Source organism: Chitinophaga niabensis (assembly GCF_900129465.1).
Classification (GTDB): Bacteria; Bacteroidota; Bacteroidia; order Chitinophagales; family Chitinophagaceae; genus Chitinophaga; species Chitinophaga niabensis.
In genome coordinates, this window is record NZ_FSRA01000001.1 from 1,557,131 (window position 1) to 1,614,801 (window position 57,671).

General features: G+C 46.6%; 53 protein-coding genes (2 of these 53 running past the window's edge). 40 read left to right on the plus strand and 13 right to left on the minus strand.

What is annotated here, in order from left to right; genetic code table 11:
* A protein-coding gene (locus BUR42_RS05785; RefSeq protein WP_074238316.1) for a T9SS type B sorting domain-containing protein crosses the window boundary here: on the minus strand, positions 1-913 show its beginning. Its footprint begins 1,376 nt before the window's first position; the window shows 913 of its 2,289 coding nt (coding positions 1-913); the start codon lies at positions 911-913; its stop codon lies off the left edge, out of view.
* Positions 914-997: 84 nt separating this feature from the next.
* On the opposite strand from BUR42_RS05785, the gene BUR42_RS05790 reads away from it, so the two are divergent.
* Positions 998-1,642 (plus strand): HD domain-containing protein, encoded by a 645-nt coding sequence (locus tag BUR42_RS05790; RefSeq protein WP_074240468.1) that lies wholly within the window; start codon positions 998-1,000, stop codon positions 1,640-1,642.
* A gap of 57 nt (positions 1,643-1,699) precedes the next feature.
* On the opposite strand, the gene BUR42_RS05795 is transcribed toward BUR42_RS05790, so the two are convergent.
* Complete coding sequence (locus tag BUR42_RS05795; RefSeq protein ID WP_074240469.1) at positions 1,700-4,045, minus strand: ABC transporter permease; 2,346 nt, start codon at positions 4,043-4,045, stop codon at positions 1,700-1,702.
* Positions 4,046-4,484: 439 nt separating this feature from the next.
* Positions 4,485-4,697, minus strand: coding sequence for a heavy-metal-associated domain-containing protein (locus tag BUR42_RS05800; protein WP_074238317.1), 213 nt, complete (start codon positions 4,695-4,697; stop codon positions 4,485-4,487).
* 134 nt (positions 4,698-4,831) lie between these two features.
* Here BUR42_RS05800 and BUR42_RS05805 point away from each other — a divergent pair, with 134 nt between their 5' ends.
* From BUR42_RS05805 to BUR42_RS05845, 9 genes are all read left to right on the plus strand, one after another.
* The gene (locus BUR42_RS05805; RefSeq protein WP_074238318.1) at positions 4,832-5,770 is read left to right on the plus strand and encodes a dihydrodipicolinate synthase family protein; all 939 of its coding nucleotides are present in this window, start codon (positions 4,832-4,834) and stop codon (positions 5,768-5,770) included.
* A 6-nt stretch (positions 5,771-5,776) separates the two neighbouring features.
* Positions 5,777-6,901 (plus strand): sialidase family protein, encoded by a 1,125-nt coding sequence (locus BUR42_RS05810; protein ID WP_074238319.1) that lies wholly within the window; start codon positions 5,777-5,779, stop codon positions 6,899-6,901.
* Between the two features lie 158 nt (positions 6,902-7,059).
* Positions 7,060-10,191, plus strand: coding sequence for a SusC/RagA family TonB-linked outer membrane protein (locus tag BUR42_RS05815; RefSeq protein ID WP_074238320.1), 3,132 nt, complete (start codon positions 7,060-7,062; stop codon positions 10,189-10,191).
* 18 nt (positions 10,192-10,209) lie between these two features.
* Entirely contained in the window at positions 10,210-12,045 is a 1,836-nt protein-coding gene (locus BUR42_RS05820; protein WP_074238321.1) for a RagB/SusD family nutrient uptake outer membrane protein, read from the plus strand.
* 3 nt (positions 12,046-12,048) lie between these two features.
* Positions 12,049-13,650 (plus strand): sialidase family protein, encoded by a 1,602-nt coding sequence (locus BUR42_RS05825; protein WP_074238322.1) that lies wholly within the window; start codon positions 12,049-12,051, stop codon positions 13,648-13,650.
* Complete coding sequence (locus BUR42_RS05830) at positions 13,647-14,573, plus strand: dihydrodipicolinate synthase family protein (RefSeq protein ID WP_074238323.1); 927 nt, start codon at positions 13,647-13,649, stop codon at positions 14,571-14,573. The genes BUR42_RS05825 and BUR42_RS05830 overlap by 4 nt, the downstream gene beginning before the upstream one ends.
* Positions 14,574-14,575: 2 nt before the next feature.
* Entirely contained in the window at positions 14,576-15,559 is a 984-nt protein-coding gene (locus BUR42_RS05835; protein ID WP_074240470.1) for a galactose oxidase, read from the plus strand.
* A 3-nt stretch (positions 15,560-15,562) separates the two neighbouring features.
* Positions 15,563-16,774, plus strand: coding sequence for an MFS transporter (locus BUR42_RS05840; RefSeq protein ID WP_074238324.1), 1,212 nt, complete (start codon positions 15,563-15,565; stop codon positions 16,772-16,774).
* A gap of 36 nt (positions 16,775-16,810) precedes the next feature.
* Positions 16,811-18,043, plus strand: coding sequence for a sialidase family protein (locus BUR42_RS05845; protein WP_074238325.1), 1,233 nt, complete (start codon positions 16,811-16,813; stop codon positions 18,041-18,043).
* A 24-nt stretch (positions 18,044-18,067) separates the two neighbouring features.
* Here the strand turns inward: BUR42_RS05845 and BUR42_RS05850 are convergent, their stop codons facing one another.
* The gene (locus BUR42_RS05850) at positions 18,068-20,266 is read right to left on the minus strand and encodes a heavy metal translocating P-type ATPase (RefSeq protein WP_074238326.1); all 2,199 of its coding nucleotides are present in this window, start codon (positions 20,264-20,266) and stop codon (positions 18,068-18,070) included.
* A gap of 112 nt (positions 20,267-20,378) precedes the next feature.
* Here BUR42_RS05850 and BUR42_RS05855 point away from each other — a divergent pair, with 112 nt between their 5' ends.
* Genes BUR42_RS05855 through BUR42_RS05870 form a run of 4 tightly spaced genes read left to right on the plus strand, consistent with a single transcriptional unit; the run spans position 20,379 to position 23,012 of the window.
* Positions 20,379-20,708 (plus strand): ArsR/SmtB family transcription factor, encoded by a 330-nt coding sequence (locus BUR42_RS05855; protein ID WP_074238327.1) that lies wholly within the window; start codon positions 20,379-20,381, stop codon positions 20,706-20,708.
* Positions 20,709-20,742: 34 nt separating this feature from the next.
* Complete coding sequence (locus BUR42_RS05860; protein WP_074238328.1) at positions 20,743-21,561, plus strand: arsenite methyltransferase; 819 nt, start codon at positions 20,743-20,745, stop codon at positions 21,559-21,561.
* Positions 21,562-21,571: 10 nt separating this feature from the next.
* Complete coding sequence (locus tag BUR42_RS05865; RefSeq protein WP_074240471.1) at positions 21,572-21,988, plus strand: arsenate reductase ArsC; 417 nt, start codon at positions 21,572-21,574, stop codon at positions 21,986-21,988.
* Positions 21,975-23,012, plus strand: a complete 1,038-nt coding sequence (locus tag BUR42_RS05870; RefSeq protein ID WP_074238329.1) for an ArsO family NAD(P)H-dependent flavin-containing monooxygenase — start codon at positions 21,975-21,977, stop codon at positions 23,010-23,012. The genes BUR42_RS05865 and BUR42_RS05870 overlap by 14 nt, the downstream gene beginning before the upstream one ends.
* Here the strand turns inward: BUR42_RS05870 and BUR42_RS05875 are convergent.
* Positions 23,002-23,898, minus strand: a complete 897-nt coding sequence (locus BUR42_RS05875) for a quinone oxidoreductase family protein (RefSeq protein WP_074238330.1) — start codon at positions 23,896-23,898, stop codon at positions 23,002-23,004. The two genes, BUR42_RS05870 and BUR42_RS05875, sit on opposite strands and share 11 nt — an antisense overlap.
* A gap of 92 nt (positions 23,899-23,990) precedes the next feature.
* On the opposite strand from BUR42_RS05875, the gene BUR42_RS05880 reads away from it, so the two are divergent.
* From BUR42_RS05880 to BUR42_RS05925, 10 genes are all read left to right on the plus strand, one after another.
* A complete protein-coding gene (locus tag BUR42_RS05880; RefSeq protein ID WP_074238331.1) occupies positions 23,991-24,347 on the plus strand; it encodes a winged helix-turn-helix transcriptional regulator in 357 nt (118 codons plus the stop codon).
* Positions 24,348-24,350: 3 nt separating this feature from the next.
* Positions 24,351-24,572: a hypothetical protein gene (locus BUR42_RS05885; RefSeq protein ID WP_074238332.1), complete on the plus strand. Its 222-nt coding sequence runs from the start codon at positions 24,351-24,353 to the stop codon at positions 24,570-24,572.
* Positions 24,569-25,060 carry a class I SAM-dependent methyltransferase gene (locus BUR42_RS05890; RefSeq protein ID WP_074238333.1) on the plus strand — a complete coding sequence of 164 codons (492 nt, stop codon included), beginning with the start codon at positions 24,569-24,571 and terminating at the stop codon, positions 25,058-25,060. The genes BUR42_RS05885 and BUR42_RS05890 overlap by 4 nt, the downstream gene beginning before the upstream one ends.
* 9 nt (positions 25,061-25,069) lie before the next feature.
* The gene (locus BUR42_RS05895; RefSeq protein ID WP_074238334.1) at positions 25,070-25,660 is read left to right on the plus strand and encodes a Crp/Fnr family transcriptional regulator; all 591 of its coding nucleotides are present in this window, start codon (positions 25,070-25,072) and stop codon (positions 25,658-25,660) included.
* A gap of 45 nt (positions 25,661-25,705) precedes the next feature.
* Positions 25,706-26,140: a nuclear transport factor 2 family protein gene (locus BUR42_RS05900; protein WP_074238335.1), complete on the plus strand. Its 435-nt coding sequence runs from the start codon at positions 25,706-25,708 to the stop codon at positions 26,138-26,140.
* A 400-nt stretch (positions 26,141-26,540) separates the two neighbouring features.
* Positions 26,541-29,591 carry a SusC/RagA family TonB-linked outer membrane protein gene (locus tag BUR42_RS05905; RefSeq protein ID WP_074238336.1) on the plus strand — a complete coding sequence of 1,017 codons (3,051 nt, stop codon included), beginning with the start codon at positions 26,541-26,543 and terminating at the stop codon, positions 29,589-29,591.
* A 10-nt stretch (positions 29,592-29,601) separates the two neighbouring features.
* Positions 29,602-30,969, plus strand: a complete 1,368-nt coding sequence (locus BUR42_RS05910) for a RagB/SusD family nutrient uptake outer membrane protein (RefSeq protein WP_200798223.1) — start codon at positions 29,602-29,604, stop codon at positions 30,967-30,969.
* 11 nt (positions 30,970-30,980) lie between these two features.
* Positions 30,981-32,279: a hypothetical protein gene (locus BUR42_RS05915; RefSeq protein ID WP_074238338.1), complete on the plus strand. Its 1,299-nt coding sequence runs from the start codon at positions 30,981-30,983 to the stop codon at positions 32,277-32,279.
* Between the two features lie 3 nt (positions 32,280-32,282).
* Positions 32,283-33,683 carry a hypothetical protein gene (locus BUR42_RS05920; RefSeq protein ID WP_074238339.1) on the plus strand — a complete coding sequence of 467 codons (1,401 nt, stop codon included), beginning with the start codon at positions 32,283-32,285 and terminating at the stop codon, positions 33,681-33,683.
* A gap of 11 nt (positions 33,684-33,694) precedes the next feature.
* Positions 33,695-35,185, plus strand: coding sequence for a hypothetical protein (locus BUR42_RS05925; RefSeq protein ID WP_074238340.1), 1,491 nt, complete (start codon positions 33,695-33,697; stop codon positions 35,183-35,185).
* A gap of 5 nt (positions 35,186-35,190) precedes the next feature.
* On the opposite strand, the gene BUR42_RS05930 is transcribed toward BUR42_RS05925, so the two are convergent.
* Genes BUR42_RS05930 through BUR42_RS05945 form a run of 4 tightly spaced genes read right to left on the minus strand, consistent with a single transcriptional unit; the run spans position 35,191 to position 39,735 of the window.
* Positions 35,191-36,321, minus strand: coding sequence for a TlpA disulfide reductase family protein (locus tag BUR42_RS05930; RefSeq protein ID WP_074238341.1), 1,131 nt, complete (start codon positions 36,319-36,321; stop codon positions 35,191-35,193).
* Between the two features lie 54 nt (positions 36,322-36,375).
* Positions 36,376-37,317, minus strand: coding sequence for a transglutaminase family protein (locus tag BUR42_RS05935; protein WP_074238342.1), 942 nt, complete (start codon positions 37,315-37,317; stop codon positions 36,376-36,378).
* Positions 37,318-37,327: 10 nt separating this feature from the next.
* The gene (locus tag BUR42_RS05940; RefSeq protein WP_074238343.1) at positions 37,328-38,269 is read right to left on the minus strand and encodes an alpha-E domain-containing protein; all 942 of its coding nucleotides are present in this window, start codon (positions 38,267-38,269) and stop codon (positions 37,328-37,330) included.
* 17 nt (positions 38,270-38,286) lie between these two features.
* Positions 38,287-39,735, minus strand: coding sequence for a circularly permuted type 2 ATP-grasp protein (locus BUR42_RS05945; protein WP_074238344.1), 1,449 nt, complete (start codon positions 39,733-39,735; stop codon positions 38,287-38,289).
* Positions 39,736-40,044: 309 nt separating this feature from the next.
* On the opposite strand from BUR42_RS05945, the gene leuC reads away from it, so the two are divergent.
* The 7 genes from leuC to BUR42_RS05980 all read left to right on the plus strand — a co-directional run bounded on the left by leuC (position 40,045) and on the right by BUR42_RS05980 (position 47,405).
* Positions 40,045-41,445 carry a 3-isopropylmalate dehydratase large subunit gene (gene leuC / locus BUR42_RS05950; RefSeq protein ID WP_074238345.1) on the plus strand — a complete coding sequence of 467 codons (1,401 nt, stop codon included), beginning with the start codon at positions 40,045-40,047 and terminating at the stop codon, positions 41,443-41,445.
* A 27-nt stretch (positions 41,446-41,472) separates the two neighbouring features.
* On the plus strand, positions 41,473-42,069 hold the full coding sequence (gene leuD / locus BUR42_RS05955; protein WP_074238346.1) for a 3-isopropylmalate dehydratase small subunit: 597 nt from the start codon (positions 41,473-41,475) through the stop codon (positions 42,067-42,069).
* 51 nt (positions 42,070-42,120) lie between these two features.
* The gene (locus tag BUR42_RS05960; protein WP_234979616.1) at positions 42,121-43,614 is read left to right on the plus strand and encodes an alpha-isopropylmalate synthase regulatory domain-containing protein; all 1,494 of its coding nucleotides are present in this window, start codon (positions 42,121-42,123) and stop codon (positions 43,612-43,614) included.
* Between the two features lie 138 nt (positions 43,615-43,752).
* A complete protein-coding gene (locus tag BUR42_RS05965; protein ID WP_074238348.1) occupies positions 43,753-45,114 on the plus strand; it encodes a hypothetical protein in 1,362 nt (453 codons plus the stop codon).
* Positions 45,115-45,241: 127 nt separating this feature from the next.
* Positions 45,242-45,751, plus strand: coding sequence for a hypothetical protein (locus tag BUR42_RS05970; RefSeq protein ID WP_143197350.1), 510 nt, complete (start codon positions 45,242-45,244; stop codon positions 45,749-45,751).
* Positions 45,752-45,802: 51 nt separating this feature from the next.
* Entirely contained in the window at positions 45,803-46,876 is a 1,074-nt protein-coding gene (leuB, locus tag BUR42_RS05975) for a 3-isopropylmalate dehydrogenase (RefSeq protein WP_074238350.1), read from the plus strand.
* Between the two features lie 67 nt (positions 46,877-46,943).
* Positions 46,944-47,405 (plus strand): DUF6265 family protein, encoded by a 462-nt coding sequence (locus BUR42_RS05980; RefSeq protein WP_074238351.1) that lies wholly within the window; start codon positions 46,944-46,946, stop codon positions 47,403-47,405.
* Here the strand turns inward: BUR42_RS05980 and BUR42_RS05985 are convergent.
* The gene (locus BUR42_RS05985) at positions 47,397-47,846 is read right to left on the minus strand and encodes a hypothetical protein (protein ID WP_074238352.1); all 450 of its coding nucleotides are present in this window, start codon (positions 47,844-47,846) and stop codon (positions 47,397-47,399) included. The two genes, BUR42_RS05980 and BUR42_RS05985, sit on opposite strands and share 9 nt — an antisense overlap.
* Before the next feature lie 78 nt (positions 47,847-47,924).
* Between BUR42_RS05985 and BUR42_RS05990 the strand changes: the two genes are divergently transcribed.
* From BUR42_RS05990 to BUR42_RS06020, 7 genes are all read left to right on the plus strand, one after another.
* Positions 47,925-49,106, plus strand: coding sequence for an exo-beta-N-acetylmuramidase NamZ family protein (locus tag BUR42_RS05990; RefSeq protein ID WP_074238353.1), 1,182 nt, complete (start codon positions 47,925-47,927; stop codon positions 49,104-49,106).
* A gap of 128 nt (positions 49,107-49,234) precedes the next feature.
* Positions 49,235-50,947 (plus strand): circadian clock protein KaiC, encoded by a 1,713-nt coding sequence (gene kaiC, locus BUR42_RS05995; RefSeq protein ID WP_074238354.1) that lies wholly within the window; start codon positions 49,235-49,237, stop codon positions 50,945-50,947.
* On the plus strand, positions 50,928-51,239 hold the full coding sequence (locus BUR42_RS06000; protein WP_074238355.1) for a circadian clock KaiB family protein: 312 nt from the start codon (positions 50,928-50,930) through the stop codon (positions 51,237-51,239). Before kaiC ends, BUR42_RS06000 begins: the two co-directional genes overlap by 20 nt.
* Position 51,240: 1 nt before the next feature.
* Positions 51,241-51,564 (plus strand): circadian clock KaiB family protein, encoded by a 324-nt coding sequence (locus BUR42_RS06005; RefSeq protein WP_074238356.1) that lies wholly within the window; start codon positions 51,241-51,243, stop codon positions 51,562-51,564.
* Positions 51,564-52,901, plus strand: a complete 1,338-nt coding sequence (locus BUR42_RS06010) for a sensor histidine kinase (protein WP_074238357.1) — start codon at positions 51,564-51,566, stop codon at positions 52,899-52,901. The genes BUR42_RS06005 and BUR42_RS06010 overlap by 1 nt, the downstream gene beginning before the upstream one ends.
* Positions 52,864-53,253 (plus strand): response regulator, encoded by a 390-nt coding sequence (locus BUR42_RS06015; protein ID WP_074238358.1) that lies wholly within the window; start codon positions 52,864-52,866, stop codon positions 53,251-53,253. The genes BUR42_RS06010 and BUR42_RS06015 overlap by 38 nt, the downstream gene beginning before the upstream one ends.
* A 72-nt stretch (positions 53,254-53,325) precedes the next feature.
* The gene (locus BUR42_RS06020) at positions 53,326-54,429 is read left to right on the plus strand and encodes an adenylate/guanylate cyclase domain-containing protein (RefSeq protein WP_074238359.1); all 1,104 of its coding nucleotides are present in this window, start codon (positions 53,326-53,328) and stop codon (positions 54,427-54,429) included.
* On the opposite strand, the gene BUR42_RS06025 is transcribed toward BUR42_RS06020, so the two are convergent.
* The 3 genes from BUR42_RS06025 to BUR42_RS06035 all read right to left on the minus strand — a co-directional run bounded on the left by BUR42_RS06025 (position 54,411) and on the right by BUR42_RS06035 (position 56,554).
* Positions 54,411-55,166 carry a class I SAM-dependent methyltransferase gene (locus tag BUR42_RS06025; RefSeq protein WP_074238360.1) on the minus strand — a complete coding sequence of 252 codons (756 nt, stop codon included), beginning with the start codon at positions 55,164-55,166 and terminating at the stop codon, positions 54,411-54,413. The two genes, BUR42_RS06020 and BUR42_RS06025, sit on opposite strands and share 19 nt — an antisense overlap.
* A gap of 67 nt (positions 55,167-55,233) precedes the next feature.
* Entirely contained in the window at positions 55,234-55,716 is a 483-nt protein-coding gene (locus BUR42_RS06030; RefSeq protein ID WP_084185430.1) for an ester cyclase, read from the minus strand.
* A 70-nt stretch (positions 55,717-55,786) separates the two neighbouring features.
* Positions 55,787-56,554 (minus strand): helix-turn-helix transcriptional regulator, encoded by a 768-nt coding sequence (locus BUR42_RS06035; protein ID WP_074238361.1) that lies wholly within the window; start codon positions 56,552-56,554, stop codon positions 55,787-55,789.
* Positions 56,555-56,626: 72 nt separating this feature from the next.
* Between BUR42_RS06035 and BUR42_RS06040 the strand changes: the two genes are divergently transcribed.
* On the plus strand, positions 56,627-57,211 hold the full coding sequence (locus tag BUR42_RS06040) for a TetR/AcrR family transcriptional regulator (protein ID WP_074238362.1): 585 nt from the start codon (positions 56,627-56,629) through the stop codon (positions 57,209-57,211).
* A 54-nt stretch (positions 57,212-57,265) separates the two neighbouring features.
* A protein-coding gene (locus BUR42_RS06045) for an SDR family oxidoreductase (RefSeq protein ID WP_074238363.1) crosses the window boundary here: on the plus strand, positions 57,266-57,671 show its 5' portion. The gene runs 323 nt beyond the window's last position; the window shows 406 of its 729 coding nt (coding positions 1-406); the start codon lies at positions 57,266-57,268; its stop codon lies beyond the right edge, outside the window.

The following is a 57,671-nucleotide window of genomic DNA, read 5'->3' on the forward strand; positions in this document are numbered from 1 at the left end:
CAAGGATGTCGTTCTTTGTAAAGCTGGAAAGGTCCATGCTCAGCAATTCCCCGCCGCCGCCCCAGGAATTGGTAGAGCTGATATAGAGGTTCTGGCTGTTGTAGGAGAATTCAATCCCGTAGGGAGATAGATAATTAGCCGGAAAATCCCAGGAATTAAAGGAGATGGGATTCGTTAGCTCACCCGTTTGATTATTAAAATCGAAGATCTGAAATCCCAGCTCGTAGAAAGCTACCGCCATTTTCCGCCCGTTGCTGGAATAACGGAGATATCCTTCTGTCTGGTCTGCCGGCACTATCCGCATACCGCTGCCGCTGATAACAGGCACAGCGCTGATACCGGAAGGAGTAACCAGGTAAGAAATAAAGGTATTACTGGTACGAATGTACGAAGTAACCCATACATCCCTGTTATTACAATGTTTCACGGCCCCCAGCTTTTCATAACAACTCCCTGCGATCGCAATGTTTTTAAGGGCCGTAATAGCCCCATTGCCGCCATCCAGCCGCATATCCACTTCAGAATACATTAATCCGTTCAGGGGATCGGTATCTCCGCGCCAGGGTACTGTAAAGATGTAGTAGATATTTTTGTCGCCCGGTTTAGGAACGATCAGGGCGGATTGTGTACTGGATATATTTCCCCGCAGGTTAGTGCCGTTCACCATTACCTGGTGCAATTTATTGTAAACCGTAACGCCATCTGTATAAAATAAAAGCGCCCCGTTTTCATCTGCAACGGATGCGGAGCCTTCCATCTGGTTCAATGCGCTGCCGGTGATCATGGTAGGCCCGATCGTACGGAAGTCGAGACCCACGCCCTTGCCATAATACCATTGGTACCATTGTTTCTGCTGACTAAAGGAATATTGAAAAAAGGAAAGGAAAAGAAAAAAGAGCAAGTACTTTTTCATGGATAACCAGGCCTAAGGATACACTAAAGTATACATAATTTTCATAAAATGGGTTTATATACAGATTTAGTAGATTTGGGGGCTATGGAACACATTATCAATGCAACAGTTAAGTTTGTAAAAAAGGAATTGGAAGGGGCCGAAGGTGGGCACGATTGGTGGCATATCCACCGTGTATGGCAAAGATCTAAACTGATCGCACAAAAGGAGAAGGCAGACCTGCTGGTGGTAGAATTAGGGGCTTTGCTGCATGATATCGCAGATGCAAAGTTCCATGACGGCAATGAGGAGATCGGGCCCGTTAAAGCCGTTGCTTTTATGCAAACACAGAACATCCCCGCGGGCACGATCAAACATGTAGAGAACATCATCCGGCATATCTCTTTCAAAGGAGGTAATAATGCAAGGGAATTCTATTCGCCGGAACTGGGTATTGTGCAGGATGCAGACAGACTGGACGCCTTAGGGGCTATAGGCATAGCGCGCGCGTTTAATTATGGTGGTTTCAAGAACCGCCCCCTGTATGACCCTGCCATAAAACCCCGGCTGCAAATGACCCGGGAAGAATATAAAGCCAGCACGGCACCTACTATCAATCACTTTTACGAAAAGCTGTTGCTGTTGAAAGACAGGATGAACACAGCCACCGGAAAAGCATTAGCGGAAGAGAAACATGCTTTCATGGAAACATTCCTTGAAAAGTTCTATGAAGAATGGGAGGGGGCCTGAATATAATCTCCCGCAGGAATGTTATGTCATGCGTTAATACATTCAGGCCACATAATATTATTCCATCCGCAACGATTTCACCGGGTTCCTCAGGGCTGCTTTTACGCCCTGGAAACTCACCGTAACCACTGCTATGATAAGGGCCACCAGTCCGGATAGAACAAACATCCACCAGGATAGCTCTATCCGGTAGTCTGCGTCGCTCAGTAGTTTTTGCATTACAAAAGCGGCGAGGGGAGAGGCCAGTACAAAAGCTATTAATACAGGTTTCATAAAGTCTTTGGATAAGGAGAACCAGATCTTCATAATACCGGCGCCAAATACTTTGCGTATACCAATTTCTTTATTACGCCGCTCTGCGAGAAAAGTAGAAAGACCAAACAACCCAAGGCAGGAAATGAAGATGGCAAGCAGGCCCAATCCGAATGTAAGCTGCGCTGCTGCACGAAGGCCGCGGTATTCTTTATCATACTCCGCTTTCATGAATTGCAGCTCGAAAGGATAGTTGGGATTGCTTCGTTTCGCAGCTGTTTCAATCAGGCTCACCGTTTTCTGCCAGTTATTATCATTCTTTAACCTGACAAAGAAATAGCTGCCACCAGTGCCGAGGCTGATCATCATGGGGCCGGGATTAGAACTGGCTTGATTGAAAACAAAATCCTCTACCACGCCTATTACTGTTTTATCTCCCAGTTTAGTGCCGATCACAGGTTCCTTCAGGCCCATCTTTCTTACCGCTGTTTCATTGAGCAGGCAGGCGGACGTATCTGCACCATAAGCAGGATCAAAATCACGGCCTGCGGCCATTTTTAAACCTGCTGTTTTTGTCCAGTCGTAATTTACGGTGGTAACAGTAACAGGGAAGTTCTGATCATCTGTTTTGCCCGGCCATTGAATACCATCTACGCTACCGCCAAATTTGATCATATTATTACTACCTGCTGAAATACTTTGCACGCCGGGGATCTGTTGTACCTCTGCTTTGAATAAACTAAACTTGTCGCCCATATCACCTCTTGCGGGTATGATGATCAGGTTCTCCTTTTCATAACCCAGTGGGCGGTTTTGTATATGTTGCTGTTGCCGGAAAATAACAACAATGGAAATGATCAGGAAGATGGAGATCACAAACTGAAAGGTCACCAATCCCTTGCGCAGAAGAGCGCCGCCTTTATTGTTGGTTACTGTACCTTTCAATACCTTCACGGGTTTAAAGTTGCTTAAAAAGAAAGCAGGGTAACTACCTGCCACCAGGCCTGTGATAATGGTAATGCCGGTTAACGCACCCAGAACAGGCCAGTTGAAAACATCAAAACTGAAATGAACGTCGGGGAGGCGGTTCACAAAGGGCAGGACCATCCTGGCCAGCAATAAGGCTAAAAGCAATGCAAGGAAGGTCATACACAATGCTTCCGCGAGGAATTGTATAATGATCACTTTTCGTGGAGCACCTAAAACTTTACGTACGCCTACTTCTCTGGCACGGCGTTCAGAATGTGCCGTGGCAAGGTTCATAAAGTTCACGCAGGCAATCAGTAAGATGAATACTCCTGTAATGATCATCACCTTCACACCGTCTATCAATCCACCGCTTACTTTGCCATTCCTGAAACTGCCATACAGGTGCAGGTCAGCCAGGGGATAAGCAAAGAATGTAACTTTCTCAACATCTGCATGTCTTTTAACGGCCTCCTGTATTTTTTTATTGACAATAGTAATATCGGAAGAGGGCGTTAGTTCCGCCCATGTCTGGATGCTGTTGTTATCCCACCTGTTGATCCATTCGCTGTTTTCCTGTTCAAATATTTTAAAGGGTAGTACTACATCGAACTGGAAAGTACTGTTCAGCGGGATGTCTCTGATCACTGCTCCCACTTTCAGATCGTGTACATTATTATGCTGCAGTATTTTGCCGGTTGCGTTTCCTGTACCGAAGAGTTTTTTAGCCGTTCTTTCCGTGATCACTACAGATCCGGGGTCTTGCAATGCAGTAATGGGGTTGCCTTCAATAGTTTCAAAGCTGAGCATGCGGAAAAGGTCCGGCTCAGCGTAGAAACCTCTTTCATAGAAACTGTTTTCACCGGCATGGACCATTTGCTGATTGGTGTAGGTGGTACGGGCGGCGTATCTGATATCCGGTACATCCTCACGCAGCACAGCTGCCAAAGGACCGGCTACAGACCTGGATGTGCCAATGTCTCCACCCAACTGGTGGTTGAACATCAACTGGTGTATCCGGGGAAGCTTTGCATGGAATTTATCATAGTTCATAGCATCCCTGATCCATAACAGGAGCATAATGGTAATGGCCAGCCCAACAGCGAGCCCGCCTATATTGATGATGGAAGAAACCTTATCTTTTACAATATTCCTCCAGGATACCAGAAAGTAGTTATGCAGCATATCGTGGTAATTGATCGGCAAGGCATCCACCAAGAGAATGCCAGAATCATTACCTGTTATAAATCAAATGGATATGATTTGTGTAATGATAGTAAATGTCCGCTTTTAGTACATGCTGTGTTCGCTAATGGCAAGCTGCAAAAAAATACGGGCGGAGTGGTCCGCCCGTAAAAATGATGCTGATAACGCCTGTTCATCCGATCGCTTTTGATCAGGAACGTGCCTTTATGCCAATCTTGTGATCCATTTTTCCGATCGCCTTTGATCAGGAACGTGCTTTTACGCCAATCTTGTGATCCATTTTTCCGATCGCCCTTGATCAGGAACGTGCCTTTACGCCAATCTTGTGATCCATTTCTCCGATCGCCTTTGATCAGGAACTTGCCTTTACGCCAATCTTGTGATCGCCGTCATCCTGACTAATCACCTTCGCCTTCACTCAGGAAATCTCCTCTGCCTTATAACCCACACCTTCAATCGCCTTTTTGATCTCCTGCTCACTCGCTTTCTCCAATTTTACAGTCAATACCTTTTCCGGGCTCAACAGATCCACTTCCCATTTACCTTCTCCGGCCAGCTCATTCAATACCGGTGATACGGCAGCAATACATCCTGTGCACTTAATATTCGTCTTAAATTGTACGGTTTCCATTTTAATATCTTTTATATACTGTAAAATTACACCTGGTCACCCGCGTCCTTATTACATAATTCCTGATTCCTTTTATACAATTAGGATTTCTAAGAAGCACTTCCTATTTTTGATATGTACTACATAATGACCTAATGAAAGTATTAAGCGCAAACGGGATATATGGCAACTGGGCAACCCTGCTGTTACCCCTGAACAACGACGATAGCATCAATTATGCCCAGCTGGAGCAGGAAATAGACACCCTGATCGCCTATGAGGTAGACGGGATCTATTCCAACGGCACCGCCGGAGAATTCTATAATCAAACGGAGGAGGAATTCGATAAAGTGAACACCCTGCTGGCTGCAAAATGCAACGCCGCAGGTATGCCATTTCAGGTAGGCTGCTCACACATGAGCCCGGAAATATCCCGCGAAAGACTGAAACGTGCAAAGGCCCTGCAACCCTCTGCCATACAGATCATCCTGCCGGATTGGTTCATCCCCACCATGCCGGAGATCATTGATTATTTAAAGGTAATGGCTGAAGTGGCAGCACCGATCGGCCTGGTATTATATAATCCGCCGCATTCCAAAAAGAAATTGCTGCCGAAGGATTTTAAAGAGATCCTGGATGCTGGTATCCCTTTGGTGGGTTGTAAAGTCCCCGGCGGCGATGAGCAATGGTATGAAGAGATGAAACAACTGCCGGTCCCTTTCTCCGTATTTATCCCCGGCCATCATTTAGCAACAGGTGTTTCCCGTGGCGCACATGGTGCTTATTCAAATGTGGCCTGCTTAAATCCACTGTTCGCACAGCAATGGTATAACAGCATCAAAAGGGGAGAGCCTGCAGCATTTGAACTGGAAACCAGGATCCAGCAGTTTATGAATGATTGCATTGTTCCCTATATCAGAGATAAGGGATACGCCAACCAGGCTGTAGATAAATTTATGGCAGCAGTAGGCGCCTGGAGCCCTATCAGCACCCGTTTACGCTGGCCTTACAGATGGATACCGGAAGAAGATGTGGCACTCGTCAGGGAACAATGCAGGCAGATTTTACCGGAAGTTTTTAACGTAACAAAATAAAGCACTGTGCAGAAATACTTTTTAATAGCTATCGCATTCATAACATTCAGCTGCAAAACCACGCGCACCATCAGTTCCAAAGCACCGCTCTTCGATAGCTCACTGGTCTTCGAACCCGGCGGCCCTTATGCCTCCATGCGCATCCCGGCATTAGTGATCACAAAAAAAGGAACACTGCTGGCATTTTGCGAAGGAAGGATCGGCACTGCCAGCGATTGGGCGGATATGGATATGATCATGAAAAGAAGCACCGACGGCGGAAAAACCTGGCAACCGAACGTGATCATTGCCCCGAAAGTAAGCGGGCAACCAACCAGCAACGCAACACCCATCGTGGATAAGGATGGTACCATCCATTTATTGTACCAGCGTGATTACGCCAAAGCCTATTATACTTTCTCCAAAGACGATGGCCAGACCTGGAGCGAAGCAACAGATATCACCTATGCATTTGATGCCTTCAAACCGGAATACAACTGGTCTGTATTAGCGCCAGGCCCCGGCCATGCCATCCAGATGACCAATGGACGTTTGCTCGCCGCAGTTTGGATGGCAAACCCCACCAAAACCACACCCAGGAGGGCGCATGCACCATCCTGCATTGCCACCATCTACAGCGACGATCTGGGAAAAACCTGGAAACGCGGCGCCATCGTTTCAGATAATTCCCCTGAGTTTAAAAACCCCAGCGAAACCATGCCGATGCAGTTAAAAGACGGGCGCGTAATGCTCAACATCCGCAACGTAACCGAGATACACCGCAGAGGTGTGAGCTATAGCCCCGATGGTATCAGCGGATGGACCAAACCTGTTTTTGATGAAGAGCTGTTTGAACCCATCTGCATGGCTACGATCATAAGGTTCGGCCAGGACCTGTTATTTATCAACCCGGATAGTAAGGACACTGCAAAAGGCAACCGCAGGAACCTCACCGTAAAGGTCAGCAGCGATGAAGGGCAAACATGGCCCCTGCAAAAGGTCCTGAACCCCGGCGCATCCGGTTATTCCGATGTTGCTGTTGGGCCGGACGGTACCGTGTATTGCCTTTATGAAACCAATGCCGGCACAGGTTTCAACTATAGCATGGTGCTGAAAAGGTTCAACCGCGAATGGATCAGTAAAAAAGACTAACCTTCCCCTGGTCAGCCAGCCAGCAGATCCCCTCTGCTGGCTGATTTCAATAAGTTCCCCTTACCAGGCACAAAAAATAATTTGGATTAATAAGAAATACTTCCCACTTTTGATATGTACTACATAAGTACTATTAACCAAATCAATCATTTCCAGTTATGAATAAAAAGCTACTCAGCTATCTCGCCGGGTATACTCCCAGGCTCTTATGCCTCCTCTCCCTATCCATCTTCCTTCTTGGTGCAGAAGCTAATGCCCAGGACAGAGTATTGAAAGTTTCTGGTAAAGTGACAACTGAATTGGATGGACCGGTGATCGGGGCCAGCGTTAGGATCTCCGGTACCCGCCTTGGTACAGTAACTGACGCAGACGGAAAATACCTGATCAATGTGAGCCCCACAGACTCGCTCGAGTTCTCTTATGTGGGTTACAAAACGATCCGTTATGCCGTACGGAACAGGGTAGACCTGAACGTAAAATTAGAAGCCACCGCTGGTGGTTTGAATGAAGTAAGTATTGTTGGTTACGGCCAGCAGAAAAAGATCAGCGTAATTGGTGCACAGTCAACCCTGGATGTAGACGACATCAAGTTACCCATAAGAGATATCGCCAGTACCCTGGGTGGAAGGATCTCGGGTATGATCACCACCTCAAGAGGTGGCGGCCCTGGTCAGGATAACTCCGGTTTCCTGGTTAGAGGGGTGGCTACTTTTGGTACCAGCACCCGTACGCCCCTGATCATTATCGACGGGGTGCCGGACAGGGCTTTGAATGATGTAGATCCTGAAGACATTCAGACCTTCACTGTATTGAAAGATGCAGTATCCACAGCCGTATACGGTACACGTGGTGCAAACGGCGTTATCATCATCACCACCAAAAAAGGGGTAGCTGGTAAACCTGCTGTTAAATTTGAACTGAACCAGGGGATGACCCAATTGGTGCAGGTCCCGAAACTGGTAGATGCTCCCACCTGGATGACCTTGTATAACGAAGGTTTGACCAATAGGGGAAGACCTGCATTGTATACGGATGAACGTATAGCAATGCACAGGAACGGTACCGATCCTGAATTATATCCTAACGTGAACTGGTATGATGAGATCTTCAGGAAAGCAGGTGTAACACAAAGGGCAAACGTAAACATCAGTGGTGGTTCAGACAGGGCTACTTACTATATCTCCGCTGGTTATTACAGGGAAACCGGTATGCTGCGCGATATTCCTTCAGATCAGAAAAGTTACGACACGAAGTCTTATTACAAACGTTACAACTTCACCGCCAACATTGGTGTGAATGTAACCGCCACTACCAAGGTAGACCTGGGTATGGCTGCTATCATCGATAACAGGAATGGTGTTTGGGGTGGTGCAGACGTGAATGCACTCAACAACCTGTTCTTACAGGTATTACGTGTTCCTCCGCACATCATGCCAGGCAGGTATCCGAATGGCGTGTATTCACAATATCCCGGCGGTTTCAGCAGTCCCAGCAAAATTGCATTTGACCAGGGTGCCACCAACGATTATTCCGCCACCATTCGTCCGAACTTAAGGCTGAAACAAGACCTTGATTTCATCACGAAAGGATTATCCTTCTCCGGCTTATTCTCTTTTGATATTTATACAGACGGTACAACGGCAACCACCCGTTCCGGTCCATCCGTATACGCTACAGGCCGTGATGCGGACGGTGAGCTGATCTACCAGCTTACCCGCGATGCCAACGGGGCGCTGACTTACTATTCCGCCCGGAGTTCCACCAGGCGCATGTATTCAGAAGCATCCCTGAACTATGGCCGTACTTTCGGTAAACATGAGTTCGGTGGTCTGCTGCTTTTTAACCAGTCTGAATACATAGACGGAAATGCCACCACCTTTACTTCTTCCGTACCATTCCGCAACCGCGGTCTTACCGGAAGGGTTACTTACGGTTATGATAACCGTTACTTCCTGGAAGGAAACTTTGGTTACACCGGTTCTGAGAACTTCAGCCCCAGTAACAGGTTTGGTTTCTTCCCATCTGCAGGGGTAGGTTACATCATTTCGAACGAGAAATTCTATGAGCCGTTAAAAGACATCATGCCTTACTTCAAAATAAGGTATAGTTATGGTTTGACCGGTAATGGTGGTTTCAGTACCCGTTTCCTTTACCTCACGCAACTGGCAAAAACAGCTGCAACCGGCTACCAGTTTGGTACACCTACTGCACTGTCTCCTGCTTACAGCGGATATGCTGAATCACAGATCGCTACAGATCCTTCATGGGAAACTTCTTACCGTCACAACCTGGGTATAGAAATGAACTTCCTGAAGAACGATCTGAAGATCGTAACAGAACTGTTCAGGGAGATGCGTAAAGGCATCCTGAGAGCAGATCAGACCATTCCCGGCCTGTCAGGTTTTGGCAGTGTGAACCCTACCCGCAACATTGGTATTGTGCTGAACAAAGGGATAGATGTAACCATGACGTATAAGAAAACACTTTCTAAACAACGCTGGATAAACGTTACCGGAACCTTCACCTTTAACGATAACACCAACCTGCAGGACGGTCTTCCCCCGCAGCGTTATCCATGGATGGAGTGGAAAGGCAAACAGGTAGATGCTAAAACGCTGTACATCGCTGAAGGGCTCTTTAAAGACCAGGCAGAGATCGACAGGTCAGCCAAGCAAACAGGTGATATCCGCCCCGGCGATATCAAATATAAAGACCTGAACGAAGATGGCGTGATCGATGCGAACGACATTGCACGGATAGACGTGTCCGGTACACCTAAAATGATGTACGGTGTGAACCTTCAGTTTGGCTGGAAAGGTTTTGACATCGGCGCCTTTATACAAGGTACAGGAAAAACATGGCTGAGCTATGGCATGGGAGATGGAACAACACCATTTGCACAAGGCCCTATCAGCGCAGGTTTGATGAGCATGGCAACAGACCGGTGGACAGAAGAGAATCCTAACCCGAATGCATTTTATCCAAGGATGAATACCAACCAGGACCCTAACTCCAACTACCTGAACAGTACCTGGTGGCTGAAACCATCAGACTTTGTAAGGCTGAAGAGTGCAGAGATCGGTTATACATTAAGTGCTACACTTACCAAACGTATTGGTATCAGTAATCTCCGTGTTTTCCTGAACGGCACCAACCTGCTCACATGGTCTAAATGGAAATACTGGGATCCTGAGCTGAACGATACCGGTACCAGTTCAACGAACTATACCCGGGGAGAATCTTATCCGAATACGAAGGCGTACAATTTTGGTGTAAGGGCTAGTTTTTAATATCATAAGAATACTATCATGAGATATCATATCACAAAATATACCGCATTACTCAGCATCACTTTATTACTGTCTACCGGATGTAAAAAAGGTTTCTTTGATGGTGCCCCTAAAGACCTGCAAACCATTGAAATGGTATTCCAGAATAAACTGGAAGCAGAAAGCTGGCTTTCCGGCGTATACAACCGCCTGCCGGATGTATGGGCAGACGGAACTGTTACCGGCAGGGGATTGGGCGAGCTTTGCGATGAGCTGGAACTGAATTCACCTTCCATTATTGCAGCAGGAACCATCAATGGCAGCAGCAGTATCAATGTGTATACTTCTTATTACCAGGCTATCCGCCTGGCCAATATATTCATGGCCAATATTGAGAACAGCAAAACCAATCTTTTGCTGGAACCCAATGGTGCGGAGCTGATCCAGCAGTATAAAGGAGAAGCGCGTTTCCTGAGAGCTTACTATTACTGGATGCTGATCAGGTTCTACGGCCCTGTAGTATTGGTAGGTGATAAGATTGCCGGTGTGGATGACGACTTCCAGTTACCCAGGAATACCTGGAGCGAATGTGTGGATTACATCCTCGCGGAAATGGATGCTGCTAAAGACATGGTGCCTGAGAAACACATTGTACCTTCTTCCGGCGCGGATGATCTTACCCAAACCGGCCGCATCACCAAACTGATCGTGGAAGCGGTGAAGAGCCAGGTGTTGTTATATGATGCCAGCCCGCTCTTTAATGGTAACCCTGATTATGCCGGTTTCAAAAATACAGATGGCAAAGAACTGATGAACCTCACAGCTGATCCTCAGAAATGGGCACGTGCTGCCACTGCAGCTAAAATAGCGATCGATCATGCCGTAACGAACGGAAGGAAATTATATGCGGTAACCAATGCAGATCCATTCCTCGCAGCAGTGAATTCTCACAGGGGGTTATTCTTAACAGGATGGGCAGACGAAGGTATCTGGTTAAGAACAGTTACCGGTTATGCCGTATGGGAAGAACATTGTGCCCCGCGTGCCGTAAATGGTACTAAAACAGTAGCCGTACTGTCTATGCCACAGGAAATGGTGGATATGTACAGGATGATCAACGGGCGCCGCATTGACGAAGCCGGCAGCAATTACGTGGAAACAGGTTTTACTGCTACCGCAAAAGCCAACTTCTATGTAGCCGGTACTTCTAATATGTATGTGAACAGGGAGCCACGCTTCTATACCAATGTTACTTTCAATGGTTCTACCATTCCCTTTGTGCCTAAAACAGGACTTACAAGAGTGGAATACTGGCCTGATGGTAATTCCGGCAACGGTAATGGTACCCAAACCATGTATCCTAAAACAGGTTACCTCGTGCGTAAGAACACCAATGCCAGCAGGAACCTTCAATCCAATGCCGGTAACGTAGTACGGCCTGCTATGTACATTCGTCTCGGTGAATTGTACCTCAACTATGCAGAAGCATTGAACGAATCCGATCCTACTAATCCGGATGTACTCACTTACCTGAACTTTATCCGTGTGCGTGGAGGGATCCCTGCTGTAGCTGCAGGATTAGACCAGGCTACCATGCGTAAGCTGATCCAAAGGGAACGTTGTATTGAGCTGGCATACGAAGGGCACCGCTTCTTTGATGTGCGCAGATGGAAGATCGTAACTGAACCGGAAGGCCGCCAGGGTGGAGAATTTCATGGTATGAACGTATTCACCGGTGCCGGTTTGGGCGATGTGGCATTCTATGCACGTACAAGGACCAGTACCCGTGTATGGAACACCAGGTATAACCTGCTGCCTTTACCACAAAGTGAAGTGAACAAGAACTTTAAAATGGTACAAACCTTTGGATACTAATATATGACAGGAGCAAAGAGGATATTGAGCGCACTATGTTTACTGCCCGTTTTGATGATGGCGCAGGAACAGAAAAAGTATAAGGTGCCGGTACTGAAAGGGAAAGAGATCAATCCTGTTATACGCATCCGTATTGATGCAGCAGGGGAGAACGAAACCCTTCAGCAGATGGAAGTCTCCATAAAAGGAGCGGCTATCCGGAATGTGAAGATCTTCAACGCCGGAGCAGATTCCGCTTTCCTGAAAGGTGAAAAGCCCCTTTTTGCAGAGGCGAAAGCTGCTGCTAAGATCACGTTTAAAGGCAACCTGCCGCTCCGCCAGGGACCAAATTATCTCTGGGTAACGGTAACGCCTGATGTTAAGGCATTACTTACTGACCGACTGAATATCAACGTTACGACTGTTCAGCTAAACAACAGAACGGTAAAAGTACCTGCTGATAATTATACTAACAGATTGGGCATTGCATTAAGACAGCATAACCAGGATTCGGTACATACGTACCGGATCCCCGGGCTTGCTACTGCCAAAGACGGCACCCTCCTGGCTATCTATGATGTGCGCAGGGATAAAGGAGGCGATCTGCAGGGGAATATCGATATTGGTTTATCCCGCAGCCTGGATAAAGGCAAAACATGGCAGCCGATGCAGATTGTGCTGGATATGGGCACCTGGGGTAATTTGCCACAGCAGTTCAATGGTGTTTCAGACCCCAATGTGCTGGTAGATAAAAACACCGGCAACATTTTCATTTCCGGGTTATGGATGCACGGCGTGATCAACGAAAAGGGGAAATGGGTGGAAGGATTAACCGCAGAAAGTAAAGACTGGAACCACCAGTGGAAGACCAAAGGTTCTCAGCCCGGTTTTGATGTAAAGCAGTCCTCCCAGTTCCTGATCACCAAAAGTACAGATAACGGAAAAACCTGGAGCGAACCCATTAACATCACCCGGATGTGCAAACAGGAAGACTGGTGGCTACTTGCACCAGCACCCGGGCAGGGCATTACGCTGAAAGACGGAACGCTTGTAATGCCTACACAGGGCAGGAATGCAACGGGCAAAGCTTTCTCCAACATTACCTATAGTAAAGATGGTGGTAACACCTGGAAAACAAGTAATCCCGCTACAAAAGAATCCACTACAGAAAATATGGCGGTAGAATTGTCTGACGGCAGCATCATGTTAAACATGCGTTCCGGAGCCAACAGCAGGGATACCAGCAGCACAAATGGCAGGGTAGTGGCCACCACCGTTAACCTGGGGCAGGATTGGGTGATACATCCCACCTCTCACAATGCATTGCCGGAACCCACCTGCATGGCCAGCATTATCAGGCATGATCTTATACAAAATGGAAAGAAAAGGTCCGTACTGTTGTTTGCAAACCCGGATTCAAAAACAGCCCGTCAGCATATGACCATCAAAGTAAGTTACGATGATGGCAAAACATGGCCGGGTCATAAAAAGATCTTACTGGACGAAGGGAAGAGCAGAGGTTATTCCTGTTTAACCAGCATAGACAATAATACCATTGGTATCTTATACGAAAGCAGCCAGGCGGACCTGGTGTTCCAAACCATACAATTAGAAGAACTATTATGAACAAAATTACCGGATTAATAGCTGCAACCTTTGCAGCTTATCATGAGGATGGTGCAGTAAACCTGGAGATCATTCCTGCTATTGTTGAAAAAATGATCGCCGACGGTTTATCTGGCGTATTTATTTGCGGTACTAACGGAGAAGGTCCTAATCTCACCATCGAAGAAAGGATGGCCATTGCAGAAGCTTATGTAAAGGCAGCCGGCAAACGCATCCTGGTGCTGGTGCATGTGGGCCACAGTTCAATTGCTGAATGCCGTAAGCTGGCGGCACATGCTGAAAAGATAGGCGCAGATGCTATTTCTTCTGTTGCTGCATTCTATTTCAAACCCGGTTCCGTAAGCAACCTGGTGAAAAGCATGGCACAGATCGCATCTGCAGCACCTAACACACCGTTCTATTATTACAACATTCCTGCGCTCACAGGCGTGGCGATGGATATGATCGAATTTTTAAGGCAGGCAGAAAAACAGATACCCACACTTGCCGGGATCAAATACACGGCTGCTACCTTACACGAATACCATGCTTGTGTAAATTATAAAAATGGTAAGTTCGATATCTTATTCGGTTACGATGAAATGCTGTTGCCTGCATTGGCAGTAGGTGCAAAAGGAGCTATCGGCAGCACCTACACTTTTGCGGCGCCATTGTACCTGAAGGTAATGAAGTTGTATGAAGAAGGGATGAGCGAAGAAGCGGCGGCTACCCAGTTGCATGCGGTGAATATGGTGCGTTGCCTGGTGAAATATCCACCCATCCCTGCACAAAGGGCTATAATGAAAATGGAAGGATTTGAATTAGGTACCTGCCGTTTACCACTGGAACCATTGAACGAAAAGGAAACAGCAGATTTTAAAGCATCACTGGAAGAGATAGACTTTTTCAATGTAGTGAAAGAGAGTCGTCAGCTTATAGATTGAACATGGCTATTGAAACGTTAGAAGAGAATTACCTGACATGGCAGGATAGCCTGCCTTCCATTCCTGATCCCGTTGGTTTTGCCGGTTCTTTTGCCGGTGTTTCCAATGGCACTTTACTGGTGGCAGGCGGGGCTAACTTCCCGGATGGCGGTACACCCTGGACGGGTTCTAAAAAAGTATGGCATCAGCACATCTTTGCGCTGGAAAAACCGGGTGGCGAATGGAAAACAGCAGGTATCCTGCCACATGCATTAGGCTACGGCGCTACGGTTACCTGGAAGGATGCCTGCATCCTCATCGGTGGCAGCAGTGAGCAGGGGCATCATGCAGAAGTATGGATGCTGAAATACATAGATGGAAGGATTGCCTGTACAGCCTTACCTTCCCTGCCAAAAACCATCGCTAACACCTCGGGGGTGTTAATCGGTGATGTGATCTATGTGGCAGGAGGTACTGAAACACCGGATGCGTTGCAGACGGAAAAGAACTGCTGGGTGCTGGACCTTGCTGCGGAACATAAAGCCTGGAAAGTATTGCCACCATGGCCCGGCCCTTCACGTATGCTCGCGGTAACGGGTACACTGGATGGAAATTTCTATCTTTTCAGTGGCGCGGAACTGGAGAATGGTGTTCGGAATTATCTGAGGGATGCTTACGAATATTCACCAGAGCATGGCTGGAAGAAACTGGCTAATCTTCCCTCAGCTACAGTGGCTGCACCTTCACCTGCCTTTGACCTAATGATCTTTGGCGGAGATAATGGAGCCGCCACAGCACAAAGAGATCAACATCCTGGCTTTTCCAGGCAGATATTGAATTATAATACACATACAGATACCTGGTCAGTAAGAGGGCAGTTGCCGGCAGCACCGCCGGTAACCACCACATTGACGGTTTGGAACGGTAATGTAGTGATACCGGGAGGTGAAGTGAAACCCACCATCCGTACCACTAAAGTACTCACAGGTATTGTTAAACAGCATTGATACATGAAGCATTCCTTTTACTCCTGGACAATTGTAGCTATGCTCTGGATAGTGGCTTTTTTGAACTATCTGGACAGGATACTGATCACTTCCATGCGCGATCCTATTGTGGCCGATTTCGGCCTTACAGATGCGCAATTCGGATTGCTGACCTCTGTATTCCTCTGGTCGTACGGTATTCTCAGCCCATTTGGTGGTTTCTTTGCGGACAGGTACAGCAGGAAAAAAGTGATTGTGTTCAGCGTAATGGTATGGTCTGCCGTAACCTTGTGGACAGGCTTCACGCATTCCTTCTACGAAATGCTGACCGCCCGTTTCCTGATGGGTGTGAGTGAGGCTTGTTATATTCCTGCAGCACTGGCTTTGATCACGGATTATCATAAAGGCCGTACACGTTCACTGGCAACAGGTTTGCATATGAGTGGCCTGTATGCAGGGCTGGCATTGGGTGGCCTGGGTGGTTACATTGCTGAGCTGTGGGGATGGCGTTCCGGTTTCCATGTATTCGGGATCGTTGGGATTGTGTATTCTATCATATTATTATACGTTTTAAAAGACTATAAAAAAACAGCGGAAGAAGGAACAGCCACTGTTACAACAGAAAGCATCAGCCTTACCGGCGCATTAAAAGAATTATTCAGCAAAGCCTCTTTCTTTATACTTCTTGTATATTTTGCTGTACTGGGCATTGTGAACTGGCTGGTGTATGGGTGGCTGCCAACCTTCCTCAAAGATCATTTCCATCTTAACCTGGGAGAAGCCGGTATTTCCGCTACCGGTTATATACAAATAGGTTCCTTTATTGGCGTTGTATTAGGCGGTATCCTGGCAGACAGGTGGACGCGTAAGAACAACAGGGGGCGTTTGTATGTACTGATCATTGGTTTTACCCTGGGCGCACCGTTCTTATTCCTGATGGCTTCTACCACTATATTCAGCATTGCTATCATTGCCATGTTGTTCTTTGGACTGGCAAGAGGTTTCAATGATGCGAACATGATGCCCATCTTAAGGCAGGTGGCGGATGGAAGATACATTGCTACAGGATATGGATTCCTGAATTTCTTAAGCACCATTATAGGTGGTTTGATGGTATATGTGGGTGGCGCTCTCAAGGATGCGCAGATAGACCTTTCTATCATATACCAGGTATCCGCAGTTGCCATGTTACTGGCTACCTGGTTGTTATTTGCGGTGAAGTTGAAGAAGAACTAGTTAACCAGTTTTCTTAAACCCAAATATAAACCCGTTATGCAAAAAACAATGAACGCGGGCATAAGCGCATTATGCCTGGTGCTTTCTATTGCCTGTACAAAACAGCAAACCCTTTCAGAGAAGTTAAGCCCTAATGAAGCGAATGCCGTTGCAGATGCCCAACTGCTGGCTGCCGCACAGGTGCACACCTCCGCAAAGATCTTCGATGGCGGCGGTTCCGATGGCTATCATTCTTTCAGGATCCCTTCCCTGATCAGGACCACCAACGGCACACTCATCGCATTTGCCGAAGGCAGGATGAGCAGTAACAAAGATTACGGGAACATTAACCTGGTGTACAAAAGGTCCACAGACAATGGTGCTACCTGGTCTGCACTGGGAGAAGTGGTAGGTGTAGGGCCTGGTACCTGGGGTAATCCAACCGCTGTAGTAGATCAATCCACCGGAAGAGTATGGCTGTTCATGTCATGGAACAGCGGAGACCATAACCAATCCGGCACGGATGGTTATCAGAAGATAGACAGCTGGGGCGAAAGGAAAGTATATGTATCCTACAGCGACAACAACGGCGCCAGCTGGTCTCCGCAGCAAGACCTTACTTCCACTTTATTGCCTTCCAATTATACCTGGGATGCCATGGGCCCTGGTGTTGGTGTGCAAAAGAGTAAAACAGGCGCAACAGGCCGGCTTATTATTCCTGCTATTGGCCGGAATATCTACAGCGATGATCATGGTGTTACCTGGCATTATCAACTCATTCCATCCGGAACCAGTGAAGGCACTATCATCGAAAAATTAAATGGCGGGCTGATCCGGAACGACAGGCCTGTTATGAGCCAGTGGGAGCTTTCCAAAAGAAGAAGGATCTCAGTGGGTTCCATCACCAGCTTCCCTGCATGGACCTCTGATCCGGACCTGTTAGATCCTGCCTGCCAGGCTTCTGTATTAAGGTATACAGACAATCCTAACCGCATCATGTTCCTCAACTCTGCCAGTACGGAAACAAGAGGGAAAATGCGGGTCAGGATCACTTATGATGAAATGGGTACCTGGCCCATCAGCAGAAGGATCTTTGATAACTTAACAGAGCAGCAGGCCATTGATCAGGGGAAAGGAGGTTATTCCAGTATGGCTAAAACAGCAGATTTTATGGTGGGCGCCTTGATAGAAGTGAATGAGGATACGGGAAGTTCTTCCACGAGCAACCGGTCTATTGAGTTTCACAAATTTAATCTGCCCTGGATCCTGAACGGGGCTACAGAACCATGATAAAATAACAGGTGGCTAAACTTATTAAAGTTTAGCCACTTTTAATCTTAAACTATTACTCACCACACTTACAGAACTAAGTGCCATGGCAGCCCCTGCGATCATCGGGTTTAAGAGGAAGCCGTTCACGGGGAATAACACACCGGCCGCCAGCGGAATACCAATGATGTTATAGATGAATGCCCAGAAGAGGTTCTGTTTAATGGTGGCTACCGTTTTACGGGAAAGCTTTAATGCTTTGGGAATGCTGTTCAGGTCTGAAGTGATCAGCGTCATCTTAGCCACATCCATCGCAATATCAGAACCTTTACCCATAGCGATACTTACATCTGCCTGAGCCAGCGCCTGCGAGTCATTGATACCATCGCCTACCATGGCTACCACTTTTCCAGCCTGCTGTAATTCTTTTACAAATTCTGCCTTGTAAGCCGGTAATACTTCAGCTTTATATTGTGTGATGCCAACGTTGCGGGCAACTGCTGCTGCGGTATGTGCATTGTCTCCCGTAAGCATGTACACTTCAATACCATCCCGCTGAAGGGCGTTAATAGCTGTTTTGGAAGTTTCCTTGATCTTGTCTGCAATAGCAATGATGGCGAGCAGCTCCTGTTCATTGGCGAAATAGATCACCGTTTTAGCTTCTTCCTGCAACTCGCCGGCCTGTGAAAGCTGTATCTGGTTAAGCGTAACAGGCAAAAGTTTTTTGTTACCCACGAAGTAGGTCTTTCCTTCGTAAGTACCTTTAATTCCCTGCCCGGTAATGCTTTCAAAGCTGTCCAGTTTTACGGGTTTCACTTTTAAATAGCTCACAACAGCTTCTGCCAGCGGATGTTCAGATTGTTGTTCAAGCGTGAAAAGAACAGACCTCAGATCCGTTGCAGTTGTATTCCAGATCATGTCTGTTACTACCGGTTTACCTTCTGTAATGGTACCTGTTTTATCCAGGATGATAGCGTTTACTTTATGCCCCAGTTCCAGGCTTTCTGCGTCTTTTATAAGGATGTTGTTTTCAGCGCCTTTACCAACGCCTACCATGATCGCAGTAGGTGTAGCCAGTCCAAGCGCACAGGGGCATGCGATCACCAATACCGTTACGGCCGTCAGTAAGCCATGTGTGAAAGCATTTTCACCACCCAGTACCATCCAGGTAATAAAAGTAAGGATGGCGATACCGATCACTACCGGCACAAAGATCCCGGCGATCTTATCCACCAGTTTCTGTACCGGTGCTTTACTACCCTGTGCTTCCTGTACCATTTTAATGATCTGTGCCAGCACAGTGTCTGCACCTACCTTTTCTGCTTTGAACTGAAAACTGCCTTTCTGATTGATGGTACCGGCAAATACGGCTTCTCCCTGTTTTTTAAGTACAGGCACCGGTTCGCCGCTGATCATACTTTCATCCACATAAGATTCTCCGTTCACCACCTTACCATCCACAGGGATCTTTTCACCGGGTTTAACGAGCAGCACATCCTGCACCATTACATTGGAAATGGGGATCTCCTTCGTATCTCCGGAAGCATCTACCAGCAGTACTGTTTTAGGTTGCAGGCCAATGAGCTTTTTAATGGCAGAAGAAGTATTGGATTTGGCTTTTTCTTCCAGCAGTTTACCCAAAGAAATGAAAGCGATCACCACGGCAGCAGCTTCAAAATACACATGTGGGTGTAAACCGCGCTGGTGCCAGAATTCAGGGTATATTGTATTGAAGGCACTAAAGATCCAGGCAATGCCTGTACTCAGTGCTACGAGGGTATCCATGTTGGCTTTGCCATGTTTCAGCTGTTTCCAGGCATTCACAAAGAAGTTCCGGCCAAAGAAGAACACCACCGGTGTGGCCAGGACCATCATGATCCAGTTGCCATAAGGCATGTCCATAAAGAACATACCAATGATCACAATGGGAAGGGACAGGATGGAAGACCAGATGGTGCGTTGTTTTACTTCATTATAATGGCGGCGTTGTGCTTCTTCCTTTACTTCATCCTGGTTATCCTTGTCTATCACCAGGTCGTAACCAATGGAACGTACTGTTTTTTGAAGGGTTTCCGGCGTTGCAGCCGTAGGGTCATATTGCACCCAGGCTGTTTGATTCGCGAAGTTCACACCCGCATCCTTAACACCCGGTGCGGACTTTAGCATGGATTCCACGCTCACTGCGCAGGCTGCACAGGTCATTTCCAGTACCGGGAAAGTTTCTTTTGTGATAGCGGTTGACATTTTTTTTATTTTATACAAAGTTCCGCCCTTTCAGGCGGGGAGTACTTATATAATTGGGGTATTCTTTTATAATATTTGGTGGATAAAATACCTTATCGTAATATTGCGATATATGGGCGCAACTAAAACAGACCTCTTTACGAAACAACAGAACGATATAGCCAATATGGCGAAGGCACTCGCGCATCCGGCGCGTATTGCCATCCTGCAATACCTGGTGAAAAAGAACGCCTGTGTATGCGGGGATATCGTAGAGGAGCTGGGGCTGGCGCAGGCTACTACTTCCCAGCATTTAAAAGAACTGAAGAATGCAGGGATCATCCAGGGAGATATAGATGGGGTGAGCGTTTGCTATTGCATCAATCCAAAGGTCTGGAAACAATATCATGATATATTTCAATCCTTCTTTAAAGACATTACGCTAAGCGGTAAATGCTGCTAGCTATTTTTTTACCCTAATAAATCGCAATAATACGATGAAGGAATTAGTTAAACAGAAATACACGGAGATCGCCTTACAGGATAAGGCGGAAAATCAGGCATCCTGCTGTGGTGCCGGCGCCTGTTCTACAGAAGTATATAACATCATGAGTGATGATTATGGTGCATTAGCAGGTTATAACCCGGATGCAGACCTGGGGCTGGGATGCGGATTACCTACTGAGTTTGCGCAGATCAAAAAAGGGGATACTGTTATAGACCTTGGCAGTGGTGCAGGGAATGATTGTTTTGTTGCCCGGCATGAAACAGGAGAGACGGGGAAAGTGATCGGCATCGACTTTACACCTGCTATGCTGGAAAAGGCCCGGAAGAATGCAGAAAAGCTGGGCTTTAATAACGTGGAGTTCCGGGAAGGAGATGTAGAAAACATCCCTGTATCGGACGATATAGCTGATGTGGTAGTGAGCAATTGTGTGTTGAACCTGGTACCGGATAAGGATGCTGTATTGAAGGATATTTACCGCGTTTTAAAACCCGGAGGTCATTTTAGTATCTCGGATATCGTGCTGGCAGGCGCGCTTCCGGAGAACATTCAGCAGGCTGCTGAAATGTATGCCGGATGTGTTTCCGGTGCAATTCAAAAGCAAACGTACCTTGACCTGATCAAAACGAATGGCTTTTCTAAAATAATGCTTCAGAAAGAAAAGACAATTCATATTCCGGATGATATCCTTTCCGCTTATTTATCTGCTGAAGAGATAAAACAATTCAGGGAAAGTGGTACAGGTATTTACAGTGTTACGGTGTATGCGGAAAAACCTGTTTGTGGATGTGGCCCTGATTGCTGCAGTTAAAACAGGAACCATGCAGAAAGTATTAGTGCTTTGCACCGGTAACAGTTGCCGGAGCCAGATGGCAGAAGGTTATCTCCGGTATTTTGCCGGCAGCCAGGCTGAAATTTACAGTGCCGGTGTGGAAACACATGGGGTGAACCCGAAAGCTATCGCTATCATGGCGGAGGACGGAATAGACATTTCCGGGCATACTTCCAACAACATCAGTGAATACACAGGGATTGATTTTGACTATGTGATCACTGTTTGCGATAATACTAAAGAGCGATGCCCCGTTTTTCCCTCTAAAGCAATAAAGTTCCACCACAATTTTCCTGATCCTGCAAAGTCAACAGACATGGAAGAATTCAGAAGGGTAAGAGAACTCATTAAAGAATATTGTGAGAAATTCGTGGAAGAGAACCTGGAAACACATGGAACCATATGATGTAATTGTGATAGGAGGCGGGCAAAGTGCCCTGGCAACAGGCTATTATTTACGGCGTACAGCGCTCAGGTATGTAATGCTTGACAGGGAAGAAGCTCCCGGTGGTGCATGGCAGCATGCATGGGATTCACTGACCCTTTTTTCTCCGGCATTATGGTGTTCATTACCGGGTGTGATCATGCCCGGTGGAAAAGAGCATTACCCGGGGAAACAGGAAGCCGTAGATTACCTGGCTGCTTATGAAGAAAGATATCGCTTACCGGTGATCAGGCCCGTAGAAGTGAAGCGTGTAAGCAAAGAGAATGGATTATTTGTAGTGCATACAAACGGGGATACTTACTATGCGAAAGCAGTGGTCAGTGCTACAGGGAGTTATCATTCACCCATTATGCCAGACATTCCTGGCAGGGAAGTATTCAAAGGAAGGGTACTTCACTCTGCTGAATATATGGGACCATCCGGATTTTCAGGTAAACGGGTAGCCGTGGTAGGCGAAGGAAATTCCGGGGCGCAGATCCTCGCTGAACTGTCTGCAGTAACAGATACATTATGGATCACGCGTAATGCCCCGGAATTCCTGCCGGACCATGTAGATGGAAAATACCTGTTTGATGCCGCCACGCAATTGTATGAAGCTAAACAACGGGGAGAAGAGCTGCAACCTCCGTCATTGGGGCATATAGTGATGGTACCTGCTGTAAAGGAAGCCAGGGAACGTAATGTATACAAAACATGGCTGCCTCCATTCGATACTTTCACACCAGGTGGTATTGCCTGGAAGGATGGGCGTAAAGAACAGGCTGATATTGTGATCTTTTGCACCGGATTCAAACCCACACTTTCACACCTGGCACCCATTTTTAACGGTCATAAAATAGCCACCAAAGGTACCCGCGCACTTGAAGCAGATGGCCTTTGGCTGGTAGGCTACGGCTCCTGGACGGGTTTTGCTTCTGCCACTATTATCGGCGTAGGCAGAACGGCTAAACGAACGGTAGAAGAAATAGCCGCCTTTATACAATGAGCGCTACCTTACCCCTTGTTTCCCTGCCTTCTATTGCCTGATGTGCTTTGGCCGCATCTGCAAAAGGATAGGTGGTTAAAGGAAAGGCCAGTTTGCCTTCTCTTACCAGGCGGGTCAATTCATTAAACCATTGCTGCTTTTGTTCAAAAGATACAGCGTAGATAGTAGATCCGATTATCTTATTCGATCGGTACATCAATTGCTGTACGTTGATATTCGTTGGTTGCATAGCTGTGCCTCCATATACGATCATCGTTCCATGAGGTGCCAGTTTAGCAACCAGCGTCGCAGCTGTTCCTCCACCAATTGCATCCAGTATCACATTTGCTTCCATGTCTATAACATCATTGTAATGCAGTGAATGTGTTGCTCCTAATGCACTGGTGTATTGTTGTTTTTCTTTGCTGCCGCTGAGTGCAATAATGGTTTTAATACCTTTCAGTTTTGCCAGCTGAATAGCAAAGGAACCTACACCGCCTGCCGCCGCCGTGATGATAATAGATGATGGGGCGCCGGATTGGGAGAGGAGATGTTGCGCTGTTAAACCTTGTACCAGCAAACCATTACCCGTGGGCAGATCATCCGGTACCAGGAAGGCCTGGCTGGCAGGAATGGTGGCATACTCCGCATAACCTTCTGTAGCGTAACCGGTTACTCTCTGGCCTGCCTGTAAGTGTTTTACATTGCCGCCCACCTGCTCAATGACGCCTTCTATCTCTCCGGGCATGACAGGCTGTGGTTTAGGGTAAATGCCTTTCCGTATCAGCAGGTCTGCATAATTGATACCGATCGCCGTTGTTCTTACCAATACTTCATCCGGCTGAGGGAGAGGTATGGATGATGATATTATTTCCAGTACTGAATTTGTTGCTGTAATAGCCTGCATATGAATGGTTATTTTGGAAACCAAAGGTCAAAGCATTTTGCTATACTTTTACTATGGGTTACCTTTAGGAAAGTTAGTAAAATTCGAAAAGTATGTCATTAATAACCATTGGTCCGGAAGAGACCTGCAAAGCAAAAGGACTGGCCTTTAGAGATGCAATAGACCTGCTGAGCGGGAAATGGAAGATATGTATCTTACAGGTATTATCCAGGGGCGGCCGGCGTTTCAAAGACCTGGAGGAACAGGTATGGGGCATTACACCTAAAGTTCTTACAAAAGAGTTGCAGGAGCTGGAAATGAACTTTTTAGTAATGAGAACGGTGAATAATACGAAACCGGTTACTGTTTCCTATGAACTCACGGATCATGCGTATAGTACACAAAAAGTGATTGCCGCATTGGTGGAATTTGGAACAGCGCACCGGAAGCTGGTAAAAGAAAACTTCTGACAGATGGAGATAGTATTTTTCCACCTCCTGGGCAGATTGTATTTATTTCTCCGTTACAGGAATATAGAAAAGAGGAAAGCTGTTTTAGCGGAAAAATATGCCGGCTTCTATAGCGGGGCAGGAAGCGACGTGATCCTCAGGCCTTTTGCACTCATTGGCTTTTTGCTGATGCTGGTGTTTATTGCAGCAGTGATATATGGTGCCATCGTACACGGTATTTCATGAAAATAAACGAAAGATTCACCTGGGCAGTTGATGTACTGAACATCAAACCATCCGATCACCTGTTAGAGATCGGCTGCGGCGCGGGTATTTTAGCGGAGCAAATAGGAGGCCGGCTAACAGCAGGTACGATCACTGCGATAGACAGCTCCGCGGCCATGATTAAGATAGCCAGCCGGAAAAATATTGCTAACGCGCATTTCATTACCAGTGATTTTGCCAGTGCGGCACTTCCTGGAAACGCCTATCATAAAATATTGGCTTTTAATGTGAACTTCTTCTGGAAAGACCCGGCCACCGAATTAGCCCTGATCAGGAAATACCTCAAACGCAACGGAAAGTTATATGTGTTTTACCAGGCACCCTATGATATTACCATCACAGCAGCAAAACCCATAGAAGAAAAATTACGCAGCCAGGGATACAAGATCGTTGACACCATTTTTAAAAAATTGAGCCCGGCATCCGCCTTTTGCATTGTTGCTACATAAATTTGCCTTATGACCAGCTTCGAACAATTCCGGAAAGCCGTAAACACCGTCTCTCCAATAACTGACCAGGACTGGGCATTATGCCATCCCGGCCTGCGGTATTTAGAAGTACCAAAAGGAACTTCCTTTATCGAAGAAGGAAAGGTTTACAAAGAGATCGGCTTTGTGTTAAAAGGATTGTTACGTGCCTATTACCTCATAGATGGAGAGGAGATCAACTGCCAGTTCTTTTTCGAAGGCCACTGGCCCAAAGCCTACCATAGCTTCCTTACCCAAACGCCCAGCCGTATGTGGATAGAAGCCATGGAAGATACAGCACTTCTCCTGATCAGTTATGATCACCTGCAATACCTGTTCAAAGAAAGCAATAACTGGCAGCGCTTTGGCCGTATAGCCAGTGAAAACGCTTTCGTAGTGGCCCAGCTCCGCAGCGAAATGTTATTACTGGATAAACCGGAAACCCGTTACCAGAACCTGCGCAACATTCACCCGGAAATACTGGAAAGAGTACCCCTCTATCATCTTGCCTCCTATATTGGTGTTAAACAACCCTCCCTGAGCCGTATAAGAAGAAGGCTTGCCACTAAGCAAAGATTATAACCCAGGTTATACAATCCCTCTTCCCGCTGCCCCTAATTTTAAGGTATGAAAAACATATGCATCTTCGTTCTGCTACTGGTATGCGGACAAACAAAAGCACAGGACATGAAAACAACACCCGTATTGCAATTGCATAAGGAATTATTAGCTGCCATAGCCGCCAAAAATGAACCCTTTCTGCGGGAACATATCCGGCAGGAGTTCCTCTTCACCTCTGCCAATGCAGATGTGCTGAACAAGGAAGCTTTCGTGAAAGGCTTTGCAATGAACCCAGCTTTAAAACTTCCTTTATTTGAACCTTCTGGGCAACAGGTGATCATGGTGAATGAAACAGCTATTGTAACCGCTGTGGTACACATTAATATCATCAGGGGCAATAATGCCCCGGAGGAACTGTGGGAGCGGATAACAGAAACTTATATCCAGGATAAGGGGCAATGGAAATTGCTGGCTTCACAGGCGACCTTTATCAGGCGCTAGTCAGCACAGAAAACCCTGTTACATACCCCGCCCCAAAATGTTAATCCTAAAATTATTTGGATTCTTAAAAATCGTGATTATCTTTGTCCTACTAATTTTGTAGACTAATCATTAGATCGGCCAATTGTCCACCACCAGCGATTGTTCGGTATATCTTTTATTGTTAAAATTGTTCGACATGAATGCCGAAAAATGTTACAAACCTTGTAGCGTCGGGATGGTGGTTTTAATTCTTCCCTCTATTCTTCCAGCCGATTGTTGTTGTTGATTTCTTAGCACTTAGCTCATCACTAAGTTCACCTACTCGTTCGACGAACCAATGAACCGGTTCGCCACGACCTTCGTGTGCGTACCTGCCAGCCAACCAAGTATCTCGTCTCCGTTTAATTCATAATTATTTATGTCAAAGATCAATGCCAGCCATCGAAAGCAGCTTTGGGTACTTCCGGGTTTCCTGCTGCTGCTCTTAAGTTTTTCCCTGCAGGCGCAGGACAATCTTTTTCTGAAAGGAAAGGTAACCGCCATTAAAGACAAAGGCCCGCTCGGCGGCGCTTCTGTTCACATTAAAGGTACCACGCACGAAATTGCCACCAATGATAAAGGGGAATTTGAATTCCTTACCCGGCAAAGGTTCCCTGTAGTATTAACCGTGCGCTATGTAGGATACGAAACCCGTGAAATACTGGTGAACGGGCCTTCTTTTATTGATGTGCAGCTTACAGAAAGCGCTACCCGGTTAACTGATGTGGTAGTAGTAGGATATGCCACCCAGGAAAGGAAAAACCTGGTAGGTTCTGTTTCAAAGATCGATCCCGCAGAAACAAAGACCATCCCTGAAGCCAGCTTTGACGCACAGTTGCAGGGAAAGGCCGCAGGGGTTCAGATCAATTCCAATATCGGGGTGCCGGGCTCTGATGTGTTCATCCGTGTAAGAGGAGCTACTTCCATCAATGCCAGTAACAGCCCGCTTTATGTGATCGATGGCGTATTCGTCAGCAATGGCAGTTTGCAGAACATTGCGCAGGACAGGGCTACTTCACCCATTGCAGATATCAATCCTTCTGACATTCAAAGCATACAGGTATTGAAAGATGCGGTGGCCATTGCTATTTATGGTTCCCGCGGCGCTAATGGCGTAATCATTGTTACCACCAAACGTGGTAAATACGGACAGAAAGCAAAGATTGAAGTAAATGCTAATGAAGGTTTAGCCTGGGCACCCGCAGACAGGGTATGGAAAACCACCACCGGCCCTGAACACGCCATGCTCGTAAATGAGTACCGGCGGAATTCCGGCAGTAACGACATCCCTTTCCGTCCTAAAACAGAGATCGTGAACGGCGTACCGGGCAGGGGTTTGCCGGAAGAGCAACCTACGTACGACAGGATGCGTTACCTCAACCGCACGGCACACATGCGCAATTATGATATCTCCATACAGGGAGGTTCAGATAAAACACGCTATTACATCGGCGGCGGTTATTCCAAACAGGAATCTATCTGGCGGCCAATGGGATTTGAACGTGCCAGTTTTAAAGTGAACCTGGACCAGAAGATCAACGACAAAGTGACCCTGGGTACAAGCAACACTATCGGCAGAAGTTACAGGGACCAGGCAAGGCCGGCCAATGGCGGTAACGGCACGCTCTTACAGGCATCGCTCAACATTCCTACCTATCTGCCCATCTTTGCAGACGACGGAACACCACTGAAGTGGGTGAACTTTGATAACATCGCCGTGCTTACCGGTACCGTGAACCTCTGGTCCACCAGCCTGCATTATATCGGCAATACTTATCTCGATATCAGCATCACGGATAAACTGAAGTTCCATTCCAGCGTAGGCCTGGATTACAATAACTATGAAGAGAATGAATACTGGGATACACGTACCATTTTAGGTGTTTCCGGTGGTAAAGGTACACAGAGTGTGACCAGCGCTTCCACAGCTATCAATGAACAGACCTTAGCTTATAATACTACCATCAGCAAACATTCCATCGGCGTACTGGTGGGGAATAGCATCCAGGGTACGGTAGTGAAGAATGTATCTGCCACAGGTACCAATTTTCCGAATAACTCTTATACGCAGATCAGTGCTGCCGCTACGCAAACGGCTTCGCAGTTCAAAAGCAATAACAACCTGGTGTCCTTTTTCTCCCGTGTGAGCTATGACTATGATCAGAAGTACTATGCTGAGTTCACGGCACGTGCGGATGGATCATCCCGTTTCGGACCGAACAGGAAGTGGGGATATTTCCCAGCCATCGGTTTATCCTGGCGCGTGAACCAGGAGAAATTCCTGAAAGATGTAAGTGCCGTTAATAACCTGAAATTAAGACTGAGCTACGGTACTACCGGCAACCAGGATGGTATTGACGACTTTGCCTCCCAGGGTCTCTGGACAGGCGGATATGGTTATGGCGATAAAGTAGGTGGTGCGGAAGGCCCTGGTACAGCTCCTTTGCAACTCGCCAACCTTGATCTGCATTGGGAAAAGACCACACAGTTCAGCGGAGGGCTGGACCTTGGTTTATTCAATGATCGTTTATCTGTAGAGTTCAACGTTTATAATAAATACACCACAGATGCCCTGTTAAGGATCGCTACTCCGGCCACTACGGGTTTTGCTTCTTACATCACCAACTATGGTGAGATCAGCAATAAAGGCTTTGAATTAAGCATCGGTGCTGTGAACATTAAGAATAAAGACTTTTCCTGGAGTACTGATTTCAACGTATCCCGCAATGTCAATAAGATTGAAAAGATCCCGGCGGATATTCCTTTTGCAGGTCGTGACCTGATCCGTTTACAGCAAGGCCAGCCGCTGTATTCTTATTGGTTATACAAACAATTGTATGTAGATCCGAAAACAGGAAATGCTGTATTTGAAGATGTAACCAAAGATGGTAAGATCACTGCGGAAGACCGCCAGATCGTTGGCAACACCTGGCCGAAGTTCTTCGGAGGGTTTAATAATACACTGAATTACAAAGGCATTGACCTGGGTATCTTCTTTACCTATTCATATGGTAACCAGATCTGGAACCATAACAGGATGCTGGGTGAAACCGGTGGTACGCTGGATGCGAACCGTGTATTGCTGGCTTCTCAGTTGAACAGGTGGACTACTCCCGGCCAGATCACAGAAACACCCCGGCTCACTGCAGAGAACTATTCCAGGCAGGAGAACAGCCGCTTCCTGGAAGATGGTTCTTTCCTCCGCCTGCGCGCACTTACATTGGGTTATACCTTACCAAGGGTATTCACCACTAAATATCACATTCAAAAGCTGCGCCTGTACGTCAGCGGAAACAACCTGCTGTTGTTCACCAGGTACAAAGGTGCCGACCCTGAATCCAACCTGGGTACCGGTAATATACAAGGGTATGATTACGGTGTACCGCCACAACCGCGTGCCGTACAATTTGGTTTAAACCTCAGCTTATAATCACATGATCATGAGAACAATCATAATATTTATTGCAGCTATTACTTCATTATCATCCTGCCAGAAATTACTGGACACCAAACCGGTGACTGCGGTATCTGATGAACAACCCATCTTTGATAAAGCATCCAGCGAAACTGCATTGCGGGGTGTGTACCGCCAGCTGGCATCCAGCGGTTATTATGGGGAAACCTATGTAACGCTGGGTTATTTCCCCAGTGGTGATATCAAGAACCTTACAACAGGTGGTGCCGCCAACCTGGTGAATATCAACTTCCGGGCAGACGATGTTACTTTCAATACCGCCTGGAGCGCCATCTATACTACCATCAACCGCGCAAACCATGTGATCAGCAAAGTACCTGCTGTGCAGGACCCTGCATTAACGCCGGCGCTGAGAGATCAATATGTGGGTGAAGCAAAGTTCATTCGCGCACTGGCTTATTTTGACCTGGCAAGAGCATGGGGTGGTGTACAGCTTATACTGGAACCCACTACCTCCCTGCAGAACAGGCCTGTGCTGAAACGTAGTACGCTGGAGCAAACCTATGCGCAGATCTTTGCCGATCTCAAAGATGCGGAACAATTACTGCCTGATGGCGTAAACAGGATCAGGGCCACAAAGAGGACCGCCTGGGCATTACGCGCAAGGTACCATCTCTACAGAAAGGAATGGGCGCTGGCAGAAGAGTATGCCACAAAGCTGATCAGCCTTACAGCGGATTATAAATTACTGAAGCCTTTTAATACCTGGTTTGCAAATGACGCCATCGGTACCAGCGAATCTGTTTTTGAACTGGAATACAGCGCCATCAATCCAAGTACTATCCGTTCACAAATGCAGCATCCTACCAATGGCGGCACTTATCGTTATGCGCCAACGGATAAGTTCGTGCAGCTCCTGAATGACCCGCTGGTATCCGGTGGCCGTAAAACCCTGATAGGCAGTGTAACACAGGGGGGTACCACCATTTGGTTCGGAAACCTCTATTACCGCAAAAATGCAACAGACCCGGCCTACATTTTCAGGATCGCAGAGCTGTACCTCATCAGGGCAGAAGCGCGTGCACAACTGGACAATGCAAGTGGTTCACTGGATGATCTGAATGAGATCAGGAAACGGGCAGATGTACCCATTTCCGGTGCAGCCAATAAAGAGGAGTTATTGCTGGCCATTGAAAATGAAAGAAGGATAGAATTTGCTTTTGAAGCACACCGTTGGTTTGACCTTGCCAGGACCGGCAGGGCTAAAGCAGTACTGGAAGCACTGGACCCGAATACCAAAGTGGAACCCTACGAATTGGTATTCCCCATTCCCATTACACAAATCCAACTGGATAAAGACCTGGAACAGAATCCTGATTACAGTGGAAAATAAAAATATAGGCTATGAGCGCATTACACAACCAATGGAAGCCCTATGAGAAAACAGGGCTCCGTTTCTTCTTCATCTATTTTGTGATCCAGGCGGTGCCGCTTGACTGGAAGTTCTATAAAGCACTGTTCAGTATAGACAGGCTGGATGTTAGCCTGTTCAGTTTAACGAAATACGCACCGCAGTTCTTTTCCCTGGAAGGTTTTGCCAACTGGGGCGTAGCGGCATTGATCGCTGCGGCAGGTACTGTTATCTGGGGCCTTACAGAGAAGAAGGAGCGGGATTATGATGTTCTCCTTTACTGGCTGCGGGTGATCCTGCGTTACCGGCTGGCTATCGGCATCATTGCTTACGGGCTGATCAAGTTCTTCCCGCTGCAAATGCCATATCCTTCCTTAAGTAACCTGCACACGAACTATGGCGACTTCTTTGCCTGGAAGATCTATTTCCATACCATCGGCATCACGCAGGGATATGAAATATTCCTGGGCGCAGTGGAAATAATAGCGGGCCTGTTATTGTTATGCAGGAAAACGGTAACGTTTGGAACGGGTATTATACTTGGATTCACCGGGAATGTACTCGCTGCTAACTTTGCCTATGATGTGGGAGAGCAGGTATACAGCGCTTACCTCGTAGTGATCGCCTTGTTCCTTTTTGCATATGATGTGCCAAGGCTGTATTCCCTGCTGGCGAAAGAACGGTATACCATTGCCAATAAGTTCCAGCCGGTGTTTAAAAGTCCGGTCATAAGGCTGGTAGCTAAAAGTGCTTTTGTATTACTGATCGCTTTATTAACTGTAAGTACTTACGCAGGTTATAAGAATGATCCTTACAATATTCCCAAAACACCTGGTATAAGCGGTACATATGGTTATTACAATGTGCGGGAGTTTAAACTGAACAATGTGGAAATCCCGTATTCCACCACGGATTCCAACAGGTGGCAGAATGTAGTGTTTGAGAAATGGGCAACCCTGAGCATAAAGATCGCCAAACCTTTAAAGCTGGACCTCAGTACCGGCGATGTTTATCATGCGGCAGACATAGACCGCAACTTTGAATCCGCCGGAGTAGGTGGCAGGCGCTATTTTGCTTATAAAGCAGACACTGTGCTGCACACCATCCTGCTGGAGAATAAGAACAGGTATCACCAGGAAGAACGTTTCCGGCTTAGTTACCAACGCCTGGGTGATTCCACCATCATCGTGAAAGGGGTGAACGAAAGGAATGATTCTATATATGCTGTGCTGGACAGGATACAGAAGAAGTATATGTTGTTTGAAGGAAGAAGAAAACCCATAAAACTTTAACCCATGGACACTATTACAGTCGCACGGCCTGTGCAGCAGAACAATATAAGACCTTTGCATACTGAGGTATGGAAGGGATATGAGAAAGTAGCGTTCCGCATCTTCTTTGTTTTCTTTTTTATCATGACGGTGCCTTTAACACCTGCCTATTATGCACAATGGTTTAACCTGCCCTGGGGCAATCTGCACATCCGCGACCTTGGTGGCCTGGCAGGTTTCGGGCCAAATTACATCAGCATTAATTCTGAAAGTGGCATATTTGGCCTGGCCAGTTATGTGAACTGGGGCATTGCTTTCCTGATCGGAATTGCAGGTGGTATCATCTGGACCTTGATTGATCGTAGAGCTACCAACTACAGGGTGTTGTATTACTTTATCTCGGTAGCGGTGGCATATGCCATGCTCACCAGGCTGAACGGATTGACGTTCTCGAAAGTATTTCCCACTCAAATGCCGGAACTGGCGCTTACCCAGCTCAATACCAATTACGGGGATATTGTAGCACAGAAACATTACTGGATCCAATTGAGCTTCGTGCCGAAGTATGAAGTGCTCCTGGGCCTGGCGGAATTGCTGATCATGGGGTTACTTTTCTTCAGAGGCACCAGGGCATTGGGTGCTGCACTGGCACTTTCCATGATCGGCAACATTGCCATCACTAACCATGTGTATGATGGCGGTATTCATCTGGCCGCTTCCTTTTACGCACTGGGTGGCATTTTTGTACTGTGGCGTTACCTGCCCGGTATCTGGAACCTGCTGGTAAAAGAAAAGGATACCACACCGCGCATCTACCATTTCCCCTTTGAAAAGAAATGGCAGCAATGGATCAGGTATGGGCTAAAAACCTTCGCCTTCCTGATCTTTTTTGTGCTGAGTGCTTACCTGCACTGGCAGAACTATAAATACGATTCCTACAAAGTACCTCACCAGGCCGGATTACCCGGTGTAAGAGGTTTGTATAATGTAACGGAATTTAAACTGAATGGTCAGCCGCTTCCTTATTCACCATTGGATTCTGTAAGGTGGCAGGATGTAACGTTCGAAAAATGGTCTACTATTTCTTTTACCGTGTTCAATACGTTCCTTATTCATGGAGAAGCGGGGAGGGGTAAGCAGTTCAGGGATGTGGACAGGACCTATGAATCCGCAGGTACCGGTGGCGGCCGCCAGCATTATAATTACAACATAGATACAGTGAATAACATCCTGCATCTGCAAAATAAGAACAAGAACTATAGTGACCGCGAACTGGTATTACACTATGAACGGCCAACGGATACCCGTGTTATCCTCAGTGGCATTAATCAGTATAAGGATTCTATTTACGTAGTACTGGACAAAAAAGAGAAACAATATGCGCTGTATGCAGGAAGAGAACAACCTTTTATCTATCTACCTTAAATTATACATGCATGCCTGAATTGATCAGTAAAGCAACTTCTTTTGAAACGCTGGAAGAAACGGTGTGGACGCCGCGGCAGCAGTTTATCTTTCGTGTAGCGTTTATTTTCTTCGGCGTATTTTCCATACCGTGGGATGCAGGATTTTACATCTTCCTGTATAACATCGACTATGCACATATGACCTACCGGGAAATAAATGAAACGGTGGCTTTCTTTAACCCGCAGTTCATCAACATCTTTTCCGAAGGCGGTTTCTTTGGCCTGGCCAGTTATGTGAATGTGCCCTTTGTATTCTTTATAGCTGTGGCCGGGGCCACCATCTGGACCTACCTCGACAAAAACCGTAAGAACTATAACCTGCTCTATTACTGGGTGCGCGTAATGGTGAGATACCGTGTGGCCTATGCTGCCATTGCCTGGGGGTATAAAAAGCTCTTCGTGATGCAGATGCCGCCGGGGAATGAAGGGCTTTATAATACGGAGTTCATTGACTTCTTCGCGAAACGGCTTTATTGGGAAGCGATCGGCGTGTCTCCCACGTATGAAGTGTTCCTGGGTTTTGCAGAGTTTATTGGTGGTTTCCTTTTGCTGTTCCGCAGGACCACAGGGATCGGTGCCGCCATGACGTTTGTGGTATTCGGGAATATTGCCATTGCCAACCATGCTTATGATATCGGGGAAAATGTACCCAGTGCCGGATTGGCCCTGCTCTCCCTCTTCCTCTTATGGCACGACCTGCCGGGCATCTGGAACCTGATCGTGAACCAGGTGAATACCAGGATCGTACATTACTACCCGGTGTTCAGGAGGAAGTGGCAGCAATATGCAAAGCGGGCAGTGAAGTATGCTTTCAATTTCGTGTTCGTGATCCTCTTCTTTATACTGGAGGTGGTGGGATTCACCGGTAATGATTTCTATAAGATCCCCAATACGCCGGGACTATCAGGTTCTAAAGGATATTACAACGTAACGGAGTTTAAGCTGAATGGCCAGGTGATACCTTATTCTCCATTAGATCCTAAACGCTGGCAGGATGCTGCTTTCGAGGAATGGTCTTCCCTGAGTTTTGTGGTAGCCAACCGTCCACAGCAGATAGAGATGTTTGCGGCAGGCAGTTATCCCCGCAATCATGAGGTGTATGATGGAAAGTGGCGGTTCGATTGGCGCGGAGATGTAAGGCGTTTTGGAGATGGTAAGAAACGAAAGTATAACCCGGAAACAAGGGATATCAATATCACCTGGGAGCTTTCCGGTCTCGCAGGGCGGCAGTATTATTATTACAAAGCAGATACCGTGAACCATGTATTGTACCTGCAGAATAAGAATAGATCCAACCGGGATCAAAAGCAGGTTTTGCATTACAGCAGGGAAGGCAATTCGCGGATCACATTATGGGGTACCAATGAGTTCAATGATTCCATTTATGTGGTGCTGGACAGGGCAAGGCTGGAAGGGTATCCTTTGCATGCGGGAAGGAGAAAAGAATTTACACAGTATTAGTGATACTAACGGGAAGGGGGCATCGCTTCTTCCCGCTTTAAAATATCATCGATCGCGGTTTTATTCACACTTCCCACATACACTACTTTCCCGGCTTTATCAACAATCACCATCATAGGGTAAGCATCAATGCCATATTGCTCCGCTACCTTTTTTCCATTGTACAGCATCTTGTAAGTTGCTTTGTTGTTCTTCGCAAAGCGTTCAATATCTGCCGGCGTATCATGTACGTTAATGGCAAATACATCCGGGTAATTATTCAGGGTAGGTACGGCTGCAATACAGTATCCGCAGTTCCTGATCCAGAATTCAAGCAGTACAACTTTTCCTCTTAGTGCAGAAAGAGAAACGTTGCCCTGCAGACCGGGCAGTGTAAAATCCGGTGCCATGGTGTTCACTGCAAGAGGTTGCAGTACTTTCTCTTCTTTGGGTTTATATTCCCTGGCATAAGTGGAATAATACCAGGATGTTTCCGGTGGGGAAGGAGCGCCTGTTTCAATATCTGAGAAATCCGTCTGAACAAGATCCTCATTCACATTATTGGTTTGTATCACCCGGCGGGGGAACAGGGTTGCTTTATCGATAAAGATCCTGTAGTGGATCACGCGCTCTGCGGTGATGTTGGAGAAACCTTCCAGGTAATTGAACATCCGTTTATTGAGGGATAGCTGTACCGTGTAGTATTTATCATCTTCCTTCAGTGTTTTGGAGATGGTTTCATCTGAAAGTACAGCCGGTATGATGCGTTTCAGGGTAATGATGGAATTGTAGAAATAGGAAATATTGCGGAAGCTTTTAGCAGAAGGCTGCTGTTGCAGGCGGATGGTCTTGTCTTTCTCATTCAGGTCAAACTGCTCTGTACCATTGAAAATATTGCTGTAGCCTGCATCGGTTATCTGGTATCTGAAACCAAGCAGGGTATCCGTACCCGAAAAGTCAATGAATATGCTGGCAGATGTGCTGGCTTTATAATTCTCGGAAGGATAAGAGATCTTCCGGTTGTATTGGTAACGCAGCGTTTTAATAGTATTCAGCTTTTCTGCCATGCGCTTTAGAACATCATCCGCCTTCAGATCGGGCGATGTTCTAAAGCCGCATACTGCGCAGATAAGGACCATAAAAATGATACTTCTCATATAATTACGGGATATTCGTAAATCTACGAACATTCCGTAATAAGAACAAATTTATTATTGCTGCCCCGCAAACACCCCATTATCAGCCCCATTCATGGGTTCATAAGGCTGCCCTGGCAAATGCACTTTATTCACTTCTTCAAATACCTCCCCGTTCTCATAACTAACAGCCACTACCACGGATAAAGCCTGTACAGCAGGGCCTTTGAATGTTCCCTTCACCGGGCTGCAATCACAAAAGTTCCTGCCAACGGAAAGCTTAACGTGTTTATTGGTTACCCATACATTATTAGTAGGGTCAATGCCTGCCCATCCAAATTCCGGGATCCATACTTCAGCCCATGCATGTGTAGCGCCCTGCCCTCGCATGCCGTTCTTATTCGGACAAATATACCCGCTCACATACCGGCAGGGGATACGCAGGCTGCGCAGGATCTGTAACATCAGGTGTGCAAAATCCTGGCAAACACCTGCCCGGTGTTCCAATATTTCATCTACCGTAGTTTCAATATTGGTAATGCCTTTTATGTATTTGAAATGTTTGAAGATATATTCGCTGCACTTCTCTACTATAGCAGCTACACTGGTACTTTCTGCAACAATGACCGCTGCAATCCTGCTGATCTCTTCCTGTGCGGCAATAGGATCTGCTGCCGCAAGTTCTATGAGTTGCAGATTACCTGCCACCTCTTTTTGTAACTGGTCGAGGCCGGAATGAAAATTGAATTCCAGCTGGGAAGAACTGGTGGTACGGATAATGAGCCGGCTTTCCACAGACAGGAATTTATGCGGATGCAGCAGGTTGAAGCTACCGGATTTATTACCCCAGTAATCGGTATAAGTGGCTATTTCAGGTTGCCCGGTGATGAAAACATCATGTTGCAGTGTTTCCTGTTCCCTGCATTGATAGGGAAAGATCTTCACTTCGTTCATGCTTTCAGAAACGGGCCTGTCGTATTCGTATTTGGTGGTATGATGTATCTTGAATGTAGGCATGTGAAAAAACTTAAGAATAAGAGAAAAAGTTCTGCGCCAGTTTTTTAGCAAAGGTTACGAGTTCTATCCGCAGCTCTTCCAGGAATTGGGGGAGCGTGTGATCGTTCAGGGTTTCCATATCCGTGTATCTTACTTTGCTGTGGATCCTTCCCAGGTGCCGCATCAGGTTTGCATTTTCAACAGAGTTGTTTTCTTTGATCACTTCCGCCAGGTGTCTTTCTATCCTTGCCAGTGAGTAAATAACTGCATGCGGAAATTCTTCGTTGAAGAGGATCTGGTGAATGACGTTGTAGTTGTAATTGGAAGAACCGTATGTTTTCAGATGGAGTTCATAACCGGAGAGGGACATAAGGAGGTAGCGCCATTGCATGATATCCCTCATTTCATCCAGTTTATAATTGATCAGCGCGTATTGTTTACTGATCAGCACCAGGGCTTCCAGGCAGCGTTCAATATATTTCCCCAGGTTCATGAAATGCCAGCCTGTACCGCGGGCCATAGTGATGTCCGTGATGCCGGCATACATAACACTGTGGCGGGTGAAAGCTCCCAGTACTTCAATCGCTTCATAATTGGCCAGCCTTACTTCCAGCGTGGAATAGTTCATGAGATGATATACGGAATTCACTTCTTCCCATACTTCTTTTGTGATATGGTCCTGCACGCCTCTTGCATTTTCGCGGGCGCGGCTCATGATCATTTTCAGGGAATTGTCGTTAGTGGTATCCGTGATCAGCTTCTTTAAAGAGGCACCGGTATCGTTCTCTATAGCGGCGATCTCTTCATCGGAAGTAGTGCTGAACATTTCCAGCACGGGGCGCCAGGTAAGGTTCCCGTTCACGTCTTTATCAAAAGAAAGGATGTAATGGGTGGATGCTACTCTCAGTAGCCCGTCTGCCCGTTCCATATATCTATTCAGCCAGTATAATGAATCTGCAATTCTACTCAGCATGCTGTGTTTTTTCGTAATTAAAAATCTACCACCCAGGTATCTTTGCTGCCGCCGCCCTGTGATGAATTCACCACCAGGGAACCTTCGCGCAGGGCTACTCTTGTGAGGCCGCCGGGTACTATCTGCACACCATTAGGCCCATAAAGTGCATAGGGGCGGAGGTCTACGTGCCTTGGTTGAAAAGCGCCGTCTATAAAACAGGGTACGGTAGACAGTTTAATGATGGGTTGCGCAATGAAGCTGCGGGGATCTTTTTCGATCTCCTTCCTGGCTTTGCTCCATTCCTCTTCTGTTACGTTGTTGCCCATTATCATGCCGTAACCACCGGATTGGTTGGTGCGTTTTACTACCATGTTCCCGATATTACTGAACACATGTTCACGTGCATCCCTGTTTTCCAGTTCGTAGGTGGGGATATTGGAAAGGATGGGTTCCTCGTTGAGGTAATACCTGATCATGGCAGGCACGTAAGCATACACGGCTTTATCATCTGCCACACCATTTCCCAATGCGTTCACAATGGCCACATTCCCTTTACGGTAAGCACTCATCAGTCCTGCAACACCCAATGCACTATCCGGGCGGAAGGTGAGGGGATCGAGGAATTCGTCATCTACCCGGCGGTATATTACATGCACAGGTTTGAGGCCATTGGTGGTTTTCATATATACTTTATGGTTATCCACCACCAGGTCCCTTCCTTCTACTAACGAGATGCCCATTTGCCTGGCAAGGAATGCATGTTCGTAATAGGCGGAATTATAGATGCCGGGTGTAAGCAGTACTACCGCGGGATTGGATATTTGCGTGGGAGCCATTTGCTTGAGGATGTCGTGCAGGAGCAGGGGGTAGTTGCTGACCCTTCTCACATGGTTGGCTACCAGCATGTCAGGAAAAATGCGTTTGGTCACTTCCCTGTTCTCCAGCATGTAACTGACGCCGGAAGGGGTGCGGAGGTTATCTTCCAGTACATAGAAATTACCATCTTCCCCGCGGATCAGGTCTATGCCTGAAATATGCAGATAGATGTCGTGCGGAACCTTTATACCATAAACATCCCGGTTGTAATGAGGGCAGGAAGCGATCAATTCCGGCGGTACCACCTTGTCCCGCAGGATGGCCTGTTCCCCATAAATGTCTTTTAAAAAGAGGTTGAGGGCTTTGAGCCGCTGTGCGATCCCTTTTTCCACATGGTCCCATTCCTTTCCGGTAATGATCCGGGGAATGATGTCGAAGGGGAAGATCCGTTCAATGCCGGTGTTGTCGCTGTAGACCGTAAAGGTGATGCCCTGGCTGAGGAAGAGTTCGCCGGCAAATTTGTCCTTTTGCTGAAGGATACTGATGTCCAACTGCTGTAAAGCATGGAAAACTTTACTGTAATGCTCGCGCACCTGGTCTGTGTCTCTCATTTCATCCCAGATGCCTGCTGTGCTGCTGTATTTATGAAGCAAGGTCGGTGAACGCATATCCCATCAGTTTAGGTCGGTGATAAAATAGTTACATTAGTAAATTATATATGCGATAATGGAACGGGATTATTTTTGTCGAACTTGCAAAATAATTACTATCCAGTGATAATATACGAAGAATAATGCGTTTAAAAGCGATATTTAGCTAATTGTATTTCACATAATTATTAAGTTAATATATTTGAGAGGAGGGTAAAATATCCCGTATTTCACTGTGGGATTAGAAAATATCCGGAATTAATGCTAAAAATGTGGATAAAATTTAACAATTTTGCAGTTACGTTTAAAAAATGAAAAATGAGCCAAATGCCTGCTACATTATTTGACAAAGTATGGGATTCACATGTTGTCAGGAAGATTGAAGACGGACCTGACGTGTTCTTTATCGACCGGCACTTTATTCACGAGGTGACCAGCCCGGTGGCTTTCCTGGGACTGGAAAGCAGGAAGCTCCAGGTGATGTTCCCGGAGAAGACCTTTGCTACGGCAGACCACAACACACCTACCATTAACCAGCATTTACCGGTAAAAGACCCGCTTTCCGCTAACCAGCTGAAAGCTTTGGAAACCAATTCCGCCAAATACGGCATTTCCCACTGGGGGCTTGGCAATCCTAAAAATGGCATTGTGCACGTGGTAGGTCCGGAAAACGGCATCACCCTCCCCGGGATGACGATCGTTTGTGGCGACTCTCATACTTCCACGCATGGTGCTTTTGGTGCGATCGCTTTTGGCATCGGTACCTCTGAAGTGGAAATGGTACTGTCTTCCCAATGTATCATGCAGCCTAAACCCAAAAAGATGCGCGTGAAAGTGAACGGCAAACTGGGTAAAGGAGTAACTCCGAAAGACGTAACGCTCTATATTATTTCAAAGCTCACAGCAGCAGGTGCTACCGGTTATTTTGTAGAGTATGCCGGTGAGGTGTTTGAAAACATGAGCATGGAAGGCCGTATGACGGTTTGTAACATGAGTATTGAAATGGGTGCGCGCGGCGGCATCATTGCGCCGGACGAAACCACCTTTGCATATATTAAAGGAAGGGAAAAAGCGCCGAAAGGAGAAGCATGGGATAAAGCCCTGGCTTACTGGAAAACGCTGAAAACAGATGCTGATGCTAAGTTCGATGCAGAGCACGTATACGATGCAGCAGACATTGAACCCATGATCACCTATGGTACCAATCCCGGTATGGGCATGGGCATCAGTCAACATATCCCGCAGGCCAAAGCAGCCGGCGGCAGTGTTGCCAGCTACGAAAAATCCCTGGATTACATGGGCTTCCATGAGGAAGATGCCATGCTGGGTAAAAAGGTAGACTATGTGTTCATCGGCAGTTGCACAAACGGCCGAATTGAAGATTTCCGCGCATTTGCTTCTATTGTAAAAGGCCGTAAAAAAGCAGAACATGTAACGGCATGGATCGTTCCCGGTTCGCATATTGTGGAAGCACAGATCAAAGAAGAAGGTATCCTGGACATTTTAACAGAAGCAGGATTCCAGTTGCGCCAACCAGGCTGTTCTGCCTGCCTGGCCATGAATGATGATAAAGTACCTGCCGGCAAATATGCCGTAAGTACCAGCAACAGGAACTTCGAAGGCCGCCAGGGCCCCGGTTCCCGTACCATGCTGGCCAGCCCTTTAGTGGCAGCAGCAGCAGCGGTAACAGGTGTTGTAACAGACCCAAGGGTATTAATGGCAGACTGATCATTCACATCAATTAAAAATTAAAAAATGGCTTACGATAAATTCACAATACTGACCAGCTCAGCTGTTCCCATGCCTATTGAAAATGTGGACACTGACCAGATCATCCCCGCCCGTTTCCTGAAAGCTACTGAACGTACCGGTTTTGGCGATAACCTTTTCCGCGACTGGCGTTACAATGGAGACGGTACACCTAAGCAGGACTTTGTACTCAACAATTCCATCTACTCCGGTAAGATCCTTGTTGCAGGAAGGAACTTTGGCAGCGGCAGCAGCCGTGAGCACGCAGCATGGGCTATTTATGATTATGGTTTCCGTTGCGTGGTATCCAGCTTCTTTGCAGATATCTTCAAGAACAACTCCCTGAACATCGGCATTCTGCCGGTACAGGTGAGCCCTGAATTCCTGGATAAGATCTTTACGGCTATTGAAGCAGATCCCAATACACAACTGGAAGTGAACCTCCCTTCACAAAAGATCACTATCCTGGCTACGGGCGAAAGCGAGCCTTTCGACATCAATTCTTATAAGAAACTAAACATGACCAATGGTTATGATGATATTGATTACCTGCAAGCCATGAAGAGCGAAATACAAACTTTCGCCTCCAAGAGTATCTACTAAACAAGTCCACGATAGATTATTATGCCTTCTGCCCAACGCTACATAGAAATAATGGATACCACGCTCCGCGATGGTGAGCAAACGAGCGGTGTTTCTTTTTCCCCTTCGGAAAAATTAACGATCGCCCAGCTTTTATTGACCGAGGTGAAAGTGGACCGTATTGAAATTGCGTCTGCCCGCGTATCCGAAGGTGAGTTTGCAGCCGTGAAGTCTATTACCAAATGGGCTAAGGCAAATGGTTTGCTGGACAGGGTGGAAGTGCTGACCTTTGTGGATGGCGATGTGTCCGTTCAATGGATGCTGAAAGCAGGCGCGAAAGTGATGAACCTGCTTACCAAAGGTTCCCTGAACCATCTTACACATCAGCTGAAGAAAAAACCGGAAGAGCATTTTGCAGAAGTGGGTGCCGTGATCAAACTGGCGAAAAAGAAAGGGCTGGAATGCAATGTATACCTGGAAGACTGGAGCAATGGTATGCGCCATTCCAAAGACTACGTTTTCCAATACCTGGATTTTCTAAATACCCAACCGGTGAAAAGAGTGATGCTGCCGGATACTTTAGGCATCCTCACACCTGCAGAGGTAACATCATTTGTATCTGAAACCATACAGCGTTACCCGAACATCCACTTTGATTTTCACGCGCATAATGATTATGACCTGGGCACTGCGAATGTACTGGAAGGTGTAAAAGCAGGGGCGCATGGTATTCACCTGACCATTAATGGTATGGGAGAAAGAGCAGGTAATGCTCCTTTGGCCAGTGCTATTGCCGTACTGAACGATTTTATGCCGGAACTGAAAACTGGTGTGGCAGAGGGTTCACTGTATAAAGTAAGTAAACTGGTGGAAACATTTTCGGGCTTCAGGATCCCTGTAAATAAACCGGTGGTAGGAGAGAATGTGTTCACGCAAACAGCTGGTATTCATGCAGACGGTGATAAAAAGAACAAATTATATTTCAGTGACCTGATCCCTGAACGTTTTGGCCGCACGCGTAAATATGCTTTGGGCAAAACAAGCGGAAAAGCGAACATTGAGAATAACCTGCAGCAACTGGGCCTGCAACTCTCTGATCCTGATCTGAAAAAGGTAACACAACGGATCATTGAACTGGGAGATAAAAAGGAAGTAGTAACGCAGGCAGACCTGCCTTACATTATTTCTGATGTGCTGGATAGTAATACCATAGAAGAAAAGGTGACGGTGCTGGATTATGTGCTGACGCATTCCAAAACCCTCAAACCTTCTGTAACACTGCGCATCGCTATACTGGAGGAGATCTTTGAAGAACATTCACAGGGCGACGGGCAGTACGATGCATTTATGAATGCACTGAAAAAGGTCTATAAAAAGCTGAAGCAGGAACTGCCTGTTCTTACGGACTATGCCGTACGGATCCCCCCCGGTGGTAAAAGTGATGCACTCTGCGAAACGATCATCACCTGGCGGCACAGTAACAAGGAGTTTAAAACACGCGGACTGGATAGTGATCAAACGGTATCTGCCATCAAGGCCACACAAAAGATGTTAAACTTAATTTAAGGAATATAAACACTGCCTTAAAAAACCTGAACGGATATCTTCTGTTCAGGTTTTTTATTTAATTTAATAGTACAATTAGCAAGGCACGTTACCCTATAGCTCCAACATCCAAAATCTATTACCCTAAACCCTTTTCAGATGAAGAAAGCCCTCTTTAACCCGTGGCTGCGGACGCTGTTTTCCGTATGCTCCCTTATTATCCTGCTTACAATAGGCTGTCACAAAAGCAAGGACGCGCCCGTTGAAATGCCAGTTCCTGCATATCTTACCCTACCTGATGGTGCAGACCAAAGATTGTCCCTTCTGATCAAACAGGTGAAAACAGAAGAGCGTAAAACGCCCTTTTTAGCAAACATCGTGCAGCAGTATGGCGAGCCGGTGTGGGACAAAGGTATCATTGGAGAACGTGGTAATACCAGGCTGTATGCTATTCCCCTGAAGCAGGAAGGCAAAAAACTTTCCGGCGCTATCGTGTTTGAACTGGGCGATCAGCTGCGGTTCAAAGTTTACGAGAATCGCGATTTCGTCCGTTACGGTTTCGATTCCAGGGATGGGGCCGTAACAGGGAGGAAAGTACGCAACCTTATGATGGCCCTGAATTTCAGGCTCCCGCCTGAAGGAGATGATCCCGGAAATCCAGGCCCTCCGGAACCCTGTGTGTACAGCAAAAAGGAAAGAGCCTTGCTGGAACAGGCAAGGGCTGCTAATCCGGGCAAAGAAGTGCATTTGCAGGAAAGAATGATCTCTGTTACTACCTGTTACTCATGGACCACCTGTACTGGTGATGGAAACGGAAACTGTGTGGGGCAGATCTATTATCATGAGGAATGTTTCACAGACACCTACTGGTTACCCGATGGTGACGGTGGAAGTTCTGGCGGCGGTGGTGGTGGAACCGGTAGTGGTGGTGGTGGCGGAGGAGGAGGTAACTCACCTAATCCTCCCGGGGAAGATCCCTGCCCTCCTGCTGATGGTGGAGAACCAGACCCGATCCCTGTTGCTGAAGAAGATATCCTGGAGCTTCCATGCCCTCAATCTTTTAACATGGTTAGGCAGGACAGTTGGCAATCCTGTGTTACAACCGGTTATAGGTTTGGATTGATTAACCGTGCAGGCAATGGGCTGGAATACTATGTGGATATAAATATCATGGAGGTGGGCCTGCCTTACGTTACTTATGATGGTACTATCATTCATCACAATGTTGCACAGGCCATGATCACACAAGCTGCTGTATTAGCTGAAGGAGAAGCACTTTCCGCCCTGAGTGGCTGGCTTGCCATGAACCCGGGTACACCTCCCAGCCAGGTCAATTACCAGCCCTACAGGCAGATCTTTAAAACATTCTTGAAAATGCACCTGGACAATTTCCTGCGAAGTGATTACTATCCGGGGCAACCAACTGCTTCGCCCAGCCGGGTGAGCTTTGATAACGCCAGCTTCGGATTAAAGGACCCTACCAAATACAAGCCATTTAAATTCAGAGGAAGAGATTGTTGATCATTTTAAAAAAAGCAGGTGTTTACGGACACCTGCTTTTATAGGTATGCTGCGAATTTGCCGGTCTATTGTATATTCTTTAATTTGGATGATCATCCCGGTAAAACTTACCGGCCAAAAGATAACTATGCTCCATGATCTTGGTATCGGAGAGATTCATTTAGGAAAAAAAATAACAGCTATAAAAGAAGTGATCCCGTTCGGGGCCTTTGCACTGGCAGGAGATTATATCATTAGCCCGGGACCTTCGTCCTTCTATTGTTTCACCGGTGATATACTCAGCGCAACAGGCAGTATTGAGTTGCTGCTGGCCATTGAGCACATTTTCATAGGCGTGGATAAGAACAACCGGGTAGTGATCATTATCCTGCATTTTTACAATAACCCGGAACATGATATTCCTGCTATATTGACCAGATATTATGGCCCGCCTGCTTCCATAGCTGATATAGAAATGGAAAACACGCCTGTGCGGCAACATATCTTCTGGAATACGGAGGATAAAGAGGTGCAGATCGGGTATTCCAGCGCTACGGCAGGAGATAAGGCAACATACCCCATGATGGTAATTGCCCGCATGCGCGAACGCCCCTTATTGGGAGAATATACTGTTATAAAACGTACCTGGAGGTTGTGAAATACAGATCTGATGCGTATCTTCGGCGGGAATTTTTCATAAAGCATTAGCATGGCAACCAAACATATTTTAATTGTTCCCGGCGATGGGATCGGGCAGGAAGTTACCGCAGTAGGTAAAAAGGTTTTAGATAAGGTAGCGGCTAAGTTTGGCCATACTTTTACTTATGATGAAGCGCTGATAGGCCATGTGGCTATTGAAGCCACAGGTAATCCTTTACCGGATGAATCCCTGGAAAAGATGCGTAAATCTGATGCCGTACTGTTTGGTGCAGTAGGGCATCCTAAATATGATAATGATCCTTCTGCCAAGGTAAGGCCTGAACAGGGGCTGCTGAAAATGCGGAAAGAACTGGGGCTGTACGCGAACCTCCGCCCCATTAAACTATTTGATGAGCTGTTAGGCGCTTCCAGCATTAAACCGGAAATATTGAGAGGGGCAGATATCCTGTTCTTCCGTGAACTCACCGGTGATATTTACTTTGGTGAAAAAGGCCGTAAGAATAATGGTGATACTGCTTACGATATTGCGGAATACAGCCGCTTTGAAGTAGAGCGCATTGCCCGTAAAGCTTTTGACGCTGCACGTACCCGCCGCAAGAAACTCTGCTCTGTAGATAAAGCAAATGTGATTGAAACTTCCCGTCTCTGGAGAGAAGTAGTGCAAAAGATTGCTTTGGAATATCCGGATGTGGAAGTAGAGCATCAGTTTGTGGATGCCACAGCTATGCTGCTGATCAAAGATCCTAAACGTTTTGATGTGGTAGTAACAGCGAACCTGTTTGGAGACATCCTCACAGATGAAGCCTCTCAGATCGCAGGTTCTATGGGCATGCTGGCTTCTGCTTCTATTGGAGACGGCACCGGTGTATACGAGCCTATTCACGGTTCTGCACATGATATTACCGGTAAAGGGGTAGCCAATCCATTGGCGTCTATCCTGTCTGCCGCTTTGCTGCTGGATATTTCCTTTGGCATGAAGGCAGAATCAGAACTGGTGATCAGCGCGGTAGATAAAGTATTAAAAGAAGGTTTCCGCACAAGGGATATTGCAGACAGCACTACACCTGCGGACAAGATATTAGGTACAGACGCGATGGGAGCAGAAGTACTGAAATTCCTCTAAGGAACTTTCATTGAACCAGCCCGGACGACCTTACGTTGTCCGGGCTTTTTTATTTATATTGGGATATATGAAATACTTCTTTTTAGCAGGGCTGCTTGTACTATCCCTCCGCCTTTCCGCACAAGCTCCTCATATCAAAGACCTGGGCTTTATCAGTGGTAATTGGGTAATGCAGCATGAATGGGGCGATATGGAAGAAAGCTGGAGTACGCCTATGGGCAACAGCATGATGGGTAGTTTCCGATGTGTAAAAGACGGGAAGCCGCTTTTCTATGAATTTATGCTGATAGAGCAAACGGACAGCATGCCGGTAATGTACCTGCGCCATTTCAACCCTGGCAGCATTGGCTGGGAAGATAAAGACAAACCGCACGTTTATCCTTTAAGCCTGCTTGAAAAGAATAAGGTAGTATTTGAAAAAGCAGATAAAAAACTGCGGCTGATGTTTGTACGTAAAGATGAACAACATCTAACCATTACCCTGGATGAGGACGGAAAGGAAACCGTGTTTGATCTTCGCTTAAAGTGATCTCATCTTCTCCCACTTACGTCTGATCCCCAATAACTTTCCAAGGAAGAGTGCCAAAGGGATTAATTCATACCTGAAAAGCCCGGGCGTGGCAGACATGGTATAGGAGCAAAGCGTAATGCCAATGAGTGCATCCGCGATCGCTATGTCAATAGCCCAATCACTTTCCGTTAGCAGTGCATAGGCAGTAAATGCATTGAAGAGGAAAACACCGGCTAAAACGATGCCGGCAGGAGAGAAAAAATTCCTGGCCGTAAGGCCATAAGCAGCGAGATACATATTATCATTGCCCAGCAGGGACAGGATCAATGCCATCGGAACGGTAATGATACCGAGAATGAAGAGCCAGTTGCAATACCTGATCCACCATGGGAGAAGATCTGTCCTGTTAGGACCAGCGTCCATCTGTTGGTTTATCTTATGCTCAAATGCAGCAGCCATAAGCAGGGAGATTTGTTACGTTAAGTTACGAAATGTTTCAATAATTTATATCTTTATCCGATCATCAACCAGATTACCATGCGTCTACGTTTTGTGCTATTGCTCATAGCCATTCCTTTTACCGGTTTAGCAAAAGACCCCATTCTTACAGGGGCTGACCAGCTATCTGCTTACCTGCCTTCCCTGAAAGGGAAAAAAGTGGGCATGTTAGTGAACCAGACCTCCCTTATCGGCGGTAAGTCCATCGTAGACAGCCTGCTCACTTTAGGGGTGAACATTAAAATGATCTTTGGCCCGGAGCATGGTTTCCGCGCAAATGCCAGTAACGGCGCAAAGGTGGCGGATGAAATAGATGCCAAAACCGGCATCCCTATTATCTCCTTATATGGCGCACGTAAGAAACCCACTAAAAAAGAACTGGATGCGCTGGACATTATGATCTTTGATATCCAGGACGTAGGCTGCCGTTTCTATACGAATATCAATACCCTCCGGGATATCATGGAAGCCTGCGCGGAGAATGGCAAGGAGCTGATCATCCTGGACAGACCTAACCCCAACGCCTATGTGGATGGGCCAATATTGGATATGAAGTATAAATCCGGCATCGGGCAGTTTCCCATTCCTATCACCCATGGCATGACCGTTGGTGAATTTGCGCAAATGGTGAACGGAGAAGGATGGATGGCCGGAAAAATAAAATGTAAGATCAGGGTCATTAAGGTGAAGAACTATACCCACGATATGGATTATACTTTACCGGTAGGCCCTTCGCCTAACCTGAATACCCAGCAGTCCGTATTACTTTATCCTTCCCTGTGTTTATTTGAAGGTACCATTATCAGCCAGGGACGGGGAACACAAATGCCTTTTACGGTATTGGGGGCACCTTTATTAAAAGGGATCTATCCTTTTACTTTTACCCCGGTGAGCATTCCCGGTAAATCTGAGACGCCGCTGCACCAGGACCAGGCCTGTTATGGATTAGACCTCAGGAATTACAATACCGCAGCTATCCGTAAAGCAGGTAAGGTGCATATTGCCTGGATGATAGAAATGTACAAAGCTTATCCGGATAAGGCAAAGTTCTTCGACAGGTCGCAGAGCAAACAAATGGGGAATATAGATTTCCTGGCAGGCGTTGCAAAATTTAAAGAACAGATCATAGCGGGGAAAAGTGAGGAAGAAATTCGCCAAAGTTGGGAACCGGGATTGAGCGCATATAAGAAGATGCGTAAAAAATATCTTTTATATCCCTGATAAACAGCCGTTTGTAAGTTATTTCAAGAAACCTGCGCATGTCGCAGGTTTTCTTTTTTACCTAACGGCACAGGAATTGCCAAACAACAGTAGCGGGGAATATGCTCCTTATCATATAAAACAATTTCATGGCTTTAAGGAAAAAGAACATAAAAACTACATTACCAAAGACGCCCACAGGCATAACAGGGCTGGATGAAATAACGAAGGGCGGTTTGCCCACGGGGCGCCCGACCCTTTTTTGTGGAGGCGCAGGGGCAGGGAAAACACTTTTTGCAATTGAATTTATTGTACGGGGCGTTATAGATTATGGAGAGCCGGGTGTGATCCTCACTTTCGAGGAAAAGGCGGAAGACCTGCAAATGAATGTGGCCTCTATGGGCTACGATCTCCAAAAACTGGAAAAGGACGGTCTGCTAAAAATAGACTTTGTGCATATTGACAGAAGTGAGATAGAGGAAACAGGGGAATATGATCTGAGTGGGCTCTTCATCCGGCTGGACCATGCCATTAATAGTATTGGTGCCAAACGGGTTGTATTGGATACTATAGAAAACCTCTTTGGTGGTTTAACGAACGAGGGCATCCTGCGGGCAGAGCTTCGCAGGTTATTTGCCTGGTTGAAGGAAAAGGGCGTAACGGCTGTGATCACTGCGGAGAAAGGAGATGGCACGCTAACCCGCCACGGGCTGGAGGAATATGTGTCTGATTGCGTGATCCTGCTGGACCACAGGGTGAACGACCAGATCTCTACCCGTCGTTTAAGGGTGGTGAAATATCGGGGTTCAGAACATGGTACCAATGAATATCCTTTCCTGATAGAAGAAAACGGTATTTCTGTATTACCTATCACTTCTTTAAAACTGGAAAACAAGGTTTCCACGCAAAGGGTGTCCACAGGGATAGCAGGAATGGATATGATGATGAGCGGCAAAGGATTTTACCGTGGCAGCTCTGTACTGGTATCAGGCACGGCCGGAACTGGTAAAACGAGTATTGCCGCTAATTTTGTAGATGCTGCCTGTAAAAGGAAAGAGCGCTGCCTCTATTTTGCATTTGAGGAATCACCGGCGCAGATCATACGTAATATGGGATCCATTGGTCTTGACCTGCAAAAACATGTGGATGCAGGTTTGCTGCATTTCCATGCCTCCAGGCCAACTTTATATGGCCTGGAAATGCACCTGGTAACGATCCATAAAAAGATCCAGGAACTGAAACCCCGTATTGTTGTGCTGGATCCCATCACCAACCTGATCACTGCTGGCCTGATGCCGGAAGTGAAATCCATCCTGATCCGGCTGATCGATTTCCTGCAGCATAACCAGATCACGGTGATGTTTACGGCACTTAATTTGAACACTATTGTGAGTGAACAGACGGATGAGGGCGTATCCTCCCTGGTGGATGCATGGGTCACCATCAGGTATATTGAAACCAACGCGGAACGCAACCGGGGATTGTATATTATGAAGTCCCGCGGTATGAAGCATTCCAACAAGATACGCGAGTTTATCATCAGTGATGATGGGCTTGACCTGGTGGATGTTTATAATGGCCCGGATGGCACTATCCTTACAGGTTCTGCCAGGGAGGCACAGCAGCTGGCAGAAGCCACCGGTGCGGAAATGCGCAGTTATACTTTAGGCCGGAAAGATAAGCAGATAGACAGGAAGCGCAAAGTGCTGGAAGCCAAAGTAGCATCCCTGCAGGAAGAATTTGCTACTATTCAGGATGAACTGTATCAGTCGTATGTGGAAGAGGACCTCCGTAAGGAGATCATGGAAAAGAACCGTAGTCAGTTATCACAAAAGAGTAGCAATGGCAAAAGAAAAAACTAAACAGGCAAAAGCAGAAAAATGGGAGTTGCGTTTATACATTGCCGGTAATACACCGAAATCAATGACGGCGCTCGCCAATCTGAAAAGATACTGCGAACAGCATCTGCCTGATAAATACACACTGGAAATAATCGACCTCCTGGTGCAGCCTCAACTTGCTGCGGGAGATCAGATCTTTGCCATTCCAACATTGGTACGTAAAGTTCCGGTCCCCATCCGTAAGATCATAGGCGACCTGTCCAACGAAGAAAAAGTATTGGTTGGACTTAACATCAGACCCATAAAAAAATAAGATGCGAAAAAATGAAGAACAGCAGTTGAACATCAATCCATCCGCCCCCAAAGCTGAGTTTGTTCTTCGCTTATTTGTAACGGGTGCCTCGCCTAATTCTGTTCGGGCTATTTCAAATCTGAAAGAGCTTTGTGAACAATATCTGCCAGGGAAGTATTCGCTGGAGGTAATAGACGTGTACCAGGAAACGGAGGTGGCACAGCAGGAACAGATAGTGGCACTTCCCTTGCTGATAAAGAAATATCCTTTCCCGGAAAGGCGGTTGATCGGAGACTTATCTGATACTGACAAAGTATTAAAAGGCCTTGGTTTAAAAGCTCACTGATGGAAGAACATTCAACAACTAACATAGCAGCACTACAGGCTGAGCTGGAAGAATTACGGCATCAGCTGTGGGAAGCGCAGGAAACCATAGATGCTATCCGCACAGGGCAGATAGACGCCATTGTAGTAAATGGTGAAAATGGCCATGAGCTGTATACGCTGAAAACAGCGGATTACAGTTACAGGGTGTTCATTGAAAAAATGACGGAGGGAGCCGTATCGCTCAATTACGAAGGCGTTATCCTCTACTGCAATTCCCAGTTTGCCTCTTTGCTGAACATGCCCATTTCCAAAGTGATCGGCATGGCTTTCCAGGACTTTGTGCCGGAAGGAAGTAAACGTCACCTCCGCCGCCTGTTTGAAAACAGCTGGTCTAAAGACTGTAAGGAAGAAGTGTTACTGCGTACCTGCGACCTGGAAATACCGGTGCTGCTTTCGCTCACAGCCCTGGAGTTCAATGAGAACATGGCCCTGAGCATTATTGTTACGGACCTCACTGCCCAAAAGAGGACCCAGCAGGAGCTGGAAAGGAAAAATGCACAGCTGGCCAGGATGAACCATGAGTTGGGATTGAGCAATCACGACCTGCAGCAGTTTGCTTCCGTAGCCTCGCATGATCTGCAGGAACCCCTCCGTAAGATCCAGATGTTCTCCAACCTCCTGAAAGAACATAATAAGAAAATACTTTCCAGCGAATCAAAAAGGTTCCTGGATAAAATAGTCAATTCCGCCAAGCGGATGAAAGCCCTGATCCTGGATATACTCAGCTATTCCAGGTTATCTGCCGCCAACAATATATTTGAAGAAGTTGATCTCAACGACATCGTAAAGGACCTGCTGGAAGATTTTGAGCTGATCATCCAGGAGAAAGATGCAGAGATCCGGGTAGGGGAACTGCCGCAGATCGAAGCCAACAGAGGGCAGATCAGGCAGGTATTTCAGAACATGGTATCCAACGCCCTGAAGTTCTCTAAGCCGGACCAGGTACCTGTTATTGAGATCAGCAGTACCTACCTGGGAGAAAAGTCGTTTAATGCCCCGCCACAGCCGGAAGGGCCTTATTGTTTGATCCGTATAAAAGATAATGGAATAGGATTTGACCAGAAGTATGAGAACCATATCTTTGCACTGTTTGAACGGCTACATTCAAAAGATAGTTACGAAGGCAGTGGGATAGGCTTGTCTATCACCAAGAAGATCATAGAGAAACATGATGGCTTGGTGCAGGCCTGGGGGATATCCGGAGAAGGGGCTGAGTTTTTACTGTTATTACCCGTCTCCCAGGAGAAAAATAAACACCATGTATCTACCCAAGAAGATCTTATTGGCCGAGGATGATAAGGATGACCAGGATTTCTTTCACGACTTCCTGCAGGAAAGAGAAGATATACTTTTATTACCCATTGCCAGCAATGGAGAAGAATTGCTGGAATACCTGGATAATACAACAGAACTGCCAGATGCCATTATACTGGACCAGAACATGCCCAAGCTCAATGGGCTGCAAACCTTACAGCAGCTAAAAATTACCAGCCGGTATTCAGATATTACGGTAATGGTGTATTCCACTTCCACAGACGATAATCTTATCAAAGAAAGCAATATGCTTGGCGCAACCCTGGTAGTGAGCAAACCCAGCAGCTACAAGGGTTATCAGCGCATGATAGATGAGCTGATCAGCCATCTGTAAGCTGAAGTGAGTGACACAACGGCGGCTGAATAGTGAACGATCGCCGGCTACATAAATCTTTTATTCTGCCAGATGGATTATACAAGTTTAGCCAGGAGGTTCACGTCTCGTTTTCCGTTGCTCAGCTACCTGGGCACACAGATCAATTTCTGGATCATTTCCAATATTTTCCTGGGGAGCATCCTGCATTTGCAGGCCTTATCCCTTGAAGAAACCTCTCATATAAAAACGTTGGTAAGCTACGGGCAGATAGCAAGGGTGGCTATTATGCTGGGCTTTTTGTATGGCATAGCATTAGGCTTAACAGACTGGTACCTGGACAAGCGGCGTTTTTATAAGCGGCTTTCCATGGGTAAGATCATCCTGTTTAAAACAGTCGTTTCCGTTAGTTTGATCTTCCTGATCCTGATCCTGATAAGGGGGGCCTTCTGGCGCTTAAGCATGAGCCACAAGGCATGGTCCTACCTGTTTTATATTATGCTGCTCTATTACCTGGCCATGACCATGGTCATCAACTTCATTAACCAGGTGAACAAAAAATACGGGCCAGGTGTACTGGTGCCTTTGTTGCTGGGCAAATACAGGAACCCAAGGGAAGAAGAACGCATCTTTATGTTCATGGACCTGCAATCTTCCACCGCTATTGCAGAGCAGTTAGGCCATCTGAAATACAGCGCATTCATCCGTGATAGTTTTATGGACATTAACCAGGTATTGTTACCTTTTAATGCAGATGTGTATCAATATGTGGGCGATGAAATTGTAGTGACCTGGCGGATAGATGAAGGGCTCAAAGATCTTTCCTGCGTAAGGTTCTTCTTTGGTTGTGAATACCGTTTCTTTGAACGTATGGATTATTATTTGTCCAATTACGGGGTGCAGCCCCGTTTTAAAGCGGCCCTGCATATGGGGAAAGTAATGGCGGTGGAGATCGGAGAGGTAAAGCGGGATATTGCCTATCATGGAGATACGCTGAATACAGCATCCAGGATCCAAAGTGTTTGCAACGATTACAATAAACTGCTGCTTATTTCCACTTATATGCTGGAAGCGATGGGAGAACAACGTGCGCTCCTCCGTACTACGCCACTAGGTATGATACGTTTAAAGGGTAAAGCAGCGGAAGTAGGCATTGCCAGTATAGAAGGATTAGATAATCAAACTTCGCCTGTATAAACTTCCGTATCATAATGGAACTTCACCCTGCCATTCACCTGGTGGCGTTGAAAAATATCCTTCAGTAACTGCTGAAATGCTGCGTCTTCTGTGGGCACATAGGAGGAGGAGTTAGCCCTTCCGAGAAAACCGGCTTCATCAAATTCCTGGTAGCTGGGGAAGATCATCTTTTCATATTTCCCTTCTTTAAAGAATGCTTTAAAATCAGCCGGGGATAGTTTCTGGTGGTTTACCTCATTATAGTCTGCTGTTCTTTCGCGCAATAACCGGTCATAATCCTTTGAAAAATTATCTGTGTTCACCTGCCGGTTGTTCCAGATCAGGGCAGCCTGTGCGGAGGGTTTCAGGATCCTTTGGAACTCCGTGCGGGCTTCCGCTGTGTTGAACCAGTGGAAGGCCTGTGCGCAGACAATGAGGTCTATGGTATGGTCTTTTAAGCCGGTATTGGCGGCAGGAGCGTTGATGGACATGTACTTACCGGGGTATGTTTCCTGCAGCATGGCGTCTGCTGCTTCCCGCATTCCTGTGTTGGGTTCTATGGCATAGACCTTGCATCCGAGGTTGAGCAGGTGTTTGGTGAAGATACCGGTACCTGAGCCGATATCAGCTACTGTGGATGCTTCGGATAACCCCGTTCTTTTGCGGAGATAAGTAAGTACCTCCGGTGGGTAGTCAGGCCTGTATTTGATATAGTCCTGCACCTTGTTAGAGAATCGTTGGGTGGAGTCTTTAGTCATAGGGTAAAGATAAGGATTCCCGATGGAATACCCTATCTTAAGCCTATGTAAAGCCTATGTGAATAGGTTAGATCTCCTTCGGCAGGATACCCAGTTGCTGCAGAAAGCTCAGCCGGTCTGTATATACCTGTGTAGTCACCACTTTGCCATCTTTCAACTGGTAAATGCCCAAACCATCGTTATTGACAGCTTTGCCCGTGGGCGCATAGGCGGCAAACTGGCCGGTGTGCGTGCCCTGGAATTTCCATCTTACCATTACTTTATCACCTTCTGCAATGTACTCCTGTACATCCCAATGTGCATCTGCAAATCCTTTAAGGATCCCATTGAGCGTTGTTTCAAAACCGGCGGGGCCTTTTACACCTTGTATGGCCGTGTATTCAGGAGATACGAGGTCCTGCAGTAAATGCAGGTGGCGTTTGTTCAATGCTTCTTCATACAATTTCCGTACTACTTCTTTGTTCTTTTCCATGGTTCCTTTTTTAATAGTCTGTGCATGCGTAAGGCCTGCGGTGTGCAGCACCAGCAATAGCATATAAATTGGTTTCATTGTGATGATTTGATACAGCAAAACTAGTTGCAGGAGAAATTCCGGCCTTGTAAAAAATCATTGATCTGATCTACCAGAGGGGAGGGGTCTTGATAAAATCCGTGGGTGTTTTACCCGTGAAGAGTTTGAAGTCCTTGTTAAAGTGAGGCTGATCGAAATAGCCGGCATTGAATGCTACTTCCGAGAGGGTTTCTTTGGTGAACCCATTGCTTACAATGGATTTCATACGGATGATGTTGGAGAACTGTTTGGGGGAAACACCTACTACACGCCTGAAACGTTTTTCAAAGGCATCCTGGCTGATATAAAGGGATTGGGCAAGTTCTTTTATTTTGATAACACCTTTTGCAGCATGGATCTTTTCCAGTGCAGCCAATACGAGTTTATCCGGTTCGCCGGGGTATAGTTTGGACCGGAGGTATTGTTCTACGAGCCGTATGCGTTCCGTGTTATTGGTGGCTTCGGCTAACTGGTCTTCGATGGCGGATACATCCTTGTAGATATTATCCAGGGAAACGCTGCTGTCGTATAATTCGTAGAGGGGGGCTTTGATGAAGGCATTGGCGCCGGCTTCGTTGAATACCACCATGAGGTTGGCGGAGTGCCTGGCGTAGTTTACCAGTTTGCCGGACCTTCTTAAACCGGAGATCATGGAGGCCGGGAGATCGTTCTTTGCGTTGTTCTCCAGGAAGCTCACCTGCCCTTTAAAGCGGAAAACCATTACCAGGGAAGTATCCGGCATGATGTGGTTCACCTGTTCATCCTGCATTTCAACGATGAGGTAATGTTTGATGAAAGGGCTTAAACTGGCGGATGGTATGTGTTTTTCTACGGTCACTTAAAAATAAAGGTAAGACTATTGAAGAAATATTTGGCGATAAGACCGATCGGTCTTATCTTTGTTCCCGTTATGGCATCAGCAGAAAAAACAAGGCAGTTCATTATAGAAAAGGCTGCTTTCCTTATTAATCAGAAGGGTATGGCGGGAACGTCCATCTCTGATATAATGGCGGCTACCAAACTGGCAAAGGGTGGGATCTACGGGAATTTTGAGAATAAGGAGGAGATCTGCCGTGAGGCCTTTGCTTACCTGATGAAGTATTTAAATGAAAGTATTGCCCGGGTATTGCAGGGGAGAACATCTTATAAAGAAAAACTGCTGGCCTTACTGGACCATTACCGGGAACTGGCGGTAAATGAAGGAGGCGGTTGCCCCATGCAGAACTTTGGAACTGAATCCGATGATACAGACCCGGCCATTCAAAGTATGGTGGCGGATGCAGTAAGGTTTACGCAGAACAGGATCAGCCAGTTAATTAAAGATGGTATCCAGGCTGGCGAATTTAAAGATACCGTGAACGCAAAAGAAATGAGCATTAAGATGTTTGCCCTCATAGAAGGCGGCATACTTACCAGCAGGATATTTGGAAACAATCAGCAAATGAAATTGATCATCAACATGCTAAGATCAGAAATAGCAGCATTCAGTGTTTGATTTTTTTTGCCTATTAAAAGACCGATCGGTCTTAATATATTAAATACTAAAAAAATGAACATTCAGGGTAAAACAGCACTTATTACAGGCGGTGGCCGGGGTATCGGTTTGCATATCGCTAAATTATTTTCTGCCAAAGGCGCCAAAGTGATCCTCAGCGGCAGGAATGAAGCCAGCTTAAAACAGGCGGTGGCTTCCATCAACAATGCTTCTTACATCGTGAGCGATATTACGAATGAGAAGGACGTAGAGAACCTGGTGCAAAAAGCAGGTCAGATTGATATACTGGTGAATAATGCAGGGGTATTACACGGTGCTTCGGTAGATGGGGGAGAGAATTTCCTGGCTACGGCAAAAGATGAAATGAACCTCAATTACTTTGCGGTGTTGCAGCTAACAGAACTGTTCCTGCCGGTATTGAAGAAAAGCGGTGATGCGGCGATCATTAATATCCAGTCCA

Excerpts from the sequence above, each read along its gene's own strand:
- BUR42_RS05790 (WP_074240468.1), top strand. The coding sequence starts at position 998 with ATGGAACACATTATCAATGCAACAGTTAAGTTTGTAAAAAAGGAATTG.
- BUR42_RS05795 (WP_074240469.1), bottom strand. The coding sequence starts at position 4,045 with ATGCTGCATAACTACTTTCTGGTATCCTGGAGGAATATTGTAAAAGAT.
- BUR42_RS05800 (WP_074238317.1), bottom strand. The coding sequence starts at position 4,697 with ATGGAAACCGTACAATTTAAGACGAATATTAAGTGCACAGGATGTATT.
- BUR42_RS05805 (WP_074238318.1), top strand. The coding sequence starts at position 4,832 with ATGAAAGTATTAAGCGCAAACGGGATATATGGCAACTGGGCAACCCTG.
- BUR42_RS05815 (WP_074238320.1), top strand. The coding sequence starts at position 7,060 with ATGAATAAAAAGCTACTCAGCTATCTCGCCGGGTATACTCCCAGGCTC.
- BUR42_RS05820 (WP_074238321.1), top strand. The coding sequence starts at position 10,210 with ATGAGATATCATATCACAAAATATACCGCATTACTCAGCATCACTTTA.
- BUR42_RS05825 (WP_074238322.1), top strand. The coding sequence starts at position 12,049 with ATGACAGGAGCAAAGAGGATATTGAGCGCACTATGTTTACTGCCCGTT.
- BUR42_RS05830 (WP_074238323.1), top strand. The coding sequence starts at position 13,647 with ATGAACAAAATTACCGGATTAATAGCTGCAACCTTTGCAGCTTATCAT.
- BUR42_RS05835 (WP_074240470.1), top strand. The coding sequence starts at position 14,576 with ATGGCTATTGAAACGTTAGAAGAGAATTACCTGACATGGCAGGATAGC.
- BUR42_RS05840 (WP_074238324.1), top strand. The coding sequence starts at position 15,563 with ATGAAGCATTCCTTTTACTCCTGGACAATTGTAGCTATGCTCTGGATA.
- BUR42_RS05845 (WP_074238325.1), top strand. The coding sequence starts at position 16,811 with ATGCAAAAAACAATGAACGCGGGCATAAGCGCATTATGCCTGGTGCTT.
- BUR42_RS05850 (WP_074238326.1), bottom strand. The coding sequence starts at position 20,266 with ATGTCAACCGCTATCACAAAAGAAACTTTCCCGGTACTGGAAATGACC.
- BUR42_RS05855 (WP_074238327.1), top strand. The coding sequence starts at position 20,379 with ATGGGCGCAACTAAAACAGACCTCTTTACGAAACAACAGAACGATATA.
- BUR42_RS05860 (WP_074238328.1), top strand. The coding sequence starts at position 20,743 with ATGAAGGAATTAGTTAAACAGAAATACACGGAGATCGCCTTACAGGAT.
- BUR42_RS05865 (WP_074240471.1), top strand. The coding sequence starts at position 21,572 with ATGCAGAAAGTATTAGTGCTTTGCACCGGTAACAGTTGCCGGAGCCAG.
- BUR42_RS05870 (WP_074238329.1), top strand. The coding sequence starts at position 21,975 with ATGGAACCATATGATGTAATTGTGATAGGAGGCGGGCAAAGTGCCCTG.
- BUR42_RS05875 (WP_074238330.1), bottom strand. The coding sequence starts at position 23,898 with ATGCAGGCTATTACAGCAACAAATTCAGTACTGGAAATAATATCATCA.
- BUR42_RS05880 (WP_074238331.1), top strand. The coding sequence starts at position 23,991 with ATGTCATTAATAACCATTGGTCCGGAAGAGACCTGCAAAGCAAAAGGA.
- BUR42_RS05885 (WP_074238332.1), top strand. The coding sequence starts at position 24,351 with ATGGAGATAGTATTTTTCCACCTCCTGGGCAGATTGTATTTATTTCTC.
- BUR42_RS05890 (WP_074238333.1), top strand. The coding sequence starts at position 24,569 with ATGAAAATAAACGAAAGATTCACCTGGGCAGTTGATGTACTGAACATC.
- BUR42_RS05895 (WP_074238334.1), top strand. The coding sequence starts at position 25,070 with ATGACCAGCTTCGAACAATTCCGGAAAGCCGTAAACACCGTCTCTCCA.
- BUR42_RS05900 (WP_074238335.1), top strand. The coding sequence starts at position 25,706 with ATGAAAAACATATGCATCTTCGTTCTGCTACTGGTATGCGGACAAACA.
- BUR42_RS05905 (WP_074238336.1), top strand. The coding sequence starts at position 26,541 with ATGTCAAAGATCAATGCCAGCCATCGAAAGCAGCTTTGGGTACTTCCG.
- BUR42_RS05910 (WP_200798223.1), top strand. The coding sequence starts at position 29,602 with ATGAGAACAATCATAATATTTATTGCAGCTATTACTTCATTATCATCC.
- BUR42_RS05915 (WP_074238338.1), top strand. The coding sequence starts at position 30,981 with ATGAGCGCATTACACAACCAATGGAAGCCCTATGAGAAAACAGGGCTC.
- BUR42_RS05920 (WP_074238339.1), top strand. The coding sequence starts at position 32,283 with ATGGACACTATTACAGTCGCACGGCCTGTGCAGCAGAACAATATAAGA.
- BUR42_RS05925 (WP_074238340.1), top strand. The coding sequence starts at position 33,695 with ATGCCTGAATTGATCAGTAAAGCAACTTCTTTTGAAACGCTGGAAGAA.
- BUR42_RS05930 (WP_074238341.1), bottom strand. The coding sequence starts at position 36,321 with ATGAGAAGTATCATTTTTATGGTCCTTATCTGCGCAGTATGCGGCTTT.
- BUR42_RS05935 (WP_074238342.1), bottom strand. The coding sequence starts at position 37,317 with ATGCCTACATTCAAGATACATCATACCACCAAATACGAATACGACAGG.
- BUR42_RS05940 (WP_074238343.1), bottom strand. The coding sequence starts at position 38,269 with ATGCTGAGTAGAATTGCAGATTCATTATACTGGCTGAATAGATATATG.
- BUR42_RS05945 (WP_074238344.1), bottom strand. The coding sequence starts at position 39,735 with ATGCGTTCACCGACCTTGCTTCATAAATACAGCAGCACAGCAGGCATC.
- leuC (WP_074238345.1), top strand. The coding sequence starts at position 40,045 with ATGCCTGCTACATTATTTGACAAAGTATGGGATTCACATGTTGTCAGG.
- leuD (WP_074238346.1), top strand. The coding sequence starts at position 41,473 with ATGGCTTACGATAAATTCACAATACTGACCAGCTCAGCTGTTCCCATG.
- BUR42_RS05960 (WP_234979616.1), top strand. The coding sequence starts at position 42,121 with ATGGATACCACGCTCCGCGATGGTGAGCAAACGAGCGGTGTTTCTTTT.
- BUR42_RS05965 (WP_074238348.1), top strand. The coding sequence starts at position 43,753 with ATGAAGAAAGCCCTCTTTAACCCGTGGCTGCGGACGCTGTTTTCCGTA.
- BUR42_RS05970 (WP_143197350.1), top strand. The coding sequence starts at position 45,242 with ATGCTCCATGATCTTGGTATCGGAGAGATTCATTTAGGAAAAAAAATA.
- leuB (WP_074238350.1), top strand. The coding sequence starts at position 45,803 with ATGGCAACCAAACATATTTTAATTGTTCCCGGCGATGGGATCGGGCAG.
- BUR42_RS05980 (WP_074238351.1), top strand. The coding sequence starts at position 46,944 with ATGAAATACTTCTTTTTAGCAGGGCTGCTTGTACTATCCCTCCGCCTT.
- BUR42_RS05985 (WP_074238352.1), bottom strand. The coding sequence starts at position 47,846 with ATGGCTGCTGCATTTGAGCATAAGATAAACCAACAGATGGACGCTGGT.
- BUR42_RS05990 (WP_074238353.1), top strand. The coding sequence starts at position 47,925 with ATGCGTCTACGTTTTGTGCTATTGCTCATAGCCATTCCTTTTACCGGT.
- kaiC (WP_074238354.1), top strand. The coding sequence starts at position 49,235 with ATGGCTTTAAGGAAAAAGAACATAAAAACTACATTACCAAAGACGCCC.
- BUR42_RS06000 (WP_074238355.1), top strand. The coding sequence starts at position 50,928 with ATGGCAAAAGAAAAAACTAAACAGGCAAAAGCAGAAAAATGGGAGTTG.
- BUR42_RS06005 (WP_074238356.1), top strand. The coding sequence starts at position 51,241 with ATGCGAAAAAATGAAGAACAGCAGTTGAACATCAATCCATCCGCCCCC.
- BUR42_RS06010 (WP_074238357.1), top strand. The coding sequence starts at position 51,564 with ATGGAAGAACATTCAACAACTAACATAGCAGCACTACAGGCTGAGCTG.
- BUR42_RS06015 (WP_074238358.1), top strand. The coding sequence starts at position 52,864 with ATGTATCTACCCAAGAAGATCTTATTGGCCGAGGATGATAAGGATGAC.
- BUR42_RS06020 (WP_074238359.1), top strand. The coding sequence starts at position 53,326 with ATGGATTATACAAGTTTAGCCAGGAGGTTCACGTCTCGTTTTCCGTTG.
- BUR42_RS06025 (WP_074238360.1), bottom strand. The coding sequence starts at position 55,166 with ATGACTAAAGACTCCACCCAACGATTCTCTAACAAGGTGCAGGACTAT.
- BUR42_RS06030 (WP_084185430.1), bottom strand. The coding sequence starts at position 55,716 with ATGAAACCAATTTATATGCTATTGCTGGTGCTGCACACCGCAGGCCTT.
- BUR42_RS06040 (WP_074238362.1), top strand. The coding sequence starts at position 56,627 with ATGGCATCAGCAGAAAAAACAAGGCAGTTCATTATAGAAAAGGCTGCT.